Consider the following 57,671-nt stretch of genomic DNA (forward strand, 5'->3'; position numbering starts at 1 on the left):
GCAGCTGGCGTCTGAAGGCTTGCAGCTGGCGTCTGAAGGCTTGCAGCTGGCGTCTGAAGGCTTGCAGCTGGCGTCTGAAGGCTTGCAGCTGGCGTCTGAAGGCTTGCAGCTGGCGTCTGAAGGCTTGCAGAGAACTCGGTAATCATTACCGTTTTTGGCAGCAAGTCTCGTGCAGTGTCTTCATGCGCCAGCTGACTGATGTCAAACGCCAGGTGAAGGCCTTCAAACGCCAGTCGAAAGGAGCAATTCGGGGAGGGGGCGGGGGGGGCGCCCCCCCCCCTCACCCGCCCTGCGGGCCCCCCTCTCCCGGATGGAGGGGGGTAGCTGCTAGATCGGGGCACCGTTGAGGCTGATCCAGAATCCGCGCATCCCTTCTTTGAAGCTGGCGCTGCCATGGGGAGCGGAGCGACCCGCCCCCACTCCCCCACGGTACACCGGCTCGAGGGTCAGCCGGTTGCTGGTCTGCTCGGCCAGGGTGATCTCGCGGTCCACCGAGAGGTCATCGGCAGGGAGGGCAAGGACCACCTGGTGATCGCCCGCCTTGAGGCGGACCGTCTTGGTGAAGTAGTACCGGACCCCTTCGCCCCCCTCCGGGTCACGCAGGGCATGAGCTTCCACCTTCTCCTCCCACAGGCTCCCCGACAGCCGGATGGGCTCCCCGTCCAGGTCGACTTGCAGTTGATAGTCGCCGGTGCCGTGGCGGTCCTCGCCGGAATAGAGGCCGGGCCGGTGGGTCTTCAGGGAAAGGGTGATCTCCAGGTCCGCGTATCCCCGGGGGACCTTACCTCCGGGCGTTACCTCCTGGATGACTGCGCCGCCATTGCCGGGGCCGGTCCGGCTCACCGCTTTTCTGGCGGCGCAGCCGGCGGTTGCTACTGCCATCGCCATTATCAGCACTATCAGAATGCTTTTCATATGTTCCTCCTTTACTAATTTGGGGAAGAGACAACCCTCACCCGGCTTGCGGCCAAGCTTCAAACCTCCCTCACCCGGCCTGCGGCCACCCTCTCCCCTGAAGGGGCGACGGTATATATAAATTAGGCTTCGACACCCTCTCACCTAAGGGGGGAGGGGATTACATCTCTTCATCTACCTTTTGCTTCTCGAACCAGCCGTACACGGCCGGGATGATCAGCAGGGTCAGCAGGGTGGAGGTGATCAATCCTCCTACAACGACGGTGGCCAAGGGCTTCTGGATCTCGGAACCGGTGCCTTGTGCCAGCAGCATCGGCATGAGACTGAAGATGGCGATGGAGGCGGTCATCAAGACCGGCCGCAGACGATCGAGGGCCCCTTTCCTGATCGCCTCCCCCAGCTCCATCCCCTCGTCTCTTAGCTGTGATATGCGCGACACCATTACCAGCCCGTTCAGCACCGCTACCCCGAAGAGGACGATGAAGCCGACCGAGGCCGGGACCGAAAGATACTGCCCTGAGAGAAACAGTGAGAAAATGCCGCCAATCAGGGCAAAGGGGAGGTTGGATATGACGAGCAGCGCCAAGCGGATGGAACGGAAGGTGACGTAGAGCAGCAGGAGGATCACACAGATGGACACGGGGCCGATGATCATCAGCTTGTTCATGGCCCGCTGCTGGTTTTCAAACTGGCCGCCCCAAGTCAGGTAGTACCCGGCGGGCAATTTGACTTGATCCTTGATCTTCTGTTTCGCCTCGGCTACGAAACTGCCCATGTCCCGGCCGGTGACGTTCATCTCGATGCCGATCCTGCGCACGCCATCCTGACGGCTGATCTGCACCGGCCCCTCTACCATCTTCACTTCGGCCAGCTGTTCGAGCGGGATGTTCATCCCGGACTTGGTGGTGATCAGCAGGTTCTTGATGGTCTCCAGCGAATTTCGCTTTTCCTCCGGCAGCCGGACGGTGATGTCGAAACCGCGGTTCACCTCATAGAAGGTGGAGGCCGCCTTGCCCGCCACGGCTATTTCGATCACGTTCTGCACGTCGCTGATATTGAGGCCGTAACGGGCAATCTTCGAGCGGTCGATGGTGACGGTCAGGTACGGCTGGCCGGAGACCTTTTCCGTATTCAAATCGGTCCCGCCCCGGACGGTGGAAAGGACCTTGGCGATCTCCGCCGACTTGTCGCGCAGTACGTCCAGGTCTTCGCCGAAGAGCTTCACGATGAGCTGGGCGCGGGTGCCGGCCACGAGCTCGTCGATCCGGCACTGGATCGGCTGGCTGAAGCCGAAGCTGATCCCCGGGATGGTTTCCAGCGCCTCGCGCATCTCGTTGGTGAGGGCTTCCTTGGTGATATCCCGTTTCCATGCGCTCTTGGGCTTGAACACCCCCACATAACCGGTCTTGTCCACGCCACGGGTATCGAGGGCAACACCGGTCTGGCCGATGCGACCGAGTACCACATCCAGCTCGTCGAACTTCTTCAGCCTGGCGGCAGCCTGCTGGTTCACTTCCAGTGCCTTGGCCAAGGAGACGCCGGGGAGCATGGCGACATCCATGTCGAAGGCCCCCTCGTCCATGATGGGGATAAACTCCGACCCGAGCCTGGTCACCAGGAACAACGAAAAGACCAGCAGTCCGCCGGCAATGCCGAGGACCACTTTTTTCTTGTTCAGGGCATACTCCAGCATGGGCAGATATTGCTTCTTGGCATAGGCCATGATCCTGCTCTCTTTTTCCGCCTCCGGTTTGAGGAACAGGCTGCAGAGCACCGGGATGATGAAGATGGAGAGGAGCAGGGAGGAAAGGAGGGCGATGGCCACGGTGACCGCCAGCGGGCCGAACATCTTCCCCTCGATCCCCTCCAGGGTCAGGATGGGGATGAAGGTCAGGGCGATGATCAGCTCGCCGAAGATGCTCGGCTTGCGCACCTCCATGACCGCCTTCAGCACGGTGGTGAGCTTCGGGTGCAGATGCCCTTCCTCGCTCAGGTGGCGCTGCACGTTTTCCACCTGAATGATGGTGGTGTCGATGATCATGCCGATGGAGATCGCCAGCCCTCCCAGGGACATCAGGTTGGCAGTGATGCCGGTCACTTTCATGACGATGAAGGTGGCGAGAAGCGACAGCGGCAGCGCCAGCAGCACGACGATACTCCCCCGAATGCTGTTCAGCAGGAGGTAGAGGACGATCAGTACCAGGATGGATCCCTCGATCAGCGCCTTGTTGACCGTGCCGACGCTGGCCTTGACGATATCGCTGCGGTCGTAGTAGGGAACCAGCTTTATCCCATCCGGGAGCATGTTGCTTTCGTTGATCTCCCTGACCTTGGCCTCCACCCGGGCCACCACGTCGCGGCTGTTCTCGCCCCGCAGCATCATGACGATGCCGCCGACCGCCTCGTCTGAACCGTTCTTGATCGCGGCGCCCATGCGGACCGCCTCGCCGACCCTGACCTGGGCCACGTCACGCAGATAGGTGGGGGTGCCTCCCGTGGATTTCAGGACTATGTTCTCGATATCGCTGATGCTCTGGATCAGGCCGACGCCGCGCACGATGTACTGGTCCGTGCCCCGTTCGAGGACGTTGCCGCCGACGTTGCTGTTATTGCTGCCGATCGCGTTGTAGACGTCATCCACCGTGACGCCGTATTTCACCAGTTTCTCCGGCGCCACCAGCACCTGGTACTGCTTGAAGTAGCCACCGAAGGAGTTGATTTCGTTGACCCCGGTGACGCTCTTTAGCTGGGGTGTGATGACCCATTCCTGCATGGTGCGCAGGTTGGTGAGGTAGGCCCGTTTCTGTTCCGGATCCCGGGGTACTTTCCCTTCCAGGGTGTACTGGTAGATCTCTCCCATGGCGGTGCCGATGGGGCCCATGGCGACCTGGACTCCTTTGGGCACCTTCTCCCGCGCCTCAGCCAGCCGTTCGAAGACCAGTTGCCGGGCGAAGTAGATATCCACGTTGTCCTTGAAAACGATGGTGACGATGGAGAGGCCGAATTTGGTCACCGAGCGGAGCTGCTCGATATCCGGCAGGCCGCGCATGGACATCTCGATCGGGTAGGTTACGTTGCGTTCGATTTCGACCGCCGACAGGCCGTCGGCATGACTGACCACCTCCACCTGGACGTTCGTTACATCAGGGAAGGCGTCGATGGGCAATTTCAGGTAGGAATAGAAACCGAAGACGACGATCGCCAGCGCAAGAAAGATGACCATCCCCTTCTTTTTCAGGGTATATGCAATGACTTTTTCTAGCATGCCTGGTTATCTCCTCAGTGGCCTTCGAGCTCACCTTTTTTCAGTTCCGATTTCAGTATGAACGCCCCCTTGACGGCGAAGCGTTCACCTTCTCTGAGACCGGAAACCACTTCCACCATGCCGCCCGAAGCGCGCCCGAGCTCTACGGCCCTCGGCTTGAACTCGGTCTGCGTCCCGGCGACAAAGACCAGCTTCTTGCCGTCCAGCTCCTGTACGGCCTCTTCCGGCACGGCCAGAACCGGCGGCGCGCCCGCGGCAACCGCGAGCTCCACGGTGGCGAACATCTCGGGTTTCAGCTTGCGACCCGGATTGGCCACCTCGACCCTGGCCTTGACGGTGCGGGTGGCCTCGTCAACCAGGTCGGCAAGGTAGGTTATCCGGCCGCGGAACTTCTGATCGGGAAAGGCGCCGACCATGACGGTTGCGGCTTGTCCCCGGCGCACCTTGGCCAGATCTTTTTCGTGGATGTCCACCAGCACCCAGACCGACGAGAGGTCGGCAATGGTGTAGAGACTCTTGGCGGGGTCGGAAAGCTCCCCCACGATGGCGTGCTTCTCGGTCACCACCCCGCCGATGGGGGAGCGGACCGGAAGCAGAACGCGCCCCTTCCCCGCCCGGTCGAGGTCGTCCAGGGAGACGCCGAAGAGGAGCAGCCGCTCCCGGTCGGTGTGGAGCTCGGTCTCCGCCATCCGGTAGTCGGTCTCCGCCTGGAGGATCTCCTTGCGGGCGGCGATCTTCTTCTCCACCAGGGTCTTGACCCGCTGCATGTTGTTGCGGGCGAGCTCGAGCCTCGTCTGGGACTGCCGGTAGCGGGAAAGGGCCTCTCCCAGCTCGACGCTGTCGAGCCTCGCCAGCACCTGGCCGCTCCCCACGCCGTCTCCCAGCGAGGCATGGACCGAGACGATCTTGCCGGTAATGCGGGGGGAGACGTGGGCGACCCGGTCGGCGTTGACCTCGACCTTGCCGGTGGCGGAGATCACCGCCGCCAGCCGTTCTTTCCCGGCGGCGGCGACCGCCACCCCGTTTCGCAGCTGGTCCTCGCGCTCCATCTTCACGGTGGCCGGGCCGGAAGCATCCTTCTTCTCACCCTTTTCTTCCTTGCCACCCGCCCCGTGTCCGGCCTCTTCCGTTTCGGCGTGGGCCCCGCTCGCGGGGTGGGTGAAGCGGTATCCGAAAGCCGCTACCAGCACGAGGGCCAGCACTGCGGCGCATACTATATTTTTATGTTTCACTTCCCACCTCCCGTGGTTTCCTGCTCCAGTTCCTCGCCCACCGCCGCCTCGAGCCTCGCTAAGGCGATCCGTTGCCCGTAGAGGGCGGCGAGGTAGCCGTCGTGGACTTCGTAAAATTTCCTCTGTTCCTCGATCACCGCCAGGATGCCGGCCTCGCCGAGCCGGTAGGCCTCCTGGACGAGCTTCAGGTTCTCCTCGAGCTGGGGAAGGATGCCGTTTCGGTACAGGGCCACCGACTTGCCGGCGGCGGCCAGGCGTGCGTAGGCCGTTTCCACTTCCCGCTCGATCCCGCTTTTGAGGTAGCGGTAGCGGGCCTCCGCGCTCCCGGTGCGGGCCTGCGCCTCGCGGAGCGCCCCCTGGTTGCGGTCGAAGAGGGGGAGGGGGACCGAGAGCTTGAGGGTCACCAGGTTGTCGTGCTGCTTGCCGGTGACGCCGCCGATCTCGAAGGAGCTGTTCTGGCGCTGGTAGCCGATGCCGGCCGTGAGGTCCGGGACCCGCCCGGCCTGGGCGAGCTCGATCTCGGCCTCCCCCCTCCCCTTCTCCGAGGCAAGCGCCTTCAGGTCGGGGCGCCTTTCCAGGGCGAGCTCCTTCAGCCGGAGCGGATCCGGGAGGGGAAGGGTCCTCTCCAGGTCGTCGTCGGGCTCCAGCTGACCGGCAGGCTCAAGGCCCGTCTGCTGGCGAAGCCGGTTGGCCGCGGGGACCAGCTCCCGCTCCGCCTCGTTCTTTCGCTCCTCGCTCCTCGCCACTTCCACCCGGGCGAGGTTCAGATCGAGCTCCGGGATATCCCCGGCGTCCAGCCGCTCCTTGGCGACCGCCAAGAGCTGGCGGGCCAGGGAGAGCGAGCGGGAGGCGAGCTCCACCCTTCTCCTGGCGAGCACGAGGTCGTAAAAGGTGACCTTGACCTCCTCCCCCAAAAGCCGCCCGGAGTCGTCCAGCCGGCGGTCGAAGGTCTCGAGCTCCCGGCGGGCCACCGCCCGCCTTTTCTCGCGCTTCCCCATGGTGGGAAACTCCTGGGAAAGCGCGATGGTGAAGGTGCTCTCGTCGGGGCTCCCGGTGAGCCAGCCGTTATCGAGCCCGGTTTCCAGGACCGGATTGGGGTAGAGCGAGGCCCTGGTCTCTCCCGCCTCGCGGACCCCGCGCTCCTCGCGCTGGGCCTTCAGTTCGCCGTTATGGGCAAGCGCCAGGGCGACCGCCCGGCGAACGTCGATGGTTTCCGCCCGGCTCGTACTTGCACAGGCCAGGGTGGCGATGAAAAGAAAGCCGACGGCTCCCTTGAATAAGAAAACGCGCGCCAAAGAAATCCTCCTCTTGCGTACAGGTTGCCGCGCTCTTCCCCGGGCCTATTACTCCTTTGAGACGGGAGCAGACGGACAGAGGGCGCCAGGGACGGATCGGACCGCCAGCCCTTAGGGCAAGGGGGACCGGGAAAACGCGGCTTAAGTCAACGGAGAAGCCCGGTGCGAGGTAAGCGTGGGCTTCAGGTGGTGAGGGGTACGCTAGGCGAGGATGTCGGGTGGAATGAACTTGGAGAGATAGACTTCGGGAATGGCTTGGAACGGTTCGTGGAAAACGAGGGAGGTGGCCACCGGGACCGGCACCAGGTGCAGAGAGGGGACGGTGAAGGGGGCGTGGCAGGGGCAGTGGCAGCAGCAGTCGCAGTGATCCCCTTCGCCATGGTGGTCGTGATCGAGGGGAGTATCGGGAAGGGTAGTGAGGGCGGCGACGATGACGGTTGCGCCTGGGGAGGAGGCCCCGATCGAGAGCTCGGAGGCGCAGGCGCCGCGGCAAAAGGTGGAGAGGGAGACGGTGAGCGTCACCATGACCATCAAAAGTGAGACGTATTTCCTGAAAAAAGAGATGGCCATAAGAGCATCACAGTGAAGACATCACATTAGAGGACGGTACTATTGCTGCGCGATCTTGCAATAAAAGAGAGACAAGATCAAGGATAATCTTTGCCCCCCCGGGGAGGGCCGGGGTGCCGGGAGTGGCAGCCAGGTGGGGGTCACGGGGAGACCGGTTGGCGGCCGGAGAGGAAAATTCCACAGTGGCATGTGGGATATTCACCAACCGGCTCGCGGCCACGCCCCCTCCCCTCCCAGCCGGACCCGCGCCGGCAGTGAAAGGGGGAGCTTTCCGCCACTTTTGGTACAGTTAGAGCATGGGCCAAGAGACAGCGGCTTCTCCGGAATTGACAGCGGCAGGACAGACGCCGGCCGGGAGCGGCCCACCCAAGGGTACATGATACGTAAAGCAATCCTCTCCATCGGCGCGTGCTTCACCCTCTTCCTGCTCTGGTTCGCGCTCTACGACTACAGCCAGGCGGGACCTGCCGCCGAGGAGCAGCTCCAGGGGCTCGCCCTCTCCATGGCCGCCGCCATCGAGAACCTGGCGGCCACCGACCCGTCGCTCGCGAAGCTCGCCTCCTTCCATCCGGCGGACCTGGCCTACTTCGCCCTCATCGACGGCAAGGGGATCTACCGCTTTCATTCCAATCCCGACCTGATCGGGACGCCGGTCCGGGACCGGCCCCTCCTTGCCCAGCTGCGGAACGAAACCGCCTTCCAGACCCGGGTGAGGCTCGGGACCGGGGAGCGGGCCTTCGAGTACGTGACGCCATTTCGTCTCCCGGGGGAGCCCCTTTTTCTCTGCCTCGCCCTCCACACCTACCGGGCCGACGCGGCTCTTCGCCGGGCCAACCTCAACGCCACCATCCTCATCTCGCTGGTGGTGGCGGGGTGGGTGCTCGTTTTCGCGCTGTACCGCTATGCACGCCGGGAAGAGCTGCACCAGCAGGAGATGGCCCGCCGGGAGTCGCTGGCGCGGCTGGGGGAGATGGGGGCCATGCTCGCCCACGAGATACGCAATCCCCTCTCGGGGATCAAGGGGTTCGCCCAGGTCATCTTGAAGAGGCCCACCGACGAGCGCAACGAGAGGTTCGCGGGCAGCATCGTCACCGAGGCAAGACGGCTGGAGAGCCTGGTGGAAGAGCTCCTCGCGTACGCCTCCCCCGCCGCCTCTCCGCAGGCGGCGGTCGACGTCTGCGAGCTCATCACCCACACCGGCTCGCTGCTGGCCGCCGAAGCCGCCGAGCTTGCCGTGGAGGTCACCGCCGACTGCGGGGCGGGGGGAACGGTGACCGGGAACCGGGACCGGCTGGAACAGCTGCTCCTCAACCTCGGCAAGAACGCCTTGCAGGCCATGCCGGACGGCGGCCGCCTGCGGATCGCCGCCGAGCGGGAGGGGAAGATGGTACTGATCACCACCACCGACACCGGAGCTGGCATCGCCGCCGCCGACCTCGAGCGGGTCTTCGAACCGTTCTTCACCACCAAGGCGAGGGGAACCGGCCTCGGGCTCGCCCTCTGCCGGAAGGTAGCGGAGGAGCACGGAGGGGCCATCGAGCTGGTGAGCAGGCCCGGAGCGGGGACGGTGGCCAAGTTGCGCCTACCGCGGGCAAAGGAGTGAGCGTGAGGGAAGAAGCCATCAAGGGAACCATTCTGCTGATCGAGGACGACGCCACCTTCAGGAGTTTTCTCCAGGTGATCCTCGAGGACGACGGCTACCGGGTCGAGACCGCCGAGGACGGCACCAAGGGGTCCAGGCTCTTGCGGCAGGGGGACTTCGACCTGGTCGTTTCGGACCTGAAGCTCCCCGGCAAGAGCGGGCTGGAGCTTTTCCGGGAGAGCCGGCAGCAGCTAGGCGCCCCCCCTTTCATCTTCCTGACCGCCTTCGGGAAGGTGGAGGAGGCGGTGAGCGCCATCAAGGAGGGAGCGGTCGACTTCCTGACCAAGCCGCTCGACGACCCGGATACCCTGCTGGCCCTGGTCAACCGCACCATCGAGTCCCAGGCGCGGGCCCGCGACTACCTCTCCCTCAAGGAATCGGAAGCGGCAGGGCTTCCGCCGGAGGGGCTCCTCTTCGCCGGCGAGGCGATGAAACCGGTGCGCCGGCTGGTCCACGACGTGGCGGGGACGCTGGCCAACGTCCTTTTGATCGGGGAGAGCGGGACCGGCAAGGAGGTGGTGGCGAGGAGCGTCCACCTGGCAAGCCCCCACGGCAAGGGGCCCTTCGTGGCGCTCAACTGCGCCGCCATCCCGGAAAACCTCCTCGAAAGCGAGCTCTTCGGCCACGAGAAGGGTGCCTTCACCGGCGCCATCCAGGCGAGGCAGGGGAAATTCGAGCTGGCCAAGGGGGGGACCATCTTCCTGGACGAGATAGGGGAGATGCCCGTCTCTCTCCAGGCCAAGCTCCTCCGCGTACTCCAGGAGCGGGTCTTCGAGCGGGTCGGCGGGTCGCGGGAGATCAAGGCGGACGTCAGGGTGATCGCCGCGACCAACCGTAACCTCCGGCTGGAGGTGGACGCGCACCGCTTCCGCGAGGATCTCTACTACCGCCTGAACGTCTTCCCGATCCACCTCCCCCCCTTGCGGGAGCGGGTGGACGGCCTGCCGCTTTTGATCGAGCATTTCCTCCACCGCTTCGCGGGGCAGCTCGGCAAAAAGGTGGCGGGGGTGGACACCGAGGCGCTGGCCGCCTTAAAGCGCTACCACTGGCCCGGGAACGTCCGGGAACTGCAAAACGTGCTGGAGCGGGCGGTCATCCTCTCCCGGGACCGGGTCGGGGTGGCCGCTCTCCCCGAGGAGCTCAAGCACCCGGCGGGAGGAGAGCTTCCCGACAGCCGCGACCAGCTGAAGGCTGCCGAGCGGGAAATGATCGTGAAGGCGCTCGGGCGTAACGGTGGAAACCGCCGCCTGACCGCCGACGAGCTGGGGATCTCCCGGCGCACCCTCCAGTACAAGCTCAAGGAGTTCGGCCTGCTCGACGAAGATTAGAGGCCGGGTGGTGCAATGGCGAAGTGAAGGCGTGCAACTTTTTGCACGCCTTTTTTGATGGGGGCCGGCGGAGACCACGACGATTTTACTGTCGAAACGGTCAGTTAGCAAGTTGGCACGCAGCGTGAAGAAGGATAGGCACGACGTCACCACGAAGAAAGGTTGGCCCCGATGGTCAGGTACCAGAAAGAAAACCGGCAACTCCGAACCCTCCCGCGGTTTTCCGCCATCGTGCTGGCCATTAGCCTCAACCTGCTGGCGGCCACCTCCTCGCTGGCCGGGTTCTTCGACTTCGGCTCCGGCAGCAGGGGGGCGAGCGGGCTGGACTTCCAGCGGGGGTACGACGTCAACACGGTGGCTACCGTTTCCGGCCGGGTCACCTCCCCTCCTCGCCTGGAGGAGCCCGACCAGTACCTGGTCGACGTCCAGCAGGGTGGCGAAGTGGTGAGACTGAGCCTCGGCCCCGCCTCCTACTGGGAGCGGAAGGGGATACCGCTTAAGGCGAACGACCTGGTAACGGCCAAGGGAGCCCGCGCCCAGGGGCAGGACGGCAGGAGCTACCTCTTGACCCAGCGCCTGGTCAACCGGAGCAGCGGATCGCAGCTTGAGCTGCGCAGCGAAAGCGGAGCCCCGAACTGGGCGCAACACAGCCTTTCCACCGGAGGGAACCGCCCCGCCGGGGGAGCCCTCTTCCAGGGTGGCGGGATGCTGTTTCGGGGCGGCGGCTCCATGATGAGGCACTGAGCGGGGCCAACCCGCAGAGAGTATGCATGACGTTAGGTAATATAATATGATCCACCTCCTCGCCCGGGTCCTTCCCGTGGCCCTGATCCTCGCCCCCCTCTGCGCCCGCGCCGAGACCCCCGCGGTGACGGTAGGGATGGGATTCGAGTTCTCGTCGGGAAAGTACGGGACCTCCACCAGGACCGAGTCGGTGTACGCGCCGCTTACCGTGGCGGTGGCTCCCACCGAGCGGCTCGGGTTTTCCCTGGAGGTACCCTTTCTCTACCAGAGTAACTCCTCGGTGACCGCAAGCGTCATCACCGGCGGGGGGATGATGGGGGCTTCCGGCCATGCCGCGGCCATGTCAGGCTCGGGGATGATGGGCTCGGGAGGGACCGCCCAGACGGCCGCCAGCTCGAGTGACGTGTACGGATTGGGTGACGTCCTCCTGAAGGGGGGATACGTGCTGGTCCCCGAGGGGGAGCTCATGCCGAGGATCCGCCCCTACCTCCAGGTGAAGTTCCCCACCGCCCAGCACCAGACACTGGGGACCGGAAACTTCGACGAGGGGGGGGCGGTGGAACTCTCCAAGCGGATCGGGAGGACCTACTCCTTCGCCGAGGTCGGCTACCTCCACCAAGGAAGATCGGACCGGGTCCGGCTCAAGGACTACTTGAGCTACAGCGCGGGCACCGGTTACGCGGTGGGGGACCGTTTCCTCCCCATGATCATCGTCAAGGGGGCCACCTCGCCGGCCGAGGGGGCGAGCGACCTGCTCGAGGCCCGGCTGAAACTAAAGTACCTCTTGACCCCGGAGACGGGGATCGAGCTCTACGGAGCCAAAGGATTCACCACCAACAGCCCGGACTACGGTGGAGGGCTCAGCATATTTCACGATTTCTAACGCAACACAAAAGGGGAAGCACCGCATGAAAAAGAGAGTCATTTCCGCATCGCTGTTGGTCGTCGCCGGTCTCATGGCAGGGTGTGGCGGCAGCTCGAAGACAGCCACCACCTCCGGCACCGCCGTTTCCGGGCAGGTCGCCGACGGCTACCTCGCCAACGCCGTCGTCTTCATGGACAAGAACAACAACTACCAGCTCGATCCCGGTGAACCGTCGGCCACCACCGATTCGACCGGGCACTACTCCCTGACCGTCGATCCGGCCGACGTCGGCAAGTACCCGATCGTGGCCATGGCCATCCAGGGGCAGACCGTCGACCTCGATACCAACCAGACGGTCACCAGCACCTACGTCATGAGCCTCCCCGGCGCCGGGGTGAGCGGCAGCGTCAACGGCAACTTCGTGAGCCCGATGTCGTCGGTGATCCGCGAAATGATGGAGACCGGCAAGTACGCCACCATGCAGCAGGCGATGGACGCCCTCGCGGCCAAGATGAACATGCCGGCCGGGTCCAACATGCTGGCCAACTACATCGACGGCCAGAACACCGCCCTGCACACGGCGGCCCAGAACATGGCCACCCTGATGGGGAGCCAGGCGCCCCAGGTGATGGGAGCCGGCGGCAGCACCGTCGACGTCAACCGTTACCGCGGCATGATGGGGGCGGTCTTCTCCAACATCTCCTCCATCAAGATGGCGGGCTCCCAGGGGAACATGTCCACGCTGATGAGCTCCATGACCTCCACCACCATGACCATTCCGGCCGGGATGCCCTTCCGTAACATGTCGGCCTCCTTCCGCAGCGGCAGCGGCATGATGGGTAGCGGCAGCGGCATGATGGGCGGCAGCGGAATCTCCGGCGGCAGCACCGGCGGCACCACCGGCGGCGGCAGCATGATGGGGAGCGGCACGACCGGCAGCGGGACCTCCACCGGGACTACCAGCGGCACCACGAGCGGCAGCGGCATGATGGGTAGCGGCAGCACCGGCAGCACAGGGACCACAGGGACCACAGGGACCTCAGGGACCTCAGGGACCACAGGGACCACAGGGACCACAGGGACCACAGGGACCTCAGGGACCTCAGGGACCTCGGGGACCGGCATGAGCGGAACCGGGACTTCCGGGACCGGTATGAGCGGAAGCGGGACCTCCGGGTCAGGCACCGGCGGCAGCATGATGTAGATTGTGTAACTCAAAAGAGGAGGCCGGGCATTTTTGCCGGCCTCCTCTTGCCTTTCCCCCCCTCCCCCCCCTTTGACAAGGGGGGAACCTGTCTCCGGCAGCGTCCCCACAATTTCCTGATGAAGCTTTTATCTACCGGGGTGAGGCGAAGGTGAGTACTCGAGTGAGTATGCAGGGTATACTCACCAGGTCTCCCGGGCCGAAAAAAATCCCTGGTCCGGCCGCAAACCACCGGAACTTCGACCGGGGTGCGAATCGGCACCGGTATTGCAGTATAGTGACGATTCCATCAGCACCACGAACACTACCCGCAAAGGTCGCATCATGAAAACATTCGGATTACCCAAGAAGCAGGGGATGTACGATCCCCAGTTCGAGCATGATGCCTGTGGCGTCGGCTTCGTCACCAACATCAAGGGGAAGAAGTCCCACGAGATCGTCCAGCAGGCCATCACCGTCCTCGCCAACCTCGACCACCGCGGCGCGGTGGGGAGCGAGCACAACACCGGCGACGGCGCCGGCATCCTGCTGCAGATGCCCGATGCCTTCTTCCGCAAGGTCTGCCCCGAGCTGGGCATTGAGCTCCCCCCGTTCGGCGAGTACGGCGTCGCCATGCTCTTCACCTCCCCGGACGCCACCGAGCGCTCGGCCGCCAAGCACGTCTTCCACCGGATCACCGCCGAGGAAGGGGTCGAGGTGATCGGCCGGCGCAAGGTCCCCACCGACAACTCGCTTTTGGGCGACACCGCCAAGGCCGGCGAGCCGCTGGTCCGCCAGATCTTTTTCAAGCGCGACCCGTCCTGGGATGAGGACACCTTCAACCGCAAGCTCTACGTGATCGGCCAGCGCGCCATCCACGAGATCCGCGACACCGGAGTGGATCCGCTCTGGTACTTCGCCAGCAACTCGACCCGCACCATCGTCTACAAAGGGATGCTGATGCCGGCCCAGCTGGACCAGTACTACCCGGACCTGCGCGACGAGTCGGTGGAGACCGCCATCGCGGTGGTACATTCCCGTTTCTCCACCAACACCTTCCCGAGCTGGGACCGCGCCCACCCGTACCACTACCTGGCCCACAACGGGGAGATCAACACCCTGAGGGGGAACGTCAACTGGATGCACGCCCGCCAGTCGATGTTCAGCTCCGAGCTCTTCGGCGACGACATCAAGAAGCTCCTTCCGGTGATCGACGCCAACGGCTCCGACTCCGCCATGTTCGACAACTGCCTCGAGCTCCTGGTCAAGTCCGGCCGCACCCTGCCGCACGCGGTGATGATGATGGTCCCGGAGCCGTGGGAAAACCACGAGAGCATGAGCAAGGAGAAGCGCGCCTTTTACGAGTACCACTCCTGCCTGATGGAGCCGTGGGACGGCCCGGCCGCCCTCACCTTCACCGACGGCCGGATCATCGGCGCCGTGCTCGACCGTAACGGCCTCAGGCCCTGCCGCTACTACCTGACCGACGACGACCTGGTCATCATGGCGTCCGAGGCGGGCGTTTTGCAGGTCGACCCCGCCAAGGTGATCAAGAAAGGGAGGCTGCAGCCGGGCAAGATGTTCCTGGTGGACACCGAAGCCGGCCGCATCATCTCCGACGAGGAGATCAAGAACGAGCTCGCCACCGCCAAGCCGTACGCCGACTGGGTGGCGGTCAACCACCAGTCCCTGGAGAGCTTCCCGGAGGCGGCCCATGGTGCGCCGGTCGAGCAGTCCTCCCTCCTGCAGCGGCAGAAGGCGTTCGGCTACAGCTTCGAGGACCTGGAGACCATCGTCGGCCCCATGGCCACCGACGGGATCCAGCCTTTGGGCTCCATGGGTACCGACACCCCGCTGGCGGTCCTCTCCGAGAAGCCGCAGCTCCTTTACAACTACTTCAAGCAGCTCTTCGCCCAGGTGACCAACCCGCCGATCGACCCGATCCGCGAGGAGATCATCACCGCGACCACGGTCCGGGTCGGCTCGGAGTCGAACCTCCTGAAGCCCACGGCGATCAGCGCCCGCACCATCCACCTGGACCACCCGCTCCTCACCAACGAGGAACTGGAGAAGCTGCGCGCCCTCGACCAGCCGGGCTTCAAGAGCGTCACCCTGTCGCTGCTGTTCAAGGCGGCCGATGGCGCCGAGGGGATGGAGAAGGCCCTGGAGAGCCTCTTCTCCACGGCCATCCGCCACATCGAGATGGGGACCACCATCCTGATCCTCTCCGACCGCGGGGTGAACGAGGAGTACGCTGCCATTCCGGCGCTGCTGGCGTCGGCCGGCCTGCACCACTACCTGATCCGCACCGCCGCCCGCACCCACGCCTCCTTGATCCTCGAGTCGGGCGAGCCGCGCGAGGTACACCACTTCGCGGTGCTTTTGGGCTACGGCATCACCGCCATCAACCCCTACCTGGCCTTCGAGACCATCGACGACATGATCGCCCAGGGGATGCTGACCGGCATCGACCACAAGAAAGGGGTCAAGAACTTCATCAAGGCCTCGGTCAAGGGGATCGTCAAGACCATGGCCAAGATGGGTATCTCCACCATCCAGAGCTACCGCGGCGCCCAGATCTGCGAAGCGGTCGGCCTGCACGACTCGGTGATCGAGAAATATTTCACCTGGACCCCCTCCCGGATCGGCGGCATCGATTTCAACGGCATCGCCCAGGAACTCCTGGTCCGCCACCGCAAGGCCTATCCGCATCGGGTGCCGGTGGAGCCGACCCTCGACCCGGGCGGGCAGTACGGCTGGCGCAAGGAGGGGGAGGAGCACCTCTTCAACCCGCTCACCATCCAGTCGCTGCAAAAGGCCACCCGTACCGACGACTACAACGAGTACAAGGTCTTCTCCAAGCTGATCGACGAGCAGAACGAGCGGCTGTACACCCTGCGCGGCCTCTTGGACTTCAACACCGAGATCCGGATCCCGGTCCCTATCGAGGAGGTGGAGCCGGTCGAAGAGATCATGAAGCGCTTCAAGACCGGCGCCATGAGCTACGGCTCCATCAGCCAGGAGGCCCACGAGGCCCTGGCCATCGCCATGAACCGCATCGGCGGCCGCTCCAACACCGGCGAGGGTGGCGAGGACCCCGAGCGCTTCACCTGGACCAACGAGCAGGGGGACTCCAAGAACTCCGCCATCAAGCAGGTCGCTTCCGGCCGCTTCGGCGTCACCAGCAACTACCTCTCCAACGCCGGCGAGCTGCAGATCAAGCTGGCCCAGGGTGCCAAGCCCGGCGAAGGGGGCGAGCTGCCGGGTCACAAGGTCTACCCGTGGGTGGCCAAGACCCGTCACACCACCCCGGGGGTAGGTCTCGTGTCGCCCCCGCCGCACCACGACATCTACTCCATCGAGGACCTGGCGGAGCTGATCCACGACCTTAAAAACGCCAACCGCCGCGCGAGGATCAGCGTCAAGCTGGTCTCCGAGGTCGGGGTCGGCACCATCGCGGCCGGGGTCGCCAAGGCCCATGCCGACGTGGTGCTCATCTCCGGCTACGACGGCGGCACCGGCGCATCGCCCCTTTCCTCCATCAAGCACGCCGGTCTCCCCTGGGAGCTCGGCCTGGCGGAAACCCACCAGACCCTGGTGCTCAACAACCTCCGCTCGAGGATCGTGGTCGAGGTGGACGGCCAGCTGAAGACCGGCCGCGACGTCGCCATCGCCGCCCTTTTGGGCGCCGAGGAGTTCGGCTTCGCCACCGCACCGCTCGTTACCCTTGGCTGCGTCATGATGCGGGTCTGCCACTCCAACACCTGCCCCACCGGCGTCGCCACCCAGGACCCGGTCCTCAGGGCCAAGTTCGCCGGCAAGCCGGAGTACGTGGTCAACTACATGCGTTTTGTCGCCCAGGAAGTCCGGGAGATCATGGCCGAGCTCGGCTTCCGCACCTTCAACGACATGGTGGGACGCGCCAACCGCCTGGAGCCCAAGCGGGCCGTCGCCCACTGGAAGGCGGAGGGGCTCGACTTCAGCAAGATCCTCTACCGCCCGGAGATCGGGGTCAAGGGGAGCCGTTACTGCACCGAGGCGCAGGACCACGGCCTCGCCAAGTCGCTCGACATCACCAAGCTCCTCGATATCTGCAAGCCGGCCATCGAGAAAGGCGAAAAGGTATCCGCCGAGCTTTCCATCACCAACATCGACCGCGTGGCCGGCACCATCGTCGGCAACGAGATCACCCGCGCCTACGGGGCCGAGGGGCTCCCGGAGGGGACCGTCCGGCTCAAGTTCAACGGCTCGGCCGGCCAGAGCTTCGGCGCCTTCCTTCCGAAAGGGATGACCATGGAACTCTCCGGCGACGCGAACGACTACCTCGGCAAGGGGCTTTCCGGCGGCACCATCGTGGTCTATCCTCCCGAGGGCTCCAAGTTCAAGGCCGAGGAGAACATCATCGCCGGCAACGTCGCCTTCTACGGCGCGACCAGCGGCACCGCCTACATCAGCGGGATCGCGGGGGAACGCTTCTGCGTCCGCAACTCCGGCGTCAACGCGGTGGTTGAAGGGGTGGGCGACCACGGCTGCGAGTATATGACCGGCGGCACCGTGGTGGTGCTCGGCGAGACCGGCAGGAACTTCGGGGCCGGCATGAGCGGCGGCGTCGCCTACGTGCTCGACGACCAGCACCAGTTCAGGGAGCACTGCAACACCGACATGGCCGATCTCGAGCAGCTGGACGAGCAGGATCTCGCCACCGTCAAGGCGATGATCGTGAGCCACGCGGAGAGGACCGGCAGCGCGCGGGCCGCCGCCATCCTGAACAACTGGAGGACCTACGCCCACCAGTTCGTGAAGGTCATGCCGAGGGACTACAAGAGGGTCCTGCAGGCCCTGGAACGGGCCAAGGCGGCGGGTTTGAGCGGCGACGAGGCACTGGCGGCGGCATTCGAGGAAAACGCCGCCCAGGCAGCACACTAACAGCGAGAAGAATTCTTCAGATAGGATAGAGCAATGGGAAAACCAACCGGATTCATGGAATACCTTCGCGAGCTCCCGGCCGACCGCGAGCCGCTGGATAGGCTCAAGGACTGGAACGAGTTCCACCTGCACATGCCCGACGAGAAGCTCCGCACCCAGGGGGCCCGCTGCATGGACTGCGGCATCCCCTTCTGCCACACCGGGATGCTGGTGAGCGGCATGGCCTGCGGCTGCCCGATCAACAACCTGATCCCCGAGTGGAACGACCTGGTCTACCGCGGCCTCTGGAAACAGGCGGTGACGAGGCTTCTGCGGACCAACAACTTCCCGGAATTCACCGGGCGGGTCTGCCCGGCGCCCTGCGAGGGGTCGTGCACCCTGGGAGCCAGCGAGCCGGCGGTGACCATCAAGAACATCGAGGTGAGCCTGATCGACCGCGCCTGGAAGGAAGGGTGGATCGTTCCCAACCCGCCGCAGGTCCGCACCGGCAAGAAGGTGGCGGTGGTCGGAAGCGGCCCGGCCGGACTCTCGGCGGCCGCCCAGCTCAACAAGGCGGGGCACCAGGTGACCGTCTTCGAGCGGGCCGACCTCCCCGGGGGGCTCTTGATGTACGGCATCCCGAACATGAAGCTCGACAAGCGCGAGGTGGTGCTGCGCCGCATCAAGCTGATGGAGGAGGAGCAGATCACCTTCGTCTGCAACACCAACATCGGCGGTCCCGACTACCCGGTGGAGAAGCTCAGGAGCGAGTTCGACGCCGTGGTCATGGCCACCGGCGCCACCGTACCCCGCGACCTCCCCATCGAGGGAAGGCAGTTGAAGGGGATCCACTTCGCCATGGACTTCCTGGCCGCCAACACCAAGGCGGTGCTTAACAACGGGAGCGACTTCATCTCCGCCGAGGGTAAGGACGTCATCATCATCGGCGGCGGCGACACCGGTACCGACTGCGTCGGCACCTCGCTTCGCCACGGCTGCAAGTCGGTCACCCAGCTGGAGATCATGCCCCGCTTCCCCGACAGCCGCGCCGACGACAACCCGTGGCCGGAATGGCCGAAGACCCACAAGGTCGATTACGGCCAGGAAGAGGCCGCCGCCAAGTTCGGCGCCGACCCGAGGGTGTTCCTCACCACCGCCACCAAGTTCGAAGGTGACGCCGGGGGGAACGTGACCGCGGTGCACACCGTCGAAGTGAAGTGGGAGAAGAACGAGCACGGGCACTTCGTCCCGGTCCGCATTCCCGGCACCGAGAAGGTCCGTCCGGCCGGGCTGGTGCTTTTGGCCATGGGCTTTTTGGGCCCCGAGCAGGAGCTTCCCGCGGCCCTTGGCCTGGAAGTGGACGTCCGCAGCAACATCAAGGCGGAGTACAACCGCTACGCGACCAGCATCCCGGGGGTCTTCGCCGCCGGCGACTGCCGCCGCGGACAGAGCCTGGTGGTCTGGGCCTTCAACGAAGGGCGCGGCGCCGCCCGCGAGTGCGACCGCTTCCTGATGGGGGAGACCGAGCTTCCCTAGTACGCTTCCCACTACCGCATTACCCAGGAAAGGGTGAGGTGCCACGGCACCCCACCCTTCCTTTTTTTCGGTGCCCGCCTCCCGTTATCCTTCCCCATGTCCCCAAAGCCCCCCCTTTATTAACGCGGCCGATGAGCTAAACTAATGGAGACCGTCCCGCGAACCCGCCTAAGAAGAGGTGTCCCCTTGCCACATCCCATGCTGCCGGGAATCACATGAAGCCACTTCAAAACCTCATCGTCGCCGGTGCCTACCTCGTCACGGCCAAGATCGGGTTGTCGTTGGCCATCCCTCACACCAACGCGACCCCGGTCTGGCCCCCCACCGGGATAGCGCTGGCCGCTTGCCTTGTCTACGGCTACCGGATCTGGCCCGGCATCTTCGCCGGGGCCCTCCTCGCCAACGCCACCGCTTTGGGCGACCAACCGCTGCTGTCCTCCCTGCTGTTCTCGCTGATCACCGCCGCCGGCAACACCCTGGAAGCGGTGGCTGCAGGCTGGCTCATCCGGTGCGCAAGCGCGTACCGGTTCACCTTCGAGAGGCTTGCGGATACCGTCCGCTTCATCCTGCTGGGCGCCCTGGCCAGTCCCCTCATCAGCGCCACCATCGGGACGTTCGCGCTGAACATGCTGGTGAAGAACTGGCCCGAGAGCAGCGAGGTGTGGCTCACCTGGTGGGTGGGGGATGCGGTGGGAGCCCTCCTCTTCACGCCGCTTATCCTCAACTGGCCCAAGAGGCCCCTTCCCCGCTGGTCCGGGCGGAAGGCAGTGGAGGCCGCCGTTGCACTGCTGGGGCTTGGGGTGGTGGAGATCGTCTCCTTTCGCCTGGACCTGCCGCTGGAATACCTCTTTATCCCTATCCTCTTCTGGACGGCGTTTCGCCTGGGTTGCTTCGAGGCGGCCGTGGCGCTCGTGCTGGTCATGGTGAGCGCGGTGTCATGGACCCTCAACGGTTATGGGCACTTCGCCGCCGGCCACCCGGAGCGCGCCCTCCTCTTTCTCCAGATGTACGTCGGGGTCACCGCCGCCGCCACCCTCGTCGTGTCGGCGCTGGTGGCCACCCGCAACCGCACGGTAAGCGCCTTGCGCGATTCCGAGGAGGAGTATCGCCATTTCTTCGAGTCCGCCCCCATCGGCATCTTCCGCTCCAGCATCGAGGGGCGGTTCCAACGAGTCAACCCGGTGCTGGCCTCGATGCTGGGGCACAGCTCCCCCGAGCTGATGCTTCACGACATAAGCGACATCGCCCACGAGCTCTTCGTCCATCCGGAAGAGAGGCTTCTCATGATCGAAAAGGCGCGGTCGTCCGACGGTTTCGTGCGCGGCGAGGTCGAGTACCGCCGCAAGGACCACACCACGTTTTTCGCCAACCTCTACATGCGTGCCGTGCGGGGCGAGCATGGCGAGGTCCGCTTTCTGGAAGGATTCGTAGAGGACATCACCGCCAGAAAGCTCGCCTACGACGTCACCCGGAACCTCAACCTCGAGCTGGAACAGCGGGTTCATGAGCGGACCATCGAGCTGGAGCGGGCCAATGGCGCGCTGCACAAGGAGGTGGAGAGCCGCAGGAAGGGACAGCTCGAGATAGCCTGCCTGAACGCGGGACTCATGCGGCAGCGGGCCGCGCTGGAGGCGGCCAACAAGGAGCTGGAGTCCTTCAGCTTCTCGGTGTCACACGATCTCCGGGCGCCCCTTCGCAACATCACCGCCATGGTCGATCTGCTGGAGGAGGGGGCAAACTCGCTGGACGAACGGGCGACGCAGTTGGTGCGGAGGATCGGTAGCTGCTCTGCCAAGATGCAGGAGCTGGTCGAAGGGCTCCTCACGCTGTCCCAGGTGACCCGAAGCGAGTTGAAGACGGTGCCGCTCGATCTCAGCAGGTATGTCCGGGAATTGGCTCAGGAGCTCACGCAAACAGAGCCGGAGCGGACGGTCACCTTCGTTATCGCCGATTCCGCACCGGCGGTGGCCGATCCGGTGCTGATCCGCTCCGTGCTCCAGAACCTGGTGGCCAATGCCTGGAAGTACACGTCGAAAACGAGCCAGGCGGTCATCGAGTTCGGCGTTCAGGAGCAACGGGGGGACAGGGCCTTCTACGTCCGGGACAACGGCGCCGGCTTCGACATGGCCCATGCCGAAAAGCTTTTCGGGGCCTTCCAGCGGATGCACACGACCTCGCAGTTCGAGGGGACCGGCATCGGGCTCGCCACCGTCCAGCGCATCGTCCACCGCCACGGCGGGGAGGTATGGGCCGAAGCGGCCGTGGACCGCGGGGCCACCTTCTACTTCACCCTCCCCCTCCCTTTCCCCGTGACGCCCGGCAGCTGACGCCCGGCCGTCCCCCGGCCGAGATGGACAAAACTTCTCTCTTTAAACCTCGTTCAAAATGCCGAGATAGTGTCAGGCCCGACGGATCGCAGTCAGAGCGGGCGGCGCCGTAGCCGTGCCCCTTATCGGATACAACCTCACTCACAACAAGGTTAAATCTCATTTCTGATTCCCCGCCTACTGGCAAAGTCATAGGTTTGATGGTATAGATTCATCCATCAGACGAAAACACCATGACTGCAAACTCTCCCCCATCCCCTGCCCACTGAGCAAACCGCAGCCACGGCATGAACGAACAAACCTGCCTGTACACTATCTCAAGAGACGGTCGACTATTCGCGTGGGCACGGGGTGCCCACCCTACGTTTGGTGGTAACAATCGACGAGCAGGCGACGGCACTCAAACGGCACCCGATCTTCACCACTTCGGAGGGCTGCCTGCCGCAACCTACGTTCTCGGTGCTCGACCTCAAGGGGGTGACCGACATCGACGACGCCGGCTGCCAGTTGCTCACCGTCTGGCTCTCCTGTCTCGAAAAGCTTGGCGTCAGGCCGGCGCCCGAGAATGCGTCGCAACCGGTAAGGGATGTGCTGCTGCGGATGGGGTTGGAATAACAAAACGTGGAAAGGGACCTGCCGATATGATATAGAGCGAGGCGAAATCTCTGAACTGAGGCGGGTCATGAACAAGAAACCGGTGCAAAGGAACCAGTCACAGGCGGGCTATCTCATGGAGGTCCCTATCCTTCTCTGCCTGGTGGCGGTATCGCTCGCGCTCATCATCCCCCACCTATCCACCTTCGGCCGCAAGATAGCGGTCAGCATCGCAGCCTTTCCCGTCCTCTTCTGTCTCTATTACATGATCGTTATTCCCGGATGGAGGGGCGGTGAGAGAGCCTCTTTAGGACCGGTCATGAGGTGGGTTATCTTCGCGCTGGCTGCGCTAGGGATTGTCACTGTCGTGGTGATGATCGATCTCGGCTGACACCCGCATCGCTTTCACTTTCGGCATGCCTTGTTGTGTTGGACGTGCAGGCTCACGAGGACGAGAACGGGGCCTTTAAGTAGGCAGGTGATAGCGCGGGCGCTTCCGGTGACACGGAGGGAGTAGAGCTGTTCACCGGTGTTGGGTTCGATCATGCCGGGTAATTTTTCGAAATTGAGGCCGGGATGGGCCCAAAGCTCTTTTATGCTGAGTGTTTGCAATTGGAGGAGCATTTTCGCCGCCGCCTTGCGAATCGGCAATTCTGCCTTCAAGACCGCTTCTTCAAACGCGGGCCGGATCTCAATCTTCACCGGTCCACCTTTTGGCAACAGCTTCAGCCTCTTTGGTGGAATTCACGGACAGGGAGGGACGCGGGTCGGTCAGCGAGGCGGTTATGGCCTCCTTCGTTTCTGCGGTCCAAGCCCATAACTGGTGGCGCGGAATCGGCTCCACGGGGATCAGCATGATTCTCCCGTCTTCCAAAACCTCCAGATTGAGGGCGTCGCCCGGATTGATACCAACGGAGGGTGGCAAGGTGACACGTCTTCTCGAGTCGGTTTGAACGAGCATGGTGACTCCTCCTCGCTTTCAAACGTTTCACAATGGCGCTTTATGGGCAATGCCCATTTGCACCATTTCCCCCATTCTACACCACCGCGGCATAGGCAGAAACTCCATCCCCCCATCCTCACCCCGACCCTCCCCTTGAAGGGGAGGGAGAGTTGTAGCAGTGGGTGAGGGAGGGGGAGGAGAGCTGGTAGCAGTCGTATAAGCGGCGGTGGCTAGCTCAGGAGCATCTTGGAGATGACGACGCGCTGGATCTCGTTGGTCCCTTCGTAGATCTCGGTGATCTTGGCGTCGCGGTACATGCGCTCGACTTCGTAGTCGGCGATGAAGCCGTAACCGCCGTGGATCTGGATGGCTTCCTTGGCGACGTAGGTGGCGGCCTCGGAGGCGAGCATCTTGGACATGGCGGATTCCATCGTGTAGTTCTTCTTCCGGTCCTTGAGGCAGGCGGCCTTGTAGGTCACGAGGCGGCTCGTCTCGATCTTCGACCACATGTCGGCCAGCTTGAACTGGATGGACTGCAGATCGCAGATGGGGTGCCCGAACTGCTTTCTCTCCTTGGAGTAGGCGAGCGCGCGTTCGAAGGCGCCGCCGGCGATGCCGAGGGCCTGGGAGGCGATGCCGATCCGGCCGCCGTTCAGGGTGTCCATGGCGATCTTGAACCCCTGCCCTTCCTCCCCCAGGAGGTTCTCCACCGGGATACGGACCTCGTCGAGGGCGAAGGCGGTGGTGTAGCTCCCCCGGATGCCGAGCTTCTTCTCGTTCTTCAGGATCTCCACGCCCGGGCTCTCGAGGTCGATGATGAAGGCGGAGACCCCTTTGTGTTTGAGGCTTTTGTCGCGGGAGGCGAAGAGCACGCCGGTGCCGCGGTAGCCGCCGTTGGTTATGAAGATCTTGGAGCCGTTGACGACGAAGTGGTCCCCATCGCGGCGGTAGGTGGTGGCGGTGGCGCCGGCGTCGGAGCCCGCGTCCGGCTCGGTCAGGAGAAAGCAGCCGATCTTGCGGCCGGTGTTCAGGTCCGGGAGCCACTTTTTCTTCTGCTCTTCGTTGCCGAAGGTGTAGATCGGGCCGCAGGCAAGGGAGGTGTGGGCGGAGATCAGCACGCCGCTGGAGCCGCAGGCCTTGGAGACTTCTTCGACCACGATCGCGTAGGAGAGCATGTCGAGTCCGGCGCCCTCGTACTCCTCCGGGAAGTAGCTCCCGAGAAAACCCATCTCGGCCATCTTCCTTACCAGGTCGTCGGGGATGGCGTGCTCCTCGTCGATCTGCATGGCGATCGGCTTGATCTCCTTGTTGACGAAATCCCTCACGCTGTCCTGCAGCACTTTGTGGTCCTGACTCAGCTCGAAATTCATTGCATCCTCCCCATACCTTCGTTGAGGGCGTAAGTGCGCCCAGTTATTTGAGTTGATAATTAATCTCCCCTCGCCCCCGTCGGGGGAGAGGGTCAGGGTGAGGGGGCGGTTCGGGCAGGGAAACCTCCCTCACCCGGCCTTCGGCCACCCTCTCCCCTAAAGGGGCGAGGGTATATAAAGTAGCGGCCTTCGGCCACCCTCTTCACTGAAGGGCGGGGGTTCTCCCTCCTACACCCGTTCGAAGATGACTGCGACTGCTTCGCCGCCGCCGATGCAGAGGGTGGCGAGGCCGAAGCGGTCACCGCGGCGGTGGAGCTCGCGGACGACGGTGGCGGCAAGCCTGCCGCCGCTGGCGCCGATGGGATGCCCGATGGCGCAGGCCCCGCCGTTGACGTTGACCTTTTCCAGCGGCAGGTTCAGTTCCTTGATGGCGAAAAGCGGGACGGTGGCGAAGGCCTCGTTGATCTCGAAGAGGTCGATTTCCCCCACCGAGATCCCCGCCTTGCGGCAGACTTTTTCGATGGCAGCTACCGGTGCTTCCGGGAATTGGTCGGGATGGAGGCTCGCGGTGGCGGAGGCGACGATGCGGGCGCGCGGGACCAGTCCATGCTTTTTCACTCCCGACTCGCCAGCCAAAAGAACGAGGGCGGCGCCGTCGTTGATGGTGGAGGCGTTGCCGGCGGTGATGGTGCCGTCCTTGCGAAAGGCCGGGCGGAGCTGGGACAGCTTGGCAGGATCACCTTTCAGCGGCTCCTCGTCGAAGGAGAAGATCTCCTCGCCCTTTTTCCCCTTCTTCACCACGGGCACGATCTCGGTGGAAAAGATGCTCTGGGAAAGGGCTTGGCGAGCCAGCTCGTAGGAGCGTGCGGCAAAGGCGTCCTGGTCTTCCCGGGTGATGCCTGCGCGAGCGGCACTATCCTCGCCGATTTCGCCCATGTGGCGGCCGGTGTAGGGGTCCTGGAGCCCGTCGAGGATCAGCAGGTCGCTGAGCTCTCCGTGCCCCATCCGGTAACCGTTGCGTCCCTTCTTGAGGAGGTAGGGGGCGAGGGTCATGTTCTCCATCCCGCCGGCGAGGACGATGCCGGATTCCCCGAGACGGATGCTGTCGGCGCCGAGCATGATGGCCTTCAGGCCGCTACCGCAGACTTTGTTGATGGTGAGGGCAGGAACGGAGTCGGGAAGGCCGGCGGCCCGCATCGCCTGCCGCGCGGGAGCCTGGCCGCAGCCGCCCGAGAGGACCTGACCTACGATCACCTCGTCCACCGCTTCCGGCGCAAGACCGGTTTTGGAGAGGAGCCCTTTCATGACGGCGGCCGCCAACTCCGGGGCCGGCACATCAGCCAGCGTGCCGCCGAAAGAACCGAAGGGGGTACGAAGTGCCTCTACTACGAAAACTTCAGTCATTGCTTGATCCTCCGAAGGACAATCGTTGGTATTTACTATAAATGTCCGCCATCTACACTGGCCCCTCCCTTACTTTCTACCATCAGCCTTGGGCTAAAATCCCCCCTGTCCCCCCTTCGCAAAGGGGGGGACAGGGGGCGGACATTCCCCCTCCCCTGGAGCGTGGGGGCAGGGGTGGGGGAAGCCGGCAAGGAACCTGTGGCCGGGCGTTGCAGGCTTTCGCCGGTCAGGCCGCAATGGCCTTGCAGACGTTGGCCATCTCGATGGCGGTCATGGCGGCGTCGAAGCCTTTGTTACCGGCCTTGGTGCCGGAACGCTCGACGGCTTGCTCGATGGTGTCGGTGGTCAGGACGCCAAAGGCGATGGGAATACCTCCGGAGAGGGAGATCTGCGCGACTCCTTTGGTGACCTCGGAAGAGACGTAGTCGAAATGGGGGGTGGAGCCGCGGATCACGCATCCCAGACAGATGATGGCGTCCTGCCCTCCCCTATCTGCGAGCTTCTTGGCCGCCAGCGGGATCTCGAAGGCCCCCGGCACGCGGACGACGGTGATATGCTCGCCCTCAGCACCATGGCGGACCAGGGCGTCGAGGGCGCCTTCCAGAAGACGCTCGGTCAGGAAACTGTTGAAACGGCCTACGACGATGGCAAAGGTGAGACCGGTGGCGTCCAGCTTTCCTTCGATAACCTGCGGCGGGTGGTCTCTCATGGCCACGAGCTCCTTAAAATTCACTTTAACTCTGGTACAACATCCTGCTGATTACGAATCGGTTATCCACTGGCACTGGCTCAACCGGCGGGAGGGGATCAGAGGTTGACGAGCAGGTGCCCGAGCTTTTCGCGCTTGGTCTTCAGGTAGCGCAGGTTCGAGGCGGAGGCGGGCATCTCGAGGGGGACACGGTCCACGATGTTGATGCCGTAGCCTTGGAGACCGATCATCTTCTTCGGGTTGTTGGTCATCAGGCGGATGTTCTTCACGCCGAGGTGGAGAAGGATCTGGGCGCCGATGCCGTAATCGCGGTGGTCGGCCTTGAAGCCGAGGGCAAGGTTCGCTTCCACGGTGTCTTTTCCCTCATCCTGAAGGGCGTAGGCCTTCAGCTTGTTGACGAGGCCGATGCCGCGCCCTTCCTGCCGCATGTAGAGGATCACGCCACGCCCCTCTTCCTCGATCATCGCCATGGAGCGCTGGAGCTGGTTGGCGCAGTCGCAGCGGCAGCTTCCGAAGACGTCTCCGGTGAGACATTCGGAGTGGACTCGCACCAGGACCGGCTCGTTCCCGCCGATGTCCCCTTTGACCAGGGCGAGGTGTTCCTGGCGGTCGACGTCGTTTTCGAAGACCATGGTCCGGAACTCGCCGCCGTAGCTGGTCGGGAGGCGCACTTCGGCGGCCTTTCTCACCAGCGACTCGTGCTGGAGCCGGTAGGCGACCAGGTCGGCGACGGTGCAGATCTTGATGCCGTGCTGGAGGGCGAAGCGCTGCAACTGGGGCATCCGGGACATGGAGCCGTCGTCGTTCATGATCTCGCAGATGACGCCGGCGGGCTTCAGTCCGGCCAGCCTCGCCAGGTCGACGGAGCCCTCGGTCTGGCCGGTCCTCACCAGGACGCCGCCTTTACGGGCGCGCAGCGGGAAGATGTGGCCGGGGCGGGCGAGGTCGTCGGCGCAGGCGCCGTCGGCCACGGCGGTCAGGATGGTGTGGGCGCGGTCGGCGGCGGAGATGCCGGTGCTCACTCCGCGGCGGGCCTCGATGGAGACGGTGAAGGCGGTGCCGAAGGAGGAGCTGTTCTCTTTCACCATGGGGGGGAGGTTGAGGCGATCGCAGGTTTCTTCGGTGAGGGTCAGGCAAATCAGGCCGCGGCCATGCATGGCCATGAAGTTGATGGCCTCCGGGGTGACCATCTCGGCGGCCATGCAGAGGTCGCCTTCGTTTTCGCGGTCTTCGTCGTCGACGAGGATTACCATCTTCCCCTGACGGAGGTCTTCCAGGACGTCTTCGATTTTTGATAATGGCATGGGGCCTCCCTATTCTTACGTTCTGTTGCAGGGCCGGCTGGGGCTGAAATCCCCCTGTCCCCTCTTTAACAAGGGGGGGGCCTTTTGCCGAGGGTGTTTCAGGTTCTCCCTCACCCGGCCTTCGGCCACCCTCTCCCGGGGGGAGAGGGGATGACTATACAAGGGGCAGGGTGAGGGGGGCTTTTACTGGCGCAGGGCTTCGGCGACGACTTCGGCTAGCTCTTTGACCTGGGTGCCGGTGGCTTGCAGGTCTTTGAGGCCGTCTTCCATCATGGTCATGCAGTAGGGGCAGCTTACACAGATGGTGTCCGGCTTCTTCGCCACGGCCTCTTTCACACGGTTCAGGTTGATCCTTTCGCCTTCGGTCTCTTCCTGCCACATCCTCCCGCCGCCGGCGCCGCAGCAGAAGGATTCCTTTCCGTTACGGTCGAACTCGTCGGGGCGGGCGCCGGTCGCCTGCTGGATCGCCTGGCGGGGGGCTTCGTACACGTCGTTGTGCCGACCGAGGTAGCAGGAGTCGTGGAAGAGGAGCTTGCCGAGTTCGGTGACTTTCTTGTTGAGCTTTAACCGGCCACTCTTGATCAGCTCGGCGATCAGCTCGGAATGGTGCACCACCTCCAACTCGATCCCGTACTGGCGGTAATCGTTCTTGAGAGTTGTGAAACAGTGCGGGCACTGGGTGACGACCTTGACGACGCCGCGCTCTTTGAAGAGGTGCACGTTCTCGCGGGCCAGCTTGTCGAAGACGTACTCGTTGCCGAGCCGGCGGAGGCTGTCGCCGCAACACTTCTCGTCCTTGCCGAGGGTCCCCCAGGAAACGCCGGCGGCGTTGAGAATGGTCGCCATGGCAACGGTGGCGTGCTTCTGGCGGGAGTCGAAAGCCCCCGCGCAGCCGGCCCAGAAGAGGTACTCGGTCTTGCCGGCCTCGAACGGCTTGACCTCCATGCCGCTGTGCCACTTGGTCCGCTCGGTGGGGGCGATCCCCCACGGGTTGCTCCTTCCTTCCATGTTCTCGAAGAGGGTCAGGAGTTCCTCGGGGAAGCTCGATTTCATCTGCACCAGTTGGCGCCTCATCTTGACGACCTTCGGCATGTGCTCGATCAGCACCGGACAGACACTCATGCAGATGCCGCAGGTGGTGCAGGACCAGACGGCATCCTCGCTCGTGGTCCCCTCCCCTTCCGCACCGATCAGCGGGATTTTCGGGGCGCCGCCATGCCTAAGGGACGGGCCGTTGGCAAGGAGGTTCACCTTGATCGCGTGGATCACCTGGCGCGGGTTGAGGGGCTTTCCGGTGCTCGCGGCGGGGCAGGATGCCTGGCAGCGCCCGCATTCGGTGCAGGCGAAGCCGTCCAGGAGATCCTTCCAGGTGAACTCGTCGACCTTGGCGACGCCGTAGCTCCCCCCTTTCACGAACTCCTCGCGCGGGAGCGTGTTGCGCCCGTCCGGGTCAGCCAGGAAGAGGTTGGGGATGGCGGTGAGGATGTGCATGTGCTTGCTGAGCGGGAGGAAGCAGAGGAATAGAAGGAGCGCGACGGCGTGCACCCACCAGCTCACTCCGCCCAGGTCGCTCAGCTGCTCGGGGTTGAGCCCGCCGAGGAGGGAGGCGATGAAGGAGGAGACGGGCATGGCGGAGGCGGCGGCTTCGTCTCCCCGGGCGATGGTTGCCGCGTGCATCCCGAAGTAGGCGAGCATCAGCGAGGCGATCAGGGTGAGGATGAAGAACCCTTCGAAGCTGCGGGCCTTCACGTACGCGCTGCTCATGGAGGCGGGGGGGAAGAAGAGCCGGCGGGCGAAGGCGAAAAAGACGGCGACCAGGGCCAAGAGGGAAGCGGCATCGAAGAGAAAGAGAAGCCCGTGGTGTAGGCCGAAGGGGAGCACCGCCAAGGAGAAGGAGGGGACGAGGGAGCTCGCCACGAATTCGGCGTTGGCCAAAAGGAGCACCAGGAAGGACCAGAAGATGACGGCGTGGTTGAGGCCGAAGGATTTGCTGACCACGCGTTTCTGGGCGATGGCGTGGGATAGGACCTGCCAGAGGCCGCGGCCGAGGCCGGCGGTGCGCTGGTCGGCCTGGCCTATGCCGACCAGGCTTAACCGACGGTAGCAGGCGGTGCAGAAGACGATGCAGCTTACGAGCAGCATCCATCCGAAAACTGTTGCGTTGGGCGACATAATGATTCCCTCGTCCGTTGGTGGTTAACTTTTCATTTTTCCGGGGGCCTCGCCTGGGCTGAAATCCCCCCTGTCCCCCCTTCCCAAAGGGGGGAACCTTTTGCCAACTCTTTCCATGCTCTCCCTCTCCCTCCGGGAGAGGGCTGGGGTGAGGAAGTCTGGACAGGCTGGGGGAAAACCGCCCTCACCCGCCCTTCGGGCACCCTCTCCCCTGAAGGGGCGAGGGTATAACTCATTCTCAGCCTCTCCCCTGAAGGGGCGAGGGTATATCTCATCACCCACTCTCCCGGAGGGAGAGGGCATTAGGGTCAGGCGTTGATGCAGATCTTTCGCGACGACTCGGGCTGGCCCTTCAGGGTGCGCAGGCGCTCGATGAGGGCGGGGACGACCTGGAAGAGGTCGCCGACTATGCCGTAGTGGGCGACTTCGAAGATCGGGGCATCCTTGTCACGGTTGATGGCGATGATCAGGTCGGAGTCCTGCATCCCGACCAGGTGCTGGATGGCGCCGGAGATCCCGCAGGCGATGTAGATCTTGGGACGCACGGTCTTGCCCGTCTGGCCAACCTGCAGCTCGTGCGGCATCCAGCCGGCATCGACCGCGCTGCGGGAGGCTCCTACCACGCCGCCCAACTCGTCGGCCAGCTCCTGGAGCAGGGAGAAGTTCTCCTTCCCCATCATGCCGCGGCCGCCGGAGACGATGAACTCGGCACCCGCCACGTCCACGTGGTCCTTGTTACGGTCGGAGATGATCTCCAGCACCTTGGTGAGGATCTCTTCCTCGGCAACGCGGCAGGTGACCGGGAGGATGGCCCCGGCACCGTCAGCGATCCGCTCAGGCATCGGCATCACGTGGGGACGGACGGTGGCCATCTGGGGACGGAACTTGTCGCACATGATGGTCGCCATGATGTTCCCCCCGAAGGCGGGACGGGTCTGCATGAGGTTGCCGCGGTCATCGATCCCGAGCGCGGTGCAGTCGGCGGTGAGGCCGGTGCCGACCACGGTGGCGACGGCTCCGGCCAGGTCGCGGCCGAGACCGGTGGCGCCCATCAGGATGATCTCCGGCTTGAAGAGATCGATCAGCTGGCAGAGGGCCTTCAGGTAGGCCTGGGTCCGGTAGTGGCGAAAGACCGGCGCGTCCACGAGATAGGCCTGGTCGGCGCCGTAGCGGAACGCCTCGTGGCAGAGCTCATCGACCTTTTCACCGATGACGACGGCGGAAAGGGGCACCTTCAGGTTGTCGGCGAGCTCCCGCCCTTTCCCCATCAGCTCCCAGGAGACCTTGGCCACCTCCCCTTCGGTCTGCTCCACGAAGACCCAGACCCCCTTGTAGGCGGCGAGCTTCTCGGCAAGCGCCTTGGCCTCCGGATCGAGCTCCTCTTCGACGGCGGTACCCTCGCGGGCCAACTGGTCAAGGATCGCCTGTTCCTCGGGGGTGAAGAACATCTCGAGTGCCTGGGCGGGGCAGACCTTCACGCACTTGACGCAGCCGATGCACTTCTCGGCCACCACGGCGGGCTCCCCGGCCTCCGACATCACCACGGCGTTGACCGGGCAGGAGCTCTCGCAACGGGCTCCGCAGGCGATGCATTTTCCCTCGACCAGCCGGGCCTTTCCCCTCGGTTTCTTAATCTTGTTCTCTACGGTCATTGGTGGTCCTCGCTATACGGCCAAGAGGTCTTTGCTCAACAGCTTGTCGATCAGGAGATGGGCGGCACCGGAGGGATCTTTCACCCCGTCGCCGATCACCTCGCCCTTGGCACGTTCGGGGGAGAATATCCTGCTCACCCAGGTGGGGGAGCCCTTGAGGCCGATGGTGCCGACGTCCAGCTTCAGCACCTCGTTGTTCCAGAGTTCGACCCGGGCGTCTTCGGAGGCGAGCCGCATCGGGACGGTCGGGTAGCGCGGGTTGTTGAGCTCCCGCACCACGGTCAGCATCACCGGGAAGGGGGATTCCACCACCTCGTGCCTCCCCTCGAGCTTTCTCCGTACCCGGATCTTCCCGCGCAGGGTGTCGACGTTTTCGACCCGGTCCACCAGGGTGAGCTGGGTGTAGCCCAGGCGGGTGGCGATGCCGGGGCCGACCTGGGCGGTGTCGCCGTCGATGGTCTGCTTGCCGCACAGCACCATCCCCACCTTCTCGTCCGCGTGCAAGAGTTGGATAGCCTTGGTGAGGACGTTGCTGGTGGCGAGGGTGTCCGCCCCGCCGAAGACGCGGTCGGAGAGGAGGATGGCCCGGTCGACCCCGAGGGAGAGCGCCTTCCTGAGCGCCGCCTCGGCGTTGGGGGGTCCCATAGAGATGGCCGCCACCCGGAAGCCGAAGCGGTCCTTCAACTGGAGGGCCGCCTCGAGCGCGTGGGTGTCGTAGGGATTCACGATGAAGGGAATCCCGTCCCGCACCAGGGTGTTGGTGACCGGGTCGATCTGGACCTGGGTGGTATCGGGAACCTGTTTGATGCAGACGACTATGAGCATGGCAAGATCCTTGTCAGGGGCGATAGACCTTCATGAGCGCTTCGGCCATCTCCGCGGGGGTGGCGGCCACCGAAATCCCGCATTCTTCGAGGACGGCGACCTTCTCCGCCGCGGTCCCCTTCCCTCCCGAGATGATGGCGCCGGCGTGCCCCATCCTTTTTCCCGGGGGGGCGGTGCGGCCGGCGATGTAGGCGGCGACCGGCTTGGTCATGTTCTCCTTCACGAAGCGGGCGGCCTCCTCCTCGGCGTTGCCGCCGATCTCGCCGATCATGATGACCGCCTCGGTGTCGGGGTCCTCCTCGAACATCTTCAGGCAGTCGAGGTGGCTCGTCCCGTTGACCGGGTCGCCGCCGATGCCGACGCAGGTCGACTGGCCGAGGCCGTAGCCGGTCAACTGCCAGACCGCTTCGTAGGTGAGGGTGCCGGAGCGGGAGACCACGCCGACCTTGCCCGGTTTGTGGATGTAGCCGGGCATGATGCCGATCTTGCACTCTCCCGGGGTGATGACGCCGGGGCAGTTGGGGCCGATCAGACGGGTACTTTTCCCCTGCATGTACTGCTTCACCTTGACCATGTCGAGGACCGGGATCCCTTCGGTGATGCAGACCACGAGCTCGATGCCCGCGTCGACCGCCTCCATGATGGAGTCGGCGGCAAAGGGGGGCGGAACATAGATGACGGAGGCGGTGGCGCCGGTCTTCTCTACCGCGTCGGCCACCGTGTCGAAGACCGGGAAGCCGTCGACGGTGGTCCCCCCCTTGCCGGGGGTGACGCCGCCCACCATCTGGGTGCCGTACTCGCGGGCGCCTTTGGCGTGGAAGAGGCCGGTAGCCCCGGTGATCCCCTGGGTGATGACCTTGGTGTTGCGGTTGACGATTATGCTCATTCTCCCCTCTCCCTTCTGGCGGCGGACGCCACGGCGTTGACGATCCTGCGGGCGCCGTCGGCCATGCCGTCGGCGGCGACGATGTTCAGGCCGCTCTCGGCCAAAAGCTTCTTGCCCAGCTCGACGTTGGTCCCCTCCAGCCGGACCACCAGCGGCACCTGGAGCGAAACCTGGCGCGCCGCCTCGATGACCCCGGTGGCGATGACGTCGCACTTCATGATCCCGCCGAAGATGTTGACAAAGATGCCCTTGACGTTAACGTCCGAAAGAATGATTTTGAAAGCTTCCGTCACCCGTTCGATGGTCGCCCCGCCGCCGACGTCCAGGAAGTTGGCCGGGTCGCCGCCATAGTGCTTGATGATGTCCATGGTCGCCATGGCGAGACCGGCACCGTTGACCAGGCAGCCGATGTTGCCGGAAAGCGAGATGTAGGAGAGGTCGTGCTGGGAGGCCTCCACCTCGTTGGGGTCCTCCTCGTCGAAGTCCCGCATGTCGGCAATCTGCAGGTGCCTGAACATCGCGTTGTCGTCGAAGCCGAATTTCGCGTCGAGCGCCAGAAGCTCGTCCTCCTTGGTCACCACCAGCGGGTTGATCTCCAAAAGGGAGCAGTCGCAGGCGATGAAGGTCGCGTAGAGCCCTTGGAAGAGCTTGACCGCCTTGGTGAGGAGCTTTCCGCCGAGCCCGAGGCTGAAGGCGAGCTTACGGCACTGGAACGGGGTGAGCCCCGCCAGCGGATCGACCGTCTCCATGAAGATCTTTTCCGGGGTCTTGGCGGCCACCTCCTCGATGTCCATCCCCCCCTCGGTTGAGGCCATCACGGTCACCTTGGAGGTTGCACGGTCGACCAGGAGGCTCACGTAGAGCTCGCGGCCGATGTTGCAGCCGTTCTCAACCAGCACCCGGGTGACGACCTTCCCCTCTGGTCCGGTCTGGTGGGTCCTGAGCGTCATCCCCAGCATGTCGCGGGCGATCAGCCGGACCTCTTCCGAGGTCCTGGCGAGCTTGACGCCCCCCCCTTTACCGCGCCCGCCGGCGTGGATCTGGGCCTTCACTACCCACGGGCCGTCCCCCAGACGCTTGGCCCATTCGCGGGCGCTGGCGCCGTTGTAGCAGACGTGCCCGTCGGGAACCGGCACGCCGAATTTGCGTAAAATTGCCTTGGCTTGATACTCATGAATGTTCACGGCAGTCTCCAGACAGAGATAGAGTGTATGCCCAGCTCAGGTGAGCGGGCCCCCCCATCCTCACCCTGTCCCTCCCCTTGAAGGGGAGGGTACCTTGGGCGGGGGTGGTCCTGAAATCACCATCCTTCTCCCACTTTCCAAGCTCTCCCTCCCCTTCAAGGGGAGGGTGGGGGTGAGGATGGGGTCAGTTATACGACCAAACAGAAGTTACGTGAGTCGGGCGGTCAGTGCGGGAACGAACTGCATCAGGTCGGCGACCACCAGTACGTCGGCCACCTCCCCGATCGGGGCGTCCTTGTCCTTGTTGATGGCGAGGATGAAGTCGGACTTCTTCATGCCGGCCAGGTGCTGGATGGCACCGGAGATGCCGCAGGCGACGTAGAGTTTGGGGGAGACCGTCTGGCCGGTGGTGCCGACCTGGTGGTCGTGGGTGACCCATTCGGCGTCGACCACGGGGCGGCTCGCACCGAGCTCGCCGCCGAGGGCCTTGGCCAGCGCGGCGATGACGGAGACGTTGTCCTTCTTGCCGATGCCGCGGCCGGCGCTGACGATGACCTCGGCCTTGGCGAGGTCGACCGCCTTCTCCTCGGCCGGCTCGTAGCCGATGAATTCCATGGCGCCCGATGCGGAGGCGGCGAGTTTCTCGACCTGGGGGGAGCCGCCCGGCTGGACCGGCTGGAAGGCGCCGGCCTGGATGGTGAGGACCGCCTGGGCGGTGGCGGGCTTGATGAGCCGCCTCATCTTCCCGTTGCAGCAGCCGACTTCGTAGCCGCCGTCCTTGATGGCGACGACCTCGGAGACCTGGGCGGCCTTGAGGGAGGCGGCGACGCGGGGGGCGAGGTCCCAGCCGTAGGAGGAGTGGATGAAGACGATGCAGTCCGGATTCTCCTTCTTGACCGCCTCGAGGACCAGCTGCTTGTGCAGGTCCGGGTTGAATTCGCCCGCCTCGGAGGCCGGGGCCAGGTAGAGCTTCCCGCCGCAGGCCGGCAGCGCAGCTTCGCTTCCCACCAGGAAGAGCGCGGTCTCGGCACCGAGCTGCTCCGCGAAGCCCAGGAGTTCATAGGTGGAATCGAGCAGTTTGCCGTCCCTGTATTCACCGATAAGTAAGGTTTTCATGGTCGCCTCCTAGCGCAGCACCGCGGTTTTTTCTTTGAGCAGGGAGATGACGCGGGTTACCTGATCCGCGATCTCACCTTCGATGACGATCCCGCCCCCCTTCTTGGCCGGGGCATGGAAGCTGGCCGTCACGGCCAGGGACTCGACCGTGAGGAGGTCGGCCACCGGGATGGCGGCGATCTCCTTCTTCTTCGCCTTCATGATGTTGGGGAGGGTCGGGTAGCGCGGGGTGTTGAGGCCGAGCTGGCAGGTTACCAGCGCCGGGGTCTTCATCCTGACCACCCCCTTCACGCCACCTTCCAGCTCACGCTTGGCGGTGACGGTGCCGTTGTCGTAGGCGAAGCCGACCAGGGTGGTGGCGCAGGGGATGCCGAGGTGCTCGGCCACGGTGACGCCGACCTGGGCGGAGCCGCGGTCCTGGGACTGCATCCCGGTGAACACCAGGTCGAAGCCCTGGTCCTTGGCGTAGGCGGCGATGATGGAGGCGATCTGCCAGGGATCCTTCAGGTGGACGGCGGGATCCTGGACGTGGACCGCGCGGTCGCATCCCATGGCGAGCGCCTTTTTGATGGCCTCGACCACCCGGTCCGGGCCGATGGAGAGGACGGTGACTTCCGGCGCGTCGCCCAACTGCTCCTTGAGGCGAACCGCCTGCTCGACGGCATACTCGTCGTACTCGTTCATCCGGAACGCGAGATCGGTCTCCGCGAACCATACGCCGGCGGCGTCGGGCTTGAAGCGGGATTCCATGTCCGGAACCTGTTTGATACAGACTAAGATCTTCATGTGCTACCTCCCCTTGTCCCTGTTGTGCGTCTGTGCATGAAAAAGTCTCCGGCGGGAGCCGCCGACTGTACCGACTGTACCGACTGTACCGACTGTACCGACTGTACCGACTGTACCGACTGTACCGACTGTACCGACTGTACCGACTGTACCGACTGTACCGACTGTACCGATCTGCCGACCTGCCGACCTGTACGGCCGGTGCCGGCTACGGCATCCCCGCGCTGTAGGTTGCCATCTCCGGATGTGGCCTTGCGGCAGCCCGCGGGGTCGTGAGGTGGACGACTCCCGGCTGGGACCTCCGCCTTTTGGGCTCGGACTGCTCCTTCTTGAGCTCACGGACCGCCTCCCGCAGCGCGGGGACGATCTCGCCGCGGATCCGCTGGGGAGTCATCCGGAAGCTCGGGGCGATCACCATGACCGAGCTGAATCCTTCCTCTCCGAGCGGGGCCAGATCGAGCGCCACCGTGGTCACCTCCCGATCGACGGCGCCGACCGTAATTCTCACCCCTTCCATCGCCTTCCCCGCCTCGACCGTTTCGCAGGCCGCGCGCTCGTTGAAGACCGAGCCGACCAGGGAGCGGACCCGCACCTTCTGGGTGCAATCGGCCATGTACATGAGGGTGGTCCGGGTGGCGCTCCGGTGGGCGAAGTAGACGGATTCGTCGAGCAGGCCGGCCAGTTTTTTGAGGGCCGGATCGACCGCGTCGCCGACGTTTCCTCTCCAGAGGACCTTGCGGGCCGCCATCGAGGCCGAGCTTCCCAGCGAGTAGACACCGTAAAGGTCCTTGTCCAGGATCCCCTGCTTCTCGAAGGTGCTCAGCAGGCGGAAGGTCTTGTTCTTGCTGATGCCGCTGGCCATGATCAGCTCCGTAAGGGTCATTCCCCTCCGGGACTCGAACAGCAGGGTGAGCAGGGACCAGGACTCCTCGATCGATTTCACCCCGTAACAGGTTTTGGTCTTCACTTTCGGTTCCGCGGCCATCTTCACACCTGTTTTATGTCCTAGGTTCTATGTTAACTGCGACTCGAATCACTCACCGTCCCACACTCATTCCATGTCCTCCGCCTGATGAAACCGGCCGTTCGCCGCTGGCTTCTCAACCTGGAACGTAGAACATAGAACACGTGTTTGCCTTTAGCCCGACCAGCCGCCCGGCGACCACTTCCGCCAGGTCCTTCACCACGAGCTTTCCTTCGGCCCCACCGGTCTTGATGCCGTCTTCGAACATGGTGAGGCAAAACGGGCAGTTGGAGATCAATAGCGGTGCCCCGGTTTCCTGCGCCATCTGCACGCGCGCTACGTTGATGCGGCTTCCCAGTTTTTCCTCGGCCAGGATGCGACCGCCCCCCGCTCCGCAGCAAAAGCTCTCCAGCCCCTTCTTCTCCATCTCCGAGAGCTCTCCCCCTGCCTTGGCGAGGATGGTGCGGGGCTCTTCGAAGATGTTCATGTAGCGCCCGAGGTAGCAGGAGTCGTGGTAGGTGAAGTGGAACGGCTCCGGCTTGAGTTTCAGTTTTCCGCTCTCCATGAGGGCCGCGAGGTAGGTGGTGTAATGTTCCACCGGGATGTCGAGCCCCAGGTCGCGGTAGTCGCGCGCCAGCGTATTGAAGCAGTGCGGGCAGGTGGTGACGATCCTCTTGACCCCGTAGGCCTTGATGAGCTCGATGTTCTCGGCGGCGGTAGTCTGGTAGAGGTACTCGTTGCCGAGTTTTCTGGCCGGCTCGCCGCAACACTTCTCTTCCTTGCCGAGGATGCCCACCCGGACGCCGGCCGCGTCGCAGATGGTGACGAAGCTCTTGGCGATCTCGCGGTTTCGCTTGTCGAAGGAGGCGTAGCAGCCGACGAAGTAGAGGACGTCGACCTCGCCGCCGTTTTCCATCACCGTCACCGGGAGCCCATCCGCCCAGTCGCCGCGGGCCGCGTAGGCGAGGCCGAAGGGGTTGCCGTTCACCTCGATGTTGCCGACGGCGGTGCGGACCTCGTCGCCCGGGAAGGACCCCTCCATCAGGGTCAGATTCCTTCTCATCTCAAGGATCTTGTTCACGTGCTCGACCCCGGCGGGGCAGATCTCCTGGCAGGCCCGGCAGGTGGTGCAGGACCAGAGGGTATCTTCGCCGATCGCTTCCGGGAGGCTCTTATCCGGCTCGGTCTGGGCGATCTCCCCTACCTTCTTCACGAGCTTCATCGGGGAGAGCGGCTTGTCGGTGTTGTGGGCCGGGCAGCGGTCCTGGCAGCGCTGGCAGCTCGTGCAGGCGTCCGCGTCGAAGATGTCTTTCCAGCTGAGATCGGTTACCTTGGCGGCCCCGAACTGTTCGAGCGTCTCGTCCTCCAGGTTGATGGTGGCCAGCGCCCCCTTGGGGCCTAAGTCGGCGAAGAGGTAGTTGGCCGAGGTGGTCACCAGGTGCCTAAGTTTCGTAAAGGGGATGGCGGCGATGAATCCCATGGCGAGGAAGAAATGCACCCACCAAAGCCCCTTGTGAATCCGGGAGAGCGACTCCGGCGACTGCGCCACGAAGAAGCCGGCCACCCATCTCCCCACCGGCGAGAAGCGCGCGAGATCGGGATTCTGCACGATTTCGGTGGCCGCCATCCTCACCCCTTCGGCCACGAAACCGGTGACCACGATGGCCATCAAAAGGGCGTGGACCACGTAGTCGTCGCGGATCGATTCGATCTCCTTGGCCTTCACGAAGAAGCGGCGCACCAAAAGCAGGCCGAGCATCACGGCGGCCAGAAGTCCCGCCACATCGAGGACCAGGGAGTATCCCCGGTAGAAGACGCCCCTGAGTATGGTGATTCCAAAGAGCGGGTGGAGGAAGTCGGCCTGGGCCATCACCAGCAAGGTGCCGATGAAAAGGAGTGCGAAGCTCCAGAAGAAGAGAGCGTGCAGGCTCCCCGGGTCGAGCACCCTCAAAACCTTGGACTGCGACAGCACCCGCCCGACGAGTAACCGGATGCGGCGCGGGAGCTGGTCCAGCCGGTCGAGCGGCTTGCCCAGCCGGTATACCGGAAGCCGCCGATACACTCCGTATCCGAAGACGCCAAAGGCGACGATGGCGAAGAAATACATGGGAAGTACGACCCCATGCCCGACGTTCCAGTAAATCTCTCTGGTTGCTTCCATGGACCACCTCGTCCTAGAACTGCTTTATAAAGCTATTTGACGTTAACGTCAATCGAAAATGTAAATTTTTTTGGTTTGCGGTGCCACCCCACCCTTCTTGATCGGGGAGATGAAGGCCCGCTTTTCCGGCATGTTCGGGGGCCACGCCGTCACTTTGCGCCTGGTTGGCCTGCAGTTACCAGGAAATCCGCTCTTTAGTCCGGCGGCTTCGGCCTCCTCGTGGGGAATCGACGGCGGTTCTGTCCCCCCGTTTGTTTTTGTAACCGTTTTATACTTCTCCTTAACGTCGATGTCAAGTACGAAATTTATCACGCCACTTCTTTTTTTTCTTCCTTCCCCTGCTCAAAATAAGTCGCTGCTTTCACCCCTTGCACACGCCCAGCCGGGCGTCCTACCCAATCGATAACAGAGGCATTTTTACAGGACCAGGGATCGGAGGGTGTTCATTTGCCGATCTTCACCAGGGGTGGACTGCGGGCGGCATCTTCAATAATTCACTGTCAAATCGGTCAGTTAGTTAAACACAAAGGTCAGGCATGCGACTTGCGAATGTCCGTGGGCAGCCCCCTCGCCCCCCCTTGAGAGAGGGTGGCCGAAGGCCTTTTCCTCATACCCTCGCCCCCTTTGGGGGAGAGGGTGACCGAAGGCCGGGTGAGGGTGGATTTTAAAACCTCCCTCACCCCTGCCCCTCTCCCCTGAAGGGGCGAGGGGATATGAGGTGTCTGCCCCTCTCCCGGAGGACGGGGGGATATGGGGATTGGGTCGCGGGCGAACAGCGAGTATCGCGGGAAGCCCCCCACAAGGAGGAAGTTATGAAGATTCGGTCGCTGGTGGCAGGAACTCTTTTTCTTTTGACGGTGGCGGCAGGGAGCGCGGTCCAGGCGAAGCCGCTCCCCATCGACGATCACGCGCTGGGCGAGATCACGGGGCAGTCAGGGATCGCCATATCGGCCAGCAACCTCGGCTTCGACATGACCGCCGGCACCATTTACTACCGCGACGCAGACGGGATCGGGCCCGGGTCGAGTGCGGGATTTCTGAGCCTTTGCGGGGTGAAGCTTAAGGGTTCGGCCGATTTCGCCTCACCCTTGACCATCGAGGTCGCCACCGTCAAGGACCCCAACGGGGTAACCAGGGTGGCGGGGCTGGAGATGAAGATCTCGGACATGACACTGAAGATCGACACCTTCTACATCGACACCATCCGCCTCGGCAGCGCGCCCGGCATAGGGGGGAGTCTCGGGAGTTTCGGGATCAACAACATGACGGTACATATGACGGGCGGGATCACGATCCTGGCCGACTAAATTGCCCCCTCACCCTGTCCCTCCCCTTGAAGGGGAGGGAACCTCGCGCCAGCGCTCTTCACTCGTAGGGTGGGCAGCCCCCTCCCACCATTCTCTTTTGCACTGCCCACCATTCACTTTTGGGACCCGCGTGGGCACGTGGTGCCCACCCTACGCTCTTCATCACGCACGTGGGCACGGACCATTCTACCCTCGCCCCCGTTGGGGGAGAGGGTGGCCGGAGGCCGGGTGAGGGTGGATTTTTGAACCTCCCTCACCCCTGCCCCTCTCCCCTAAAGGGGCGGGGGGGGACGGATGCATGGCCCTCTCCCTCCGGGAGAGGGTGGCCGCAGGCCGGGTGAGGGCAGGTTTTTTAGTGGGGCGCAGGGCTTTCGGTCGCCTTAAAGCAGCTTGAGCCTCCGCAGGGTCACGCCGGTCGGGATGCCGTTGTCGTCGTAACCTTTCATCTGGTAGTACCTGTCCAACATTTCCCCGAGTGGTATCGTCTTTCCCTTTACGTCCGACTTCCGCGCTTCCTTGAGCATCCGGCCCGGCAGGGTGTCGTCCTTACGCGAGATCCCTTCCCGGGTATTCATGGTCCGCTCGAGCACGTGGATCCTCTCCCCCGCCTCGATGAATTCCCGCCGCGACATCGGTATTCCGGTTACCGAACTCCACAGCCCCGAGAAGAGACTCACGTCGGTAAGGGCAATCGCCACCGAAGGCAAGTACTGCATCAGCTTCCCCAGGATGATGTCGGGGGTCCGCTTGGTGAGCGGCGACTCGAAGATGTAGCCGAACGAGGTGAAGAGGCAGGTGTGGAGTGAATTGATGCAGGCGTAGACGTTCTCCAGGAAGGCGGTCCACTCGGCCTTGCCACTCGCCGAATGGGGGGAGATCAGGTCGAACATCGCCTCCAGAGCGACGGGATAGGCGGAGAGGTGACATCCCCCACGGTTGGCCACCGCATAGGAGAGCCCCTGCCCGAAAGCGCCGCGCGGGTCATAGGCCGACATCTCCAGTCCCTTGACATGGATGGCGAATTCCTCCCCGCCGTACTTCCGGGAGAGGGCGCGACTCCCCTGCCCCATCTCCCTGCCGAAGCCTTCCCCGTAGGCGATCTGCTCGAGCGCATCCGCGATCCCCTCCGCCTTCCCGAAGCGGAGTCCCGTTTGCACCAGTCCCCGCTCGCCCGCCTCCATCACCCAGGCCAGAGTCCCCCCCGCCGAGATGGTATCCATTCCCAGGCGCGAGCAGATCTCGTTCCACTCTGCGATGAGATCGGTATCGAAGATCCCCAGGTTCGATCCCAGCAACCCCACGGTCTCGAACTCGGGAACCGGCAACTCCTTTCCTCCCGCGAACCGCCCGCGGTGCCCGCAGAGAATGGTGCACGGCTTACAGGTGTGCGGTTTCATCCCGTGCCGCGGCGCCATCGACTGGCCGGACAGATCCAGCATCCGCTCGTGGGTCCCATCCTGGAAATTGTTCACCGGCATCATGTTGTGGCGCTTCGCCCAGGGCGTGTTGCCGGCGGTTCCGAAATTGCGCAACACCTCGGCGGTGGTCTTGTTGGAGGTCAGGAACTCGGTCGCCCTCTTGCGCAGCTTCTCGAAGTCTTCGAAATCCCTGGGGCGGATCTTGAACCGCCCTCCCCTGGCTACCACCGCCTTGAGCCGCTTCGATCCGAAGACGGCGCCTACCCCTCCCCGGCCGAGGTAGCGCTGGCCGGAAGCGACATTGGCGAAGAGGACGAGGTTCTCGCCGGCCGGGCCGATGGCGAGCGCGCCGTCACCCTGGCCGCAGAGTTTCGCCTGCACGTCCTGGGTGTCCAGCCCGGCCACGAGGGTGGCGTCCTCGAAACGCACCCCTTCGTGGTCGATCACCAGGTACACCAGCGAGTCCGCGCATCCCTTTATCAGCAGGCCGTCCCATCCCGCGGTCTTGAGCGCCATCCCGAAGGGGCCGCCGCAGGAAGACGAAGTGTAGATGCCGGTCAGAGGGGACTTGGTCACCGTGGCGAAACGCCCCGTGCAGGGGGCTCCGGTCCCCATCAGGACCCCGGGCATCACCGCCACGATGTTCTCGGGAGCGAGCGGGTCCGTGCCGGGCAGCATCCGGTCGTTGAGCAGTTTGAGCCCCAACCCTTTGCCTCCCAGGTACTCCCTCCGCTCCAGCTCCGAAACGGTGTGCGTGGTGAAGCTTCGCTTGGTCAGGTCCACCTCCAGCACCCGGTTGGAAGGTCCGAATATCTCATTCATCGATAACTCCTTCTTTTGCTCCCTCTGCCTGACAAATCCCTCCCTTCCCCTCTCAAGGGAATTGAAGGACTGATTATTGGCAGCAAAGAGATATACTTTCTCGGTGATTTCCTTCTATTTTTACAATCACTTACCTTAATTCCTGAAGCGAGGCATTGGCACTCACAGCATTGTAAACATCGTTATAAGGAACAAAACCTAATAACCCGGCCATTACTGCCAGTTAATAGTTAATTCGTCAGGGAGGTAACATGAAAAGGCTCACGCTACATACTGCGGCCATACTGCTGTTCTCTTTCTTGAGCATCCCGGCTGCCTATGCCCAGATCCGCCCGGTCCAGGATGCGGAGCTGGAAAAAATCTACGGGCAGTCCGGCATCACCATCTCGGCGAGCACCATCGGTTTCGACATTACCGACGAGGTCATGTACTACAAAGGCCCCGCTGGGATCGGAGGCAACACCACGGCCGGCGTCCTCAGCCTGTGCGGTCTCCATCTTCAGGGATCGGCTACCTTCGGCTCGCCGCTCACAGTCGACGTGGTGACCAACAGGGATGCCGCGGGTCTCGTGCAGGTCAACGGAGTCTCGGTCAGGCTCACCGACATGACCCTGCAGATCGACAGCTTCACCATCGACTCCATCCGCCTCGGCCCGGCCCCCGGCGTGGGAGGCGAGCTGGGAAGCTTCGGGATCACCAACCTGACGGCGCGGATGACGGGGTCGATCACCATCTCAGCAAATTAAATAAGCCGCGGTTGCCACCTCCCCCCCATCCTCACCCTGTCCCTCCCCTTGAAGGGGAGAATACCCGGGGCAGACCGCTCCGCCTCCCCAAACAACTAATCCGGTCTCCCCATCCACCCCCCCCTTTTTTCACACTCACCCTCCCCTTCAAGGGGAGGGCGGGGGTGAGGATGGGGTTAGGAAACCGGCGTCCCGATCGCCCTCCAGTCCGTCTCCGCAGCCGGCTTTATATGGCTCATGGCGTGCTCGGCCAGCGCGGTTATGGTCAGGCTCGGGTTGACGCCGAGGTTGGCGCTCACCACACTTCCGTCGCAGACGTACATGTTCCGGTAGTTGAAGACCCGCTGCTCCCCGTCGACAACCCCCTCGCCCGCATTTTTCCCCATGGTCGCCCCGCCCAGGATGTGGGCGGTAGTCGGCACCTTGAAGAACATCTCCGTGAGCGAGGTGACCGGCACGCCTCCCGCCTCGTTGGCCATCCGCTCGGCGAAGGTGTTGGCCTGCGGGATAAAGGCCGGGATGGGTGCTCCTTCGGTGGCGGCGGTTTTCCGGAACGGGGGGATCAAGGAGCGCTTCAGGCGAAGCTTGATCCGGCTGTCGTGGTCCTGCATGACCAGGAGAATGAGGGTCGACCTGGCCATGCCGACCGGGTTGGCGGCCTTAAGGAAGCTCCAGGGGCGGGCCAGGCTGGACAGGGCCCAGCGGACGATCCTCCCGAGGCCGGGGGTGCCTCCGGCGAGAAGTGTCATCAAAAGCCCCAGCGCGTCGGAACCGGCAGGATAGCGGGTCGCCTCGATATGGGTATGGTCGTCGACGTAGATCCCCGAACCGATCGCCACCCCCTCGCTCATGTCGCCGGCTTTTCCCGGCATGCGGACGCCGATGATCGATTCCGAATTGGTCCGCACCACCTCACCCAGCGCCGGGCTCAATTTCGGCAGGTTTCCCTTTTCCCTCATCGCCATCAGAAGCGGTACCGTCCCGAGCACGCCGCCGGAAAAGACCACCCCTTTCGAGCGGAAGATCCTTTCTTTTTTCAGCGGCCCTCCGGTTGAATTTACGGCCCGGATCTCGTAGCCGCCGCTTCCGTCGCCGCTCGAGCCAAGCGGAGTGACCGAGGTGACCATGGTCTCGGGGATGACCACCGCTCCCCCCTTTTCCGCGAAATAGAGATAGTTCTTGTCGAGGGTATTTTTCCCGCCCGACCGGCAGCCGACCATGCAACCGCCGCACAACTCGCAGCCGGTTCGCTCCGGCCCCGCCCCCCCGAAAAAGGGATCGGGCTCGCTCGCCCCCTTGGTCCCGAAATGGATGGCGACGTCGGTGGGATAAAAGGTTTGGCCGACGCCCTGGCTGCCGGCGGCCTGCCGCAACTGCTCGTCGGCGGCAGCCAGCGACTTGTTGCGGGTCACCCCGAGCATACGTTTCGCGGTGGCGTAGTGCGCCGGCATCACCTCGCTCCACTTTTTGAGGCCTCCCCACAGCGGATCGGTCCAGACCCGCTCGGACGGGACCAGGAGGACGTTGGCGTAGTTGAGCGATCCCCCCCCGACGGCGGCGCCGCTCAGCACGAAGACGTGGCGAAAGAGCGTCATCCGGAAGGAGCCATGGCACCCCAGGCGGGGGAGCCAGAGGTAACGGGGAAGGTTCCAGTTGGAGTGCGGGAAATCTTCGGGGCGCCACCTCTTCCCCATCTCCAGGACACCTACCCGGTATCCCTTTTCGGTAAGCCGGTGGGCGGAAACGCTTCCGCCGAAACCGGAACCGATAACGATGAAATCGAAATCGTAGGACGGCATATCCTCTCCTTGTGGTTTAAAAAATCACTTTTCCTGAACGATGACCAGGGCGCGGCGGTTCAAGGCTCTTCCGGCAGAGGTGTCGTTGCCGACCACGGGCTGGTAATGGCCGTATCCCTTGGCGGTGATGGTCCGGGGATCGGCGCCGAGGTCCCGCACGAGGTAGCGCTCGATGCGGCGGGCCCGCCTACTGGAGAGCTGGTAGTTGGCGTGGGGATGGCCGCTCGCATCGGTGTGCGCGGCGATGCGTATGCGTAAGGTGGGATCGGCGCGGGTGAGATCGACTGCTTTTTTCAGCTGGGGGCGAAGGGAGGGAGGGATCTCCAGCGAGCCCGATGGGAATCCCATCACCTCTACCGCTCGCACTCCGGAAAGCCCGGCCAACGACGGTTCACCATAGTTGGGGGGAAAACTCCGTGAACGGGAGGTGCCGGTTCCCCCCGCCGCAGGATCTCTCTTTTGCCTGGGCGCCCGCGGCGCTGCCGGCACGGGGCGTGAGGTGACCGCGGCGACGACCGGTTTATTCCTGACGACCTCCTCAAGAGTGATCCCTTCCGCTATAACACCATCGACACCTGCTCCCGCCTCCAGTTCTCCGCTTGCCAAGGGATGACCATTCCCATCATCCCCGGGGGGCCTTTTGACGACGGCGAAACCGTCACTATCCAGAGGCCACGGCTCGCCGAATCTTTCCGCACCCGCCCTGGCAGCCCGATCCGGCTCCGGAAAGCTGTTGGCCAAGGTATTTTCTTTTTGCTTAGGTGCCGGCGGCGGAGTCCGAAAATGGTAGCTCAGCCCCACTCCCACCTCGTACCCGCTCGCTACCGAGATCTCCAGTGTTTGAAACCGGCTTACCTCGGCCCGGAGGGCCACGTGGTCGTTCAGCGGAAAGCTCACTCCGCCGCCAAAGGAGACAAAGGGATTCAACGAGGTCTTCGTCTCGGGGTTGCTGTTGCCGTAGAGGAGCCCGAAGCTGGCAGTGGCGATCGGGGTAATGCCGCGGTAAGGGGTAAAGGCCCAGAGGGGGCCGATCTTGAATGAATAATTCTCCCCGGTCCGGGTCTCGGAGGAAGGGACCAGCCGGCAGACACTCAAGGCGGCCTCCCCGTTCAACCCCGCGGGATGCTCGCCGGAGCGGGGCTTCCAATCCAACTTCAGGGTGCCGGTCGGGGAGACTCCGCTGCGGCCATTGGAGTCGAAGCTCGCCGCCCCGGTCATCGGGATCAGCGCCATGGACCCCTCTTCGAAGAAGGCGTGGGCGGAAGAGGGCGGACTGACCAAAAGCAAGATGGGAAGCAGGAGGGCCAGCATCGCCGTCCTCACCCGGTCCCTCACCCCCTCCTCACCCAGCCCCTCCCCTTGAAGGGGAGGGAGAGTTGGAATTGGCGAAAGAGAGTCGATAGCCGGCTGGGCGCCGGACTGCTCGATTGCCCCAGGACGGTCACCAATCGAATTGCCGTCGGTACTATGCCTCATCGGGCGGCGCCCGGCGCGGCGGAGGGAGTACCGGCCGCATGGTCGTGTGTCTGCTCCGCCTGGGCGGCGACCTGCCGCTTGAAGATGTGGAGCCGCTGGTTCATCGTGGTGCGGGTAACCTCCCCGGCCTCGGCGGAGTCCTCGTTTATGGCAGCCCGCATCAGCTTTTGGTAGTAACCGCGGGCGAGGGTGCGGAACTCGTCGGTGGCAAAGAATTGCCCCCTCATGCGGAAGTAGAGTTTGGCGAAGCTGTTGAGAAGCAGCGGGTAGAACTTGTTGCCGGAGAGGACGGCCAGGTTTTTGTGCAGATTCCAATCGAACTTGGCGATGGCACTCGGGGTGTCGTTGAGCTTGCGTGCCTTGGCCAGGAAGGCGATCACCTGGGGGCTGTCCTTTTCCACCGCGAGCCGGACATAGTGAGGAGAGATCTCGGTGCGCACCTCCAGCATGTTGATGGCCAAATCGACCGGGAACGAGGTCTCGCTGGAGAGCATGGAGGGGACGAGGTCGAGGGTCCCGTCGATCCAGAAATCGTTGACCACGGTCGCCCGCCGCTCTCTCACGGTGACCCACCCCGCCTGAGACAGCAGTTCCAGCGCCTCCCGCACGGTCGCCCGGTTCACCGTGAATCGCATCGCCAGCTCACGCTCGCCCGGCAGGGCTCCCCCCACCGGAAACTCCCCTTCCAATATGGCGTCCACCACCCCCTGGGCCACTTTCTTGTGCAAAAGCTTCACGACTCTCTCCGTCTCATGTTTTAAAAAAGAGAACATTGGTTTACGGCAAAATCTGGTCTAGCAATCTGCCGGTCTGGTCTAGTAAAACGAAGGGTGAGGGGTTTTCTCTCCGCCAGATTTTTTCTCCCCGAACACGGCCATCCAAAAACCTGCCGCCCCGTCCAGTGCACCATTTCTAGCCGCAACCCCTCGATATCACTTGTCATCTGCAGGCCAAGCTTCAGGTTCCGGGGCGTATGCAGAGCGGGTACGGATCGCTGATTTAAAATTTCCCGGGATCATTAACCTTGACGTTGATGTCACCACGCTGTTAATCCTTAGATAAACAATGTTCTATAAAAATGCAATCACAAAAGACAGGCGGCCGGCGAAAGCCAACCGCCCGGCAGGGGACGCGATGAAAATCACCGCCAGGGGAGAAAAGAGAGGCACAGGGACCGCTCACCCGCTCCGGGTAGCGCTGACGCTGGCCATCCTGCTGTTGATGTGGACCTCGCCTTCCTTCGCCGCCATGAGGGCGATGGCGGACGGCGAACTCTCGGCGGTGGTGGGACAGGGATTCTCGAGCTTCACCATGTCGGGCGGGGTTGCCAACGCCGACTTTTCCGGAGTGAGCATCTCCACCTACACGGAGATCGACACGCTCTCCATGGGGTACTGGGACAAGGGAACCGGCTCGGGGAAAGGGTGGGACCAGAACTGGACCCAGGTGAAGCTCGGGACCACGAGCAACGATCTCACCTTCAACGGCTTCTATTTCCAGGCGGTCTTCGATCCCGCCACGGTGAACGATCCCGCCAACCGCAGGCTATTGAGCCTGACCATGGGGTCCAAGGACGTCACCGGGCAACTGACGGCCAACTTCCAGAGCCTGAGCGCCATCATCGGCGGCAAGGAAGTGGAACGCGGATCGCTGGGCGTCCAGAGTTACCAGTTCAACCACACGGAGCTCTCCATCGACATCGAGCTCTCCGGTGCCCGCCGGGGGGTGTGGGTGAACATGGGGAACGCGACCAAGCTTTGACCGCTCCCTTCTCCTCCCGCCTCATTGAGGGGGGAACGGGGCCCGGGTGAGGAAGTTTATTCAGGATGACGCCACAACGAAAGAGGAGGTGAACCGGCCAAACAGTGAATCGGGCATGACGAATTACGGAAAGAACTTGCTGTGAAATCGAGGAAGAAATCAACCAGGAGGGAACAATGAAAAAGACTTTGGTAGTCGCATCGATGCTGGCCCTGCTGCCCTGCGCAGCCCACGCAAAGACCATGATCAACGACAGCGCCCTGCAAGGGGTAACCGGCCAGGCCGGCGTCTCCATCGACGTGGATGCCCGCTTCGACGTCAATGCCGACGCCATCGGCTGGGGCCAGGATGACGGCTCCGGCAAAATGAGCTGGATCGGCATGAAGAACTTCAAGATCGACAACTTGACCGTGAAGCTGCGCCCCGATGTCCTCGGCGCGGTGACGATCTCCACCCTCATCGACCAGTTGGTGGCCCAGGGGATGACCGAAGCCCAGGCGGTGGCCACCCTGGAGGCCAAGCAGCCCGGCCAGGTAGCAGCCATCGACGCCGTAGAGGCCGCCCGCCAAGGGGGCGCCACCACTGCCTACTTCATCTCGCAGGCCGCTCCGATGAGGATCGACGTCCTCACCGCGGACAGCGCCACCGGCAACAAGGCCGCCGGTACCACCTACGTCCGCATCGGCCTCGGCTCCTTCGAAATCGCCGCCAACAGCATCGACTTCACCGTGGCGCTGGGCAACACCACCAATCACCAGGTCGTCACCAGCAGCGCCCTTGCCCAGGAACTCGGCTCCATGCACCTCGGTAACATGGTGATGGACCTCAACGGGAGCAGCAAGGTCGACATTTATGCAGCCAACCAGCTAAACGGTGCCGCCGCCAACAGCGGCTCCGGCGTGGTCTTCGACCTCGACGTCACCGTCGACAAGCTGACCGCCGCCGCCCTCTCCTGGGGCAACACCGCCGGCAGCGTGACCAGCACCTCCGGTTCCGCGGCCTTCCCGAGCGGCGCCCAGACCTCCACCACCGCCGGGTACGTCGGCCTCGCCAACATGAACATCGCGAAACTCCACATCGTCGGTCCGCTCTCCATCAAGGTGGCCACCGTCGACACCAGTGACGCCGGGCTGGCCACCGCCCAGGGCAACCTGCTCGGCGCCTTCGCGACCGGCACCCCCACCGACCAGGCCCAGGCCCTGGCCAACTACTACTATGCCCTCTACGGCAAGGTCGGCATGGGGTCGAGCTTCGTCCACATCGGCCTGGGCACCGGCAGCAGCATGTCTGCCTCGACCCTCGCCTATGACAACGTCGCCAAGACCTACTCCGTCGCTTCCGGCGCCTTAGGCTTCACCATGGGCTCCTTCATCGCCGACGTGAAAGTCGCCGACAACAACAACCTGACCGGCGGCGGGACCTACGGCACCATGGGGATCAACCAGATGGCCATGGGCATGAACGGCTGGGTCAACATCGGTACCCACTAGGAGATGAGAGACAGCTCCCTCCCCGCCAAAGCCGGGGACGCTTTTTGGGGAGGGAGCTGTCGATCGGCAGGCAGGTAAGTAGGAAAGGTAAACCATGCGCATCGCGGCGATAGCTCTCATATCGATCATACTCTGTGGCATCCCTTGCCGCTCCTTCGCCGCCCTCAAAACGCTGGAGGAAGGGGAGCTCGCGCGGGTCTCCGGCCGGGCCGGCATCAGCATCGACACCGACCTCGGCATGATGGTCTCCGCCGGCAGCATCTCCATCTCCGACACGAGCAGCACCCCCAACTGGCTGACCCTGAAGGGTGTCACCGTCGACGACGGGGCGGGAGGGAACTTCCTGGTCAGGACCTCGGACGGCACCACTCCAAACCCTTCCACCATCGGGATCGTAACCGACGCCTCGGGACAGCCCACCCTCGTCGTCACCGACACCAGCCGCACCAACCCGCGCTACTACAACGTCGAGAGCATCGAGTTCGCGGGGCAGGAACTGGGGAGCCTGCGGATCGGCCCGGTCACCGAGGGGCCGAGCACGCTGGCGATCTCGTCGCTCAACGGCAGCGGGGTCAAGTTCGACTACACCACCAAGGCCGACATAGGCGCCTTCCGGTACGGCTACAACCTGACCGATGCGTTCACCCTGAGCGGGATCCACTTCGCGGCCAGCGCCGCCGGCGCGCCCGAGGCCCCTTCGAGCTGGGTCATGAGCGGCAACTTCCATGTCGGTAACGCCCCCTCGAGCGGCGACGCCCCCGCCTACTTCACTGCCGGCACGGATCAAAACGGCGTTGCATCGACAAACCTCAACATCCCCGCCCAAGGTTCGATCCGGGTGGAGGACCTCTCCTTCGGCAGCACGAGCTTTGGCCCGATGGCGATCGACGGAATCAGCGTCCACCGGATGAACGTCAGGTTCACTCCGTGAATCATCCCGCCAGTACGGCGTTAACGCGCCTCCACCCTCCCCCCCTTCCCGTTTCTGCGGTACATCATCCAGAAAAATGAACACGGCGGTCAACATTATCCTTGACGTTAAGGTGATTATGCAATATTTTACGAACGTCGTTTTATATTGTCGGCCAAAACACGGCCAGGGGGGTCGCGGGAACCACGCAGTCGGCCGGACGTTCGGCCGGCAGGCCGGGATCCTTGGAGGAGGAGAAGCATGAATTTGAAGAAACGCAGCGGCATCCGGATGGTCCTCCCGTTCCTCCTGCTCACCCTCTCCGGGGTGGCCCCGGCCCACGGCCAGACGCCGCTGAACGAGAAGATCGTCCCCCTCATACCGTTCTCCGAGGAATGGGACCTGTTCGTCCCCTCCCTCCAGGTCAACGCCGACTCCAGCAGGCTCGCCTTCATGGCGCGCCGCGACGGCGGAATGACGGTGATTTCCGACGGCAAGTCGTCTCCGGTACAGGCAGCCATCGGCAAGGGTACCCCGCTCTTCAGCCCGGACGGCAAGCGGATCGCCTACACCTACAAAAACGGCGAGAAGTGGAGGATCAACCTCGACGGCGTCGACGGCCACCTCTACGACGCCGTCACGGTCCCGCTCTTTAGCGCCGATTCCCGGCACGTGGCGTACATCGCCAAGAAAGGTGAGAAGCAGGCGGTCGTCTGGGACCACAAGCAGGGGAAACTCTACGACGCCATCGCGCAATCCCCGGGAAGCCCCCTCTTCAGCCCCGACTCCAGGCACCTCGCCTACGTGGCGGTCACCGGCAAGAAGATGGCCCTGGTCGCCGACGGCAAGAGGGGGAAGGAGTACGACGCGGTCTCCGCTCCGCTCTACAGCCTCGACTCCTCCCGGCTCGTTTACGGCGTTAAGCAGGACGGCAAGTTCTTCTTCGTGGAAAACGGCCGGGAGGCTCCCCGCTACGACCGGGTCGGCGCCTGCGCCTTCAGCCTCGACTCCAGGCACTTCGCCTACGCCGCCCAAAAGGACGGCAAGGCCTTCATGGTGGTGGACGGCAAGGAAGGCCCCGGCTACGACGACGTGGCGATGCCCATCTTCAGCCCGGACTCCTCCCGGGTCTCGTACCTCGCGGTGAAAGACGGCAAGAACGTCATGGTCATCGACGGCCGGGAGGGGCCCGCCTACGACCAGGTCGGCTTCCTCTCCTACAGCCCGGATTCCCGGCACGCCACCTATTCGGCCCAGAAGGGGAAGAAGGCGGTCATGGTGCGCGACGGCAAGGAGGGGCCCGCCTACGACACCATCCTCCTGCCGGCCTACAGCATGGACTCCGGCCATCTGTCCTACGCCGCGCTGAAAGACGGCAAATGGGTGGTGGTTATCGACGACAAGGAGACCGGCGGTTACGACCAGGTCACCGCGCCCCAGTTCAGCATGGACTCGTCGCACCTCGCCTACCTGGCCCAGCGCGGCGGCAAGTGGTTCACCGTCTTAGACGGCAAGGAAGGTGCACCCTACGACGGCGTGGCCCTCCCCACCTTCTCCCAAGACTCCCGGCACTTCGCCTACGCCGCGCTTTCGGGATCCCAGTGGCTGGTGGTGGTGGACGGCAGGGAGGCGGCCAAGCGCCTCATCTCGGTGGTGAAGGGTGCCGCCCTCGTCTTCGACGACGCCAGCCACCTCCACACCCTGGGGATCAGCGCCGAAGGAAACGGGTTCGTCCGCTACGAGATCGAGTTGGGGAGCGGCACGGCCGGGAAATCGTGAACCGCCAAGGGGTAACAGCATGCTCGTCATGGCAGCATTCGCCATCGTCCTCTCCCTTTTGGCGGGGTTCCATCCGATCCAGGGCCAGCCGAAGGCGGAGATGAACCTGGCGGTGGCCGACGGCCAGCCGGGGCGCATCAGGGTCGACGTGAAGCCGCAGGCGGAGATCGAAGGGAGCCACTTCGTGAAGCAGAACTTCGATTACAGCTGCGGATCGGCGGCGCTGGCGATCCTGCTCCGCTTCCAGTTGGGGGAGAAGCTCTCGGAAAAGCAGGTCATCCAGGGGCTGCTCCGCTACGGGGACAGCGAGCAGATCGCCAAGCGGCGGGCCTTCTCCCTTTTGGACATGAAGCGCTTCGTGACGGTCCTTGGGTACCAGGGGGTGGGCTACCGTGCCGATCTGGAGGACCTGAAGACGCTGGAGGCGCCCTGCCTGGTCCCGATCAAGATCTTCGAGTACCGGCACTTCGCGGTGCTGAGAGGGGTCGCCAAGGGGCATGTCTTCCTCACCGACCCGTGGCGCGGGGACATCAGCTTCACCCTGTCGGAGTTCAAGGACATCTGGTACGACAACGTCCTTTTCGTGGTCAGCCTGGAAGGGAGCAAGGGGCTCAGCGCCCTGAGGCTCAAGGAGGCCGATCTCCGGTTCATCGACGAGGACGAGGCGCGCAGGTTGGTCTTGGACAGGGAACTCCCCAACAATGACCGGGATCGACGCTTCATCATCGATAACCCGAAGGTTTTCCAGTACTACGGGAAGTGATGGCTGGGGGAAAGGAACTCACATGAAGGGGTGGTCGATGAAATATGGGTTCCTTCTGGCGTTCGCGGTCGTGATGCTGGCCGTGGGCGGACATCCCCGGGTGGTCGCGGCGGATGAGGTCAAGGGTGGTTCCGGGGCGGCGGATGAGGTGCGGACGGAGGCAAAATCCCCCCGGTCCCCCCTTCGCAAAGGGGGGGACGCTTTGGCGGCCTCTCAGCAGGGGAGGCAGTCGCCGGTCGCCTCGGCACAGGCAGATGGAGACGGGGATGCGGACGCGGCGGGCGATGACGACGCAGCGGATGAGGAGGCGCCGAAGGGTATCGAGCAGCAGATGGAGGATCTCCGCCAGGAACTGCGCAAGATGCAGTCCGAGATGGAGGCCCGCAAGAAGCTGGAGGTGACCGAGGAGGAGAAGGAGAAAAAGGCCGAGGACATCCTCACCGCCGCCGGCCGCGAGTACACGCTGATCAAGAAAGGGAACATCGGGCTGGAGTACTCCCTCAACTACTCCTACTTCTCCGGAGACGTCATCAAGGATGCCGCCGTCGTAGAGAAGCGGAGCAACCACAACATCACCAACCAGGTCTACACGGAGTACGGCCTGAAGGAGAACCTGTCGGTCAACGCCACCCTCCCCTTCTGCTACAAGTTCAACAAGGTGGGAAGCGACGCGTCCCAGGAGGCCTCCGACCTCGGCGACGTCTCCGTCGGGATGCAGTACCAGCCGTACAAGGCGGGGGGCGATATGCCGGTCACCATCCTGAGTGCCGGCGCCAGCTTCCCCACGGGGAGCAGCCCCTACAAGATCAACACGGAAAATTCGCTCGCCACCGGTGCCGGCTTTTACTCGCTCAACGCCGGGGCTTCGCTCAGCAAGACCATCGATCCCCTGGTCGCCTTCGCCAACCTGATCTACACCTACAGCTTCGAGGCGAGCGATCTCGACCAGAACTGGTCCAACGGCAGCAAGCTCACCAGCGTGGACCCGGGAAGCTCGGTGGCGCTGGCGCTCGGTTTCGGCTACGCCCTTTCCTACAAGGCGTCCCTCAACATGAGCGCCCAGTTCGCCTACAACTACAGCAACGTCTACCACTTCAGTAACGGCACCGATTTCCGCAACGGCAGCTCGACCTCGGCTACCTTCAACATCGGGACGGGGTGGCGGATAACACCGGCACGGTCGATTTCGCTCAAGCTCGGCATCGGGCTTACCAACAACGATCCTGACTTCTCCTTTACGGTCAGGGTCCCGTTTGAACTGTAGCGGCGTGGACAGGGGGCGGGGCGGCAATTCGTGGCTGCCGAGGGCGGCGGGTCGGACCAGTCGGACCAGTCGGACCAGTCGGAGCTGGCGGACGGTGCTGGTGGCGCTGGTGGCGGTGGTGGCGGGCATCGTCTTTTTCACGGCGGGGCCGGCCTGCGCCTCCTTTCATGAGCAGATGGCCCTCGACACCGAGGCGATGGCGCTCGGCAACAACGTCACCGCGTCCCCTCCCGGGATCATGGCGATCCACTACAACCCGGCCGGCCTGTCGCTCATGAGCGAGGGAGATTTCATCAGCCAGGGGCTCACCATCCCGATCATCAGGGTGACCTCCAAGTTCACCGCCGATCCCGATTTCAAGGGGTTCGCCGGCTCCTTCAACCAGGACCCGCTGGCCGGGACGCAGGGGACCAGCACCAGCGGCAAGATGTACATCCCGTTCCTGGGCGAGGTGAACACCCTCATCGCTCCGAGCCTCGGCTTTTCCCACCGGGCGCCAGGGTCGAAGTGGACCTTCGCCATCGGGCAGTACGCCCCTTTCGGGGTCGGGGTAAACCACGGCGACCCCAACGACCCGGCCCGTTTCGGGGGGCAGTCGGTCTACCACCAACACCTGATCTACGCGGCGCCGGCGGTCTCCTACCAGGTCTCCGACACCTTCTCGGTCGGGGCCTCGGTCGGACTGGGACAGACCGCCATGGGGGCGAGACTCGACATGCGCTCCCCCAACGACCTGGTGGCGATGACCAGGGTGCTGGGGAACTCCACGAGCGACCTGGAGATCCCCATCCTCTCGGAGCTGACCTTTCCCGCCCCCTGGTTCGGCGGAGGGGTGAGCCCCTACGACAAGCTCGCCACCGCCACCATCAGGATGCGCGACGACTTCACCCCCTCCTACAACCTCGGGGCGCTCTGGAAGCCGACCGACTGGTTCCAGGGGGGGCTTAGCTACCAAAGCGCCATCAGCGCGCACATGGTCGGGCGCTACACCATCGAGTATTCCGACCAGTGGCAGCGGATGGTGAACTGGTTCGGGAGCTCCCCTACCCTCATGGTGATCTCGGGGATGCTCGGACTTCCCACCAAGGCGGTCCCGGTGCAAAGCGGCGTGGTGACCGAGGACTTCACCTTTCCGCAGATCGTCAACCTGGGGGTCAAGGTCAAACCGGTCCCGCGGCTCGCGCTCCTCGGGGATCTCCACTGGGCCAACTGGTCGTCCATCAAGAACGACACCATCGTCTTCGACCAGAAGATCCAGCTTCTGCAGTTCGTGAAGGTCCTGGGGTACCCGGGGGGCGACAACGTCCTCTACGTGAACCGCAACCTGAAGGACACCTGGAACTACGGCTTCGGGGTGGAATTCCAGGCGCTCGACTGGCTCCTTTTGCGGGCGGGATACGAGCGGCGGCGCAGCTCTACGCAGAGAAACCTCTACGACCTCCTGTACGCCCTCCCCGACCTCGACTCCTACGGGGCGGGGATCGGGATCAAGCTTCCCAGCGGCGTCTCGGTGGATCTGGCCGCCGGCTACCTGATCAACAGGTCGTTCACCATCAAGGACAACGGGAGCACCAACCTCAACTCCACCGATTTCACCAAGCCGGTGTACAACCCCTACGCCGGGTTGATCTTCGAGCAGAAGACGGTCAGCTACCTCTGGTCTGCCAAGATCACCATGCCGCTGGGGGTGGCGGGCGAGATGCTGCACAAGCAGAAGCAGATGCTGGCGAAGGCGGCCCGCCTGCTCAACCCCTTCACCTGGTTTGCCGACGCCGAGCCTGGGGAAAAGAGCACCGAGAAAAATTAAGAGGAGCCGCAATGAAAGACAAGGCGAGCAGAACAGCAGCAGACGTGGTGGCCTTACGGGCACTCTCCAGCATCGCCCCGTCCGGGAAGAGGATCATGGTCGATGAGCTCTCTTTGAAGATGCTCCCCTGGCCCTGGCACTGGGCCGAGCCGCTCTTTTCGCTCCCCGCCCTGAAACCGTTCACCTACCGGCTCGGGCGCGCGATCTCCAACACGCTCACCGGCTACCGGGGCACCATCGAGCTGGTGGCGCTTCGCTACCGCCACATCGACGACCGGCTGGAGGCGGCCTATCGAAGCGGGATCCGGCAGGTGGTCCTGCTGGGGGCGGGATACGACTTCCGCGCCCACCGCAAGGAGTACCCGGACGTGCACTTCATCGAGATCGACCACCCAAAGACCCAGGAGGGGAAGCTCGATCTCCTCAAGCGGCACCGCACCCGCGTGAACGGG

General features: G+C 63.8%; 45 protein-coding genes (1 of these 45 running past the window's edge). 20 read left to right on the top strand and 25 right to left on the bottom strand.

Annotated features, from left to right (window positions below; all coding sequences use genetic code 11):
- Window positions 1-327: 327 nt before the first annotated feature.
- The 5 genes from ACYVL5_RS16920 to ACYVL5_RS16940 form a co-directional block, all read right to left on the bottom strand.
- Window positions 328-915 carry a hypothetical protein gene (locus ACYVL5_RS16920; RefSeq protein WP_460596752.1) on the bottom strand — a complete coding sequence of 196 codons (588 nt, stop codon included), beginning with the start codon at window positions 913-915 and terminating at the stop codon, window positions 328-330.
- A gap of 160 nt (window positions 916-1,075) precedes the next feature.
- Window positions 1,076-4,180: an efflux RND transporter permease subunit gene (locus ACYVL5_RS16925; protein ID WP_460596753.1), complete on the bottom strand. Its 3,105-nt coding sequence runs from the start codon at window positions 4,178-4,180 to the stop codon at window positions 1,076-1,078.
- 14 nt (window positions 4,181-4,194) lie between these two features.
- Window positions 4,195-5,412: an efflux RND transporter periplasmic adaptor subunit gene (locus ACYVL5_RS16930; protein WP_460596754.1), complete on the bottom strand. Its 1,218-nt coding sequence runs from the start codon at window positions 5,410-5,412 to the stop codon at window positions 4,195-4,197.
- A complete protein-coding gene (locus tag ACYVL5_RS16935) occupies window positions 5,409-6,707 on the bottom strand; it encodes a TolC family protein (protein WP_460596755.1) in 1,299 nt (432 codons plus the stop codon). Before ACYVL5_RS16935 ends, ACYVL5_RS16930 begins: the two co-directional genes overlap by 4 nt.
- A 201-nt stretch (window positions 6,708-6,908) precedes the next feature.
- Window positions 6,909-7,277 (bottom strand): hypothetical protein, encoded by a 369-nt coding sequence (locus ACYVL5_RS16940; RefSeq protein ID WP_460596756.1) that lies wholly within the window; start codon window positions 7,275-7,277, stop codon window positions 6,909-6,911.
- Window positions 7,278-7,653: 376 nt separating this feature from the next.
- Here ACYVL5_RS16940 and ACYVL5_RS16945 point away from each other — a divergent pair, with 376 nt between their 5' ends.
- The 10 genes from ACYVL5_RS16945 (at window position 7,654) to ACYVL5_RS16990 (ending at window position 22,792) form a co-directional block, all read left to right on the top strand.
- Window positions 7,654-8,880, top strand: a complete 1,227-nt coding sequence (locus tag ACYVL5_RS16945) for a two-component system sensor histidine kinase NtrB (protein ID WP_460596757.1) — start codon at window positions 7,654-7,656, stop codon at window positions 8,878-8,880.
- 17 nt (window positions 8,881-8,897) lie between these two features.
- Window positions 8,898-10,247 (top strand): sigma-54-dependent transcriptional regulator, encoded by a 1,350-nt coding sequence (locus ACYVL5_RS16950; RefSeq protein ID WP_460596803.1) that lies wholly within the window; start codon window positions 8,898-8,900, stop codon window positions 10,245-10,247.
- Between the two features lie 171 nt (window positions 10,248-10,418).
- Entirely contained in the window at window positions 10,419-10,991 is a 573-nt protein-coding gene (locus ACYVL5_RS16955; protein ID WP_460596758.1) for a DNA-binding protein, read from the top strand.
- Between the two features lie 46 nt (window positions 10,992-11,037).
- Window positions 11,038-11,874 carry a transporter family protein gene (locus ACYVL5_RS16960; RefSeq protein ID WP_460596759.1) on the top strand — a complete coding sequence of 279 codons (837 nt, stop codon included), beginning with the start codon at window positions 11,038-11,040 and terminating at the stop codon, window positions 11,872-11,874.
- A 25-nt stretch (window positions 11,875-11,899) separates the two neighbouring features.
- On the top strand, window positions 11,900-13,060 hold the full coding sequence (locus ACYVL5_RS16965) for a hypothetical protein (protein WP_460596760.1): 1,161 nt from the start codon (window positions 11,900-11,902) through the stop codon (window positions 13,058-13,060).
- Window positions 13,061-13,384: 324 nt separating this feature from the next.
- A complete protein-coding gene (gene gltB / locus ACYVL5_RS16970) occupies window positions 13,385-17,965 on the top strand; it encodes a glutamate synthase large subunit (RefSeq protein ID WP_460596761.1) in 4,581 nt (1,526 codons plus the stop codon).
- A gap of 33 nt (window positions 17,966-17,998) precedes the next feature.
- Window positions 17,999-19,480, top strand: a complete 1,482-nt coding sequence (locus ACYVL5_RS16975; protein ID WP_460596762.1) for a glutamate synthase subunit beta — start codon at window positions 17,999-18,001, stop codon at window positions 19,478-19,480.
- A gap of 215 nt (window positions 19,481-19,695) precedes the next feature.
- Window positions 19,696-21,807, top strand: coding sequence for an MASE1 domain-containing protein (locus tag ACYVL5_RS16980; RefSeq protein WP_460596763.1), 2,112 nt, complete (start codon window positions 19,696-19,698; stop codon window positions 21,805-21,807).
- A 366-nt stretch (window positions 21,808-22,173) separates the two neighbouring features.
- A complete protein-coding gene (locus tag ACYVL5_RS16985; protein ID WP_460596764.1) occupies window positions 22,174-22,422 on the top strand; it encodes a hypothetical protein in 249 nt (82 codons plus the stop codon).
- A gap of 67 nt (window positions 22,423-22,489) precedes the next feature.
- Window positions 22,490-22,792, top strand: coding sequence for a hypothetical protein (locus ACYVL5_RS16990; RefSeq protein ID WP_460596765.1), 303 nt, complete (start codon window positions 22,490-22,492; stop codon window positions 22,790-22,792).
- Window positions 22,793-22,806: 14 nt separating this feature from the next.
- Here ACYVL5_RS16990 and ACYVL5_RS16995 read toward each other — a convergent pair whose 3' ends face one another.
- The 16 genes from ACYVL5_RS16995 to ACYVL5_RS17070 form a co-directional block, all read right to left on the bottom strand.
- Entirely contained in the window at window positions 22,807-23,103 is a 297-nt protein-coding gene (locus tag ACYVL5_RS16995) for a hypothetical protein (RefSeq protein WP_460596766.1), read from the bottom strand.
- Window positions 23,093-23,362 (bottom strand): AbrB/MazE/SpoVT family DNA-binding domain-containing protein, encoded by a 270-nt coding sequence (locus ACYVL5_RS17000; protein ID WP_460596767.1) that lies wholly within the window; start codon window positions 23,360-23,362, stop codon window positions 23,093-23,095. The genes ACYVL5_RS16995 and ACYVL5_RS17000 overlap by 11 nt, the downstream gene beginning before the upstream one ends.
- Window positions 23,363-23,574: 212 nt before the next feature.
- Entirely contained in the window at window positions 23,575-24,714 is a 1,140-nt protein-coding gene (locus ACYVL5_RS17005; RefSeq protein WP_460596768.1) for an acyl-CoA dehydrogenase, read from the bottom strand.
- Between the two features lie 228 nt (window positions 24,715-24,942).
- Window positions 24,943-26,118 (bottom strand): thiolase family protein, encoded by a 1,176-nt coding sequence (locus tag ACYVL5_RS17010; RefSeq protein ID WP_460596769.1) that lies wholly within the window; start codon window positions 26,116-26,118, stop codon window positions 24,943-24,945.
- A 226-nt stretch (window positions 26,119-26,344) separates the two neighbouring features.
- On the bottom strand, window positions 26,345-26,827 hold the full coding sequence (gene ribH, locus ACYVL5_RS17015) for a 6,7-dimethyl-8-ribityllumazine synthase (RefSeq protein WP_460596770.1): 483 nt from the start codon (window positions 26,825-26,827) through the stop codon (window positions 26,345-26,347).
- Between the two features lie 98 nt (window positions 26,828-26,925).
- Window positions 26,926-28,131, bottom strand: a complete 1,206-nt coding sequence (locus ACYVL5_RS17020; protein WP_460596771.1) for a bifunctional 3,4-dihydroxy-2-butanone-4-phosphate synthase/GTP cyclohydrolase II — start codon at window positions 28,129-28,131, stop codon at window positions 26,926-26,928.
- Window positions 28,132-28,314: 183 nt separating this feature from the next.
- Window positions 28,315-30,303 carry a (Fe-S)-binding protein gene (locus tag ACYVL5_RS17025; RefSeq protein ID WP_460596772.1) on the bottom strand — a complete coding sequence of 663 codons (1,989 nt, stop codon included), beginning with the start codon at window positions 30,301-30,303 and terminating at the stop codon, window positions 28,315-28,317.
- 308 nt (window positions 30,304-30,611) lie between these two features.
- A complete protein-coding gene (locus tag ACYVL5_RS17030; protein WP_460596773.1) occupies window positions 30,612-31,955 on the bottom strand; it encodes an FAD-binding protein in 1,344 nt (447 codons plus the stop codon).
- A 12-nt stretch (window positions 31,956-31,967) separates the two neighbouring features.
- A complete protein-coding gene (locus ACYVL5_RS17035) occupies window positions 31,968-32,780 on the bottom strand; it encodes an electron transfer flavoprotein subunit beta/FixA family protein (RefSeq protein ID WP_460596774.1) in 813 nt (270 codons plus the stop codon).
- A gap of 13 nt (window positions 32,781-32,793) precedes the next feature.
- Window positions 32,794-33,666 carry a succinate--CoA ligase subunit alpha gene (gene sucD / locus ACYVL5_RS17040; RefSeq protein ID WP_460596775.1) on the bottom strand — a complete coding sequence of 291 codons (873 nt, stop codon included), beginning with the start codon at window positions 33,664-33,666 and terminating at the stop codon, window positions 32,794-32,796.
- Window positions 33,663-34,850 (bottom strand): succinate--CoA ligase subunit beta, encoded by a 1,188-nt coding sequence (gene sucC, locus ACYVL5_RS17045; RefSeq protein ID WP_460596776.1) that lies wholly within the window; start codon window positions 34,848-34,850, stop codon window positions 33,663-33,665. Before sucC ends, sucD begins: the two co-directional genes overlap by 4 nt.
- A 207-nt stretch (window positions 34,851-35,057) precedes the next feature.
- Window positions 35,058-35,966, bottom strand: coding sequence for an electron transfer flavoprotein subunit alpha/FixB family protein (locus ACYVL5_RS17050; protein ID WP_460596777.1), 909 nt, complete (start codon window positions 35,964-35,966; stop codon window positions 35,058-35,060).
- 9 nt (window positions 35,967-35,975) lie between these two features.
- On the bottom strand, window positions 35,976-36,752 hold the full coding sequence (locus tag ACYVL5_RS17055) for an electron transfer flavoprotein subunit beta/FixA family protein (RefSeq protein ID WP_460596778.1): 777 nt from the start codon (window positions 36,750-36,752) through the stop codon (window positions 35,976-35,978).
- A gap of 208 nt (window positions 36,753-36,960) precedes the next feature.
- Window positions 36,961-37,719, bottom strand: coding sequence for a helix-turn-helix domain-containing protein (locus ACYVL5_RS17060; RefSeq protein WP_460596779.1), 759 nt, complete (start codon window positions 37,717-37,719; stop codon window positions 36,961-36,963).
- Window positions 37,720-37,852: 133 nt separating this feature from the next.
- Entirely contained in the window at window positions 37,853-39,877 is a 2,025-nt protein-coding gene (locus ACYVL5_RS17065) for a heterodisulfide reductase-related iron-sulfur binding cluster (RefSeq protein ID WP_460596780.1), read from the bottom strand.
- A 48-nt stretch (window positions 39,878-39,925) separates the two neighbouring features.
- Window positions 39,926-40,189 (bottom strand): hypothetical protein, encoded by a 264-nt coding sequence (locus ACYVL5_RS17070; protein ID WP_460596781.1) that lies wholly within the window; start codon window positions 40,187-40,189, stop codon window positions 39,926-39,928.
- A 500-nt stretch (window positions 40,190-40,689) separates the two neighbouring features.
- Between ACYVL5_RS17070 and ACYVL5_RS17075 the strand changes: the two genes are divergently transcribed.
- Window positions 40,690-41,184 carry a DUF6160 family protein gene (locus ACYVL5_RS17075; RefSeq protein WP_460596782.1) on the top strand — a complete coding sequence of 165 codons (495 nt, stop codon included), beginning with the start codon at window positions 40,690-40,692 and terminating at the stop codon, window positions 41,182-41,184.
- A gap of 380 nt (window positions 41,185-41,564) precedes the next feature.
- On the opposite strand, the gene ACYVL5_RS17080 is transcribed toward ACYVL5_RS17075, so the two are convergent.
- Window positions 41,565-43,424 carry an aldehyde ferredoxin oxidoreductase family protein gene (locus tag ACYVL5_RS17080; protein ID WP_460596783.1) on the bottom strand — a complete coding sequence of 620 codons (1,860 nt, stop codon included), beginning with the start codon at window positions 43,422-43,424 and terminating at the stop codon, window positions 41,565-41,567.
- Window positions 43,425-43,675: 251 nt separating this feature from the next.
- On the opposite strand from ACYVL5_RS17080, the gene ACYVL5_RS17085 reads away from it, so the two are divergent.
- Window positions 43,676-44,170: a DUF6160 family protein gene (locus ACYVL5_RS17085; RefSeq protein ID WP_460596784.1), complete on the top strand. Its 495-nt coding sequence runs from the start codon at window positions 43,676-43,678 to the stop codon at window positions 44,168-44,170.
- Between the two features lie 176 nt (window positions 44,171-44,346).
- Here ACYVL5_RS17085 and ACYVL5_RS17090 read toward each other — a convergent pair whose 3' ends face one another.
- The 3 genes from ACYVL5_RS17090 to ACYVL5_RS17100 form a co-directional block, all read right to left on the bottom strand.
- A complete protein-coding gene (locus ACYVL5_RS17090) occupies window positions 44,347-45,969 on the bottom strand; it encodes a GMC family oxidoreductase (RefSeq protein ID WP_460596785.1) in 1,623 nt (540 codons plus the stop codon).
- Window positions 45,970-45,993: 24 nt separating this feature from the next.
- Complete coding sequence (locus tag ACYVL5_RS17095) at window positions 45,994-47,292, bottom strand: OmpA family protein (protein WP_460596786.1); 1,299 nt, start codon at window positions 47,290-47,292, stop codon at window positions 45,994-45,996.
- Window positions 47,293-47,441: 149 nt separating this feature from the next.
- The gene (locus tag ACYVL5_RS17100) at window positions 47,442-48,182 is read right to left on the bottom strand and encodes a GntR family transcriptional regulator (RefSeq protein WP_460596787.1); all 741 of its coding nucleotides are present in this window, start codon (window positions 48,180-48,182) and stop codon (window positions 47,442-47,444) included.
- A 397-nt stretch (window positions 48,183-48,579) separates the two neighbouring features.
- On the opposite strand from ACYVL5_RS17100, the gene ACYVL5_RS17105 reads away from it, so the two are divergent.
- From ACYVL5_RS17105 to ACYVL5_RS17140, 8 genes are all read left to right on the top strand, one after another.
- Window positions 48,580-49,206 carry a hypothetical protein gene (locus ACYVL5_RS17105; RefSeq protein ID WP_460596788.1) on the top strand — a complete coding sequence of 209 codons (627 nt, stop codon included), beginning with the start codon at window positions 48,580-48,582 and terminating at the stop codon, window positions 49,204-49,206.
- Window positions 49,207-49,382: 176 nt separating this feature from the next.
- Window positions 49,383-50,696, top strand: a complete 1,314-nt coding sequence (locus ACYVL5_RS17110; RefSeq protein WP_460596789.1) for a DUF6160 family protein — start codon at window positions 49,383-49,385, stop codon at window positions 50,694-50,696.
- Between the two features lie 94 nt (window positions 50,697-50,790).
- Complete coding sequence (locus ACYVL5_RS17115) at window positions 50,791-51,627, top strand: DUF6160 family protein (protein WP_460596790.1); 837 nt, start codon at window positions 50,791-50,793, stop codon at window positions 51,625-51,627.
- A 240-nt stretch (window positions 51,628-51,867) separates the two neighbouring features.
- Window positions 51,868-53,385 (top strand): TolB family protein, encoded by a 1,518-nt coding sequence (locus ACYVL5_RS17120; RefSeq protein ID WP_460596791.1) that lies wholly within the window; start codon window positions 51,868-51,870, stop codon window positions 53,383-53,385.
- Between the two features lie 19 nt (window positions 53,386-53,404).
- A complete protein-coding gene (locus ACYVL5_RS17125) occupies window positions 53,405-54,148 on the top strand; it encodes a C39 family peptidase (protein ID WP_460596792.1) in 744 nt (247 codons plus the stop codon).
- Window positions 54,149-54,185: 37 nt separating this feature from the next.
- Window positions 54,186-55,412: a transporter gene (locus tag ACYVL5_RS17130; protein ID WP_460596793.1), complete on the top strand. Its 1,227-nt coding sequence runs from the start codon at window positions 54,186-54,188 to the stop codon at window positions 55,410-55,412.
- Window positions 55,413-55,506: 94 nt separating this feature from the next.
- Window positions 55,507-57,219, top strand: a complete 1,713-nt coding sequence (locus tag ACYVL5_RS17135; RefSeq protein WP_460596794.1) for an OmpP1/FadL family transporter — start codon at window positions 55,507-55,509, stop codon at window positions 57,217-57,219.
- A gap of 11 nt (window positions 57,220-57,230) precedes the next feature.
- Window positions 57,231-57,671, top strand: the 5' portion of a protein-coding gene (locus ACYVL5_RS17140; protein ID WP_460596795.1) for a class I SAM-dependent methyltransferase. The gene runs 456 nt beyond the window's last position; 441 of the gene's 897 nt are visible here — the first part of the coding sequence; the start codon lies at window positions 57,231-57,233; its stop codon lies beyond the right edge, outside the window.

It is taken from the genome of Geomonas sp. Red276, assembly GCF_054784495.1.

Bases quoted from the DNA above. Each gene is read 5' to 3' on its own strand.
- ACYVL5_RS16920 (WP_460596752.1), bottom strand. From the start codon at position 915: ATGAAAAGCATTCTGATAGTGCTGATAATGGCGATGGCAGTAGCAACC.
- ACYVL5_RS16925 (WP_460596753.1), bottom strand. From the start codon at position 4,180: ATGCTAGAAAAAGTCATTGCATATACCCTGAAAAAGAAGGGGATGGTC.
- ACYVL5_RS16940 (WP_460596756.1), bottom strand. From the start codon at position 7,277: ATGGCCATCTCTTTTTTCAGGAAATACGTCTCACTTTTGATGGTCATG.
- ACYVL5_RS16945 (WP_460596757.1), top strand. From the start codon at position 7,654: ATGATACGTAAAGCAATCCTCTCCATCGGCGCGTGCTTCACCCTCTTC.
- ACYVL5_RS16955 (WP_460596758.1), top strand. From the start codon at position 10,419: ATGGTCAGGTACCAGAAAGAAAACCGGCAACTCCGAACCCTCCCGCGG.
- ACYVL5_RS16960 (WP_460596759.1), top strand. From the start codon at position 11,038: ATGATCCACCTCCTCGCCCGGGTCCTTCCCGTGGCCCTGATCCTCGCC.
- ACYVL5_RS16965 (WP_460596760.1), top strand. From the start codon at position 11,900: ATGAAAAAGAGAGTCATTTCCGCATCGCTGTTGGTCGTCGCCGGTCTC.
- gltB (WP_460596761.1), top strand. From the start codon at position 13,385: ATGAAAACATTCGGATTACCCAAGAAGCAGGGGATGTACGATCCCCAG.
- ACYVL5_RS16975 (WP_460596762.1), top strand. From the start codon at position 17,999: ATGGGAAAACCAACCGGATTCATGGAATACCTTCGCGAGCTCCCGGCC.
- ACYVL5_RS16980 (WP_460596763.1), top strand. From the start codon at position 19,696: ATGAAGCCACTTCAAAACCTCATCGTCGCCGGTGCCTACCTCGTCACG.
- ACYVL5_RS16990 (WP_460596765.1), top strand. From the start codon at position 22,490: ATGAACAAGAAACCGGTGCAAAGGAACCAGTCACAGGCGGGCTATCTC.
- ACYVL5_RS17000 (WP_460596767.1), bottom strand. From the start codon at position 23,362: ATGCTCGTTCAAACCGACTCGAGAAGACGTGTCACCTTGCCACCCTCC.
- ACYVL5_RS17005 (WP_460596768.1), bottom strand. From the start codon at position 24,714: ATGAATTTCGAGCTGAGTCAGGACCACAAAGTGCTGCAGGACAGCGTG.
- ACYVL5_RS17010 (WP_460596769.1), bottom strand. From the start codon at position 26,118: ATGACTGAAGTTTTCGTAGTAGAGGCACTTCGTACCCCCTTCGGTTCT.
- ribH (WP_460596770.1), bottom strand. From the start codon at position 26,827: ATGAGAGACCACCCGCCGCAGGTTATCGAAGGAAAGCTGGACGCCACC.
- ACYVL5_RS17020 (WP_460596771.1), bottom strand. From the start codon at position 28,131: ATGCCATTATCAAAAATCGAAGACGTCCTGGAAGACCTCCGTCAGGGG.
- ACYVL5_RS17025 (WP_460596772.1), bottom strand. From the start codon at position 30,303: ATGTCGCCCAACGCAACAGTTTTCGGATGGATGCTGCTCGTAAGCTGC.
- ACYVL5_RS17030 (WP_460596773.1), bottom strand. From the start codon at position 31,955: ATGACCGTAGAGAACAAGATTAAGAAACCGAGGGGAAAGGCCCGGCTG.
- ACYVL5_RS17035 (WP_460596774.1), bottom strand. From the start codon at position 32,780: ATGCTCATAGTCGTCTGCATCAAACAGGTTCCCGATACCACCCAGGTC.
- sucD (WP_460596775.1), bottom strand. From the start codon at position 33,666: ATGAGCATAATCGTCAACCGCAACACCAAGGTCATCACCCAGGGGATC.
- ACYVL5_RS17050 (WP_460596777.1), bottom strand. From the start codon at position 35,966: ATGAAAACCTTACTTATCGGTGAATACAGGGACGGCAAACTGCTCGAT.
- ACYVL5_RS17055 (WP_460596778.1), bottom strand. From the start codon at position 36,752: ATGAAGATCTTAGTCTGTATCAAACAGGTTCCGGACATGGAATCCCGC.
- ACYVL5_RS17065 (WP_460596780.1), bottom strand. From the start codon at position 39,877: ATGGAAGCAACCAGAGAGATTTACTGGAACGTCGGGCATGGGGTCGTA.
- ACYVL5_RS17075 (WP_460596782.1), top strand. From the start codon at position 40,690: ATGAAGATTCGGTCGCTGGTGGCAGGAACTCTTTTTCTTTTGACGGTG.
- ACYVL5_RS17080 (WP_460596783.1), bottom strand. From the start codon at position 43,424: ATGAATGAGATATTCGGACCTTCCAACCGGGTGCTGGAGGTGGACCTG.
- ACYVL5_RS17085 (WP_460596784.1), top strand. From the start codon at position 43,676: ATGAAAAGGCTCACGCTACATACTGCGGCCATACTGCTGTTCTCTTTC.
- ACYVL5_RS17090 (WP_460596785.1), bottom strand. From the start codon at position 45,969: ATGCCGTCCTACGATTTCGATTTCATCGTTATCGGTTCCGGTTTCGGC.
- ACYVL5_RS17105 (WP_460596788.1), top strand. From the start codon at position 48,580: ATGAAAATCACCGCCAGGGGAGAAAAGAGAGGCACAGGGACCGCTCAC.
- ACYVL5_RS17110 (WP_460596789.1), top strand. From the start codon at position 49,383: ATGAAAAAGACTTTGGTAGTCGCATCGATGCTGGCCCTGCTGCCCTGC.
- ACYVL5_RS17115 (WP_460596790.1), top strand. From the start codon at position 50,791: ATGCGCATCGCGGCGATAGCTCTCATATCGATCATACTCTGTGGCATC.
- ACYVL5_RS17120 (WP_460596791.1), top strand. From the start codon at position 51,868: ATGAATTTGAAGAAACGCAGCGGCATCCGGATGGTCCTCCCGTTCCTC.
- ACYVL5_RS17125 (WP_460596792.1), top strand. From the start codon at position 53,405: ATGCTCGTCATGGCAGCATTCGCCATCGTCCTCTCCCTTTTGGCGGGG.
- ACYVL5_RS17130 (WP_460596793.1), top strand. From the start codon at position 54,186: ATGAAATATGGGTTCCTTCTGGCGTTCGCGGTCGTGATGCTGGCCGTG.